Origin of the sequence: Bradyrhizobium sp. CSS354 (genome assembly GCF_029051725.1) — a bacterium.
Classification (GTDB): domain Bacteria; phylum Pseudomonadota; class Alphaproteobacteria; order Rhizobiales; family Xanthobacteraceae; genus Bradyrhizobium.
In genome coordinates, this window is sequence record NZ_JAACFU010000007.1 from 57,672 (window position 1) to 113,414 (window position 55,743).

General features: G+C 64.1%; 54 protein-coding genes and 1 tRNA gene (2 of these 55 running past the window's edge). 28 read left to right on the forward strand and 27 right to left on the reverse strand.

The genetic code is table 11. The annotated features are described in order from the left end of the window. The 12 genes from GWG67_RS18540 to GWG67_RS18595 all read left to right on the forward strand — a co-directional run. On the forward strand, positions 1-112 hold the 3' portion of the coding sequence (locus tag GWG67_RS18540; protein ID WP_247362906.1) for an ABC transporter permease. Its footprint begins 842 nt before the window's first position; only the last 112 of its 954 coding nucleotides appear in the window; its start codon lies off the left edge, out of view; it ends in the stop codon at positions 110-112. A 2-nt stretch (positions 113-114) separates the two neighbouring features. After that, a complete protein-coding gene (locus tag GWG67_RS18545) occupies positions 115-1,017 on the forward strand; it encodes an ABC transporter permease (protein WP_275170787.1) in 903 nt (300 codons plus the stop codon). 2 nt (positions 1,018-1,019) lie between these two features. Continuing rightward, positions 1,020-2,081 carry an ABC transporter ATP-binding protein gene (locus GWG67_RS18550; RefSeq protein ID WP_275170789.1) on the forward strand — a complete coding sequence of 354 codons (1,062 nt, stop codon included), beginning with the start codon at positions 1,020-1,022 and terminating at the stop codon, positions 2,079-2,081. Continuing rightward, the gene (locus GWG67_RS18555) at positions 2,078-2,275 is read left to right on the forward strand and encodes a hypothetical protein (protein ID WP_275170791.1); all 198 of its coding nucleotides are present in this window, start codon (positions 2,078-2,080) and stop codon (positions 2,273-2,275) included. The genes GWG67_RS18550 and GWG67_RS18555 overlap by 4 nt, the downstream gene beginning before the upstream one ends. Then, the gene (locus GWG67_RS18560; protein ID WP_275170793.1) at positions 2,272-3,687 is read left to right on the forward strand and encodes an amidase; all 1,416 of its coding nucleotides are present in this window, start codon (positions 2,272-2,274) and stop codon (positions 3,685-3,687) included. The genes GWG67_RS18555 and GWG67_RS18560 overlap by 4 nt, the downstream gene beginning before the upstream one ends. Continuing rightward, positions 3,684-4,661, forward strand: a complete 978-nt coding sequence (locus GWG67_RS18565) for an ABC transporter ATP-binding protein (RefSeq protein ID WP_275170795.1) — start codon at positions 3,684-3,686, stop codon at positions 4,659-4,661. Before GWG67_RS18560 ends, GWG67_RS18565 begins: the two co-directional genes overlap by 4 nt. Before the next feature lie 96 nt (positions 4,662-4,757). Continuing rightward, a complete protein-coding gene (locus GWG67_RS18570) occupies positions 4,758-5,027 on the forward strand; it encodes a GlsB/YeaQ/YmgE family stress response membrane protein (RefSeq protein WP_275170797.1) in 270 nt (89 codons plus the stop codon). 261 nt (positions 5,028-5,288) lie between these two features. After that, the gene (locus GWG67_RS18575; protein ID WP_275170799.1) at positions 5,289-7,034 is read left to right on the forward strand and encodes a type I secretion system permease/ATPase; all 1,746 of its coding nucleotides are present in this window, start codon (positions 5,289-5,291) and stop codon (positions 7,032-7,034) included. Continuing rightward, positions 7,031-8,365 (forward strand): HlyD family type I secretion periplasmic adaptor subunit, encoded by a 1,335-nt coding sequence (locus GWG67_RS18580; protein ID WP_275170801.1) that lies wholly within the window; start codon positions 7,031-7,033, stop codon positions 8,363-8,365. Before GWG67_RS18575 ends, GWG67_RS18580 begins: the two co-directional genes overlap by 4 nt. A 175-nt stretch (positions 8,366-8,540) precedes the next feature. After that, positions 8,541-10,019: an AMP nucleosidase gene (locus GWG67_RS18585; protein ID WP_275170803.1), complete on the forward strand. Its 1,479-nt coding sequence runs from the start codon at positions 8,541-8,543 to the stop codon at positions 10,017-10,019. Positions 10,020-10,096: 77 nt separating this feature from the next. Then, positions 10,097-10,372: a DUF1488 family protein gene (locus GWG67_RS18590; protein ID WP_026233404.1), complete on the forward strand. Its 276-nt coding sequence runs from the start codon at positions 10,097-10,099 to the stop codon at positions 10,370-10,372. A gap of 239 nt (positions 10,373-10,611) precedes the next feature. Beyond that, positions 10,612-11,988, forward strand: coding sequence for a hypothetical protein (locus tag GWG67_RS18595; protein WP_275170805.1), 1,377 nt, complete (start codon positions 10,612-10,614; stop codon positions 11,986-11,988). Positions 11,989-12,009: 21 nt separating this feature from the next. On the opposite strand, the gene GWG67_RS18600 is transcribed toward GWG67_RS18595, so the two are convergent. Together GWG67_RS18600 and GWG67_RS18605 are read right to left on the reverse strand one after the other, a co-directional pair. Further along, positions 12,010-13,098: a Zn-dependent alcohol dehydrogenase gene (locus GWG67_RS18600; protein WP_275170806.1), complete on the reverse strand. Its 1,089-nt coding sequence runs from the start codon at positions 13,096-13,098 to the stop codon at positions 12,010-12,012. Positions 13,099-13,143: 45 nt separating this feature from the next. Then, the gene (locus tag GWG67_RS18605) at positions 13,144-14,928 is read right to left on the reverse strand and encodes an acyl-CoA dehydrogenase family protein (RefSeq protein WP_275170808.1); all 1,785 of its coding nucleotides are present in this window, start codon (positions 14,926-14,928) and stop codon (positions 13,144-13,146) included. 231 nt (positions 14,929-15,159) lie between these two features. Here GWG67_RS18605 and GWG67_RS18610 point away from each other — a divergent pair, with 231 nt between their 5' ends. Beyond that, a complete protein-coding gene (locus GWG67_RS18610) occupies positions 15,160-15,861 on the forward strand; it encodes an SDR family NAD(P)-dependent oxidoreductase (protein WP_275170810.1) in 702 nt (233 codons plus the stop codon). A 112-nt stretch (positions 15,862-15,973) separates the two neighbouring features. After that, a complete protein-coding gene (locus GWG67_RS18615) occupies positions 15,974-16,804 on the forward strand; it encodes an enoyl-CoA hydratase (RefSeq protein ID WP_275170812.1) in 831 nt (276 codons plus the stop codon). Between the two features lie 52 nt (positions 16,805-16,856). On the opposite strand, the gene GWG67_RS18620 is transcribed toward GWG67_RS18615, so the two are convergent. Both GWG67_RS18620 and GWG67_RS18625 read right to left on the reverse strand, forming a co-directional pair. After that, the gene (locus GWG67_RS18620; RefSeq protein ID WP_275170814.1) at positions 16,857-17,480 is read right to left on the reverse strand and encodes a GNAT family N-acetyltransferase; all 624 of its coding nucleotides are present in this window, start codon (positions 17,478-17,480) and stop codon (positions 16,857-16,859) included. A 78-nt stretch (positions 17,481-17,558) separates the two neighbouring features. Next, positions 17,559-17,762 (reverse strand): DUF1127 domain-containing protein, encoded by a 204-nt coding sequence (locus GWG67_RS18625; protein WP_007599575.1) that lies wholly within the window; start codon positions 17,760-17,762, stop codon positions 17,559-17,561. Positions 17,763-17,872: 110 nt separating this feature from the next. Here GWG67_RS18625 and GWG67_RS18630 point away from each other — a divergent pair, with 110 nt between their 5' ends. Further along, a complete protein-coding gene (locus GWG67_RS18630) occupies positions 17,873-18,772 on the forward strand; it encodes a transcriptional regulator GcvA (protein WP_275170815.1) in 900 nt (299 codons plus the stop codon). Positions 18,773-18,809: 37 nt separating this feature from the next. Here the strand turns inward: GWG67_RS18630 and GWG67_RS18635 are convergent, their stop codons facing one another. From GWG67_RS18635 to GWG67_RS18645, 3 genes are read right to left on the reverse strand one after another with little or no spacing between them, the layout of a single operon-like run. Continuing rightward, complete coding sequence (locus tag GWG67_RS18635; protein ID WP_275170816.1) at positions 18,810-19,223, reverse strand: Rieske (2Fe-2S) protein; 414 nt, start codon at positions 19,221-19,223, stop codon at positions 18,810-18,812. Beyond that, positions 19,223-20,332 (reverse strand): amidohydrolase family protein, encoded by a 1,110-nt coding sequence (locus GWG67_RS18640; protein WP_275170817.1) that lies wholly within the window; start codon positions 20,330-20,332, stop codon positions 19,223-19,225. Before GWG67_RS18640 ends, GWG67_RS18635 begins: the two co-directional genes overlap by 1 nt. A 23-nt stretch (positions 20,333-20,355) precedes the next feature. Further along, positions 20,356-21,414 (reverse strand): amidohydrolase family protein, encoded by a 1,059-nt coding sequence (locus tag GWG67_RS18645; protein ID WP_275170818.1) that lies wholly within the window; start codon positions 21,412-21,414, stop codon positions 20,356-20,358. Between the two features lie 163 nt (positions 21,415-21,577). Here GWG67_RS18645 and GWG67_RS18650 point away from each other — a divergent pair, with 163 nt between their 5' ends. Then, positions 21,578-22,060, forward strand: coding sequence for a CinA family protein (locus GWG67_RS18650; protein ID WP_275170819.1), 483 nt, complete (start codon positions 21,578-21,580; stop codon positions 22,058-22,060). Positions 22,061-22,117: 57 nt separating this feature from the next. Here GWG67_RS18650 and GWG67_RS18655 read toward each other — a convergent pair whose 3' ends face one another. From GWG67_RS18655 to GWG67_RS18690, 8 genes are all read right to left on the reverse strand, one after another. Next, positions 22,118-22,471, reverse strand: a complete 354-nt coding sequence (locus GWG67_RS18655) for a nuclear transport factor 2 family protein (RefSeq protein WP_275170820.1) — start codon at positions 22,469-22,471, stop codon at positions 22,118-22,120. 10 nt (positions 22,472-22,481) lie between these two features. Continuing rightward, entirely contained in the window at positions 22,482-23,954 is a 1,473-nt protein-coding gene (locus GWG67_RS18660; RefSeq protein ID WP_275170821.1) for an amidase, read from the reverse strand. Positions 23,955-24,185: 231 nt separating this feature from the next. Continuing rightward, positions 24,186-25,157, reverse strand: coding sequence for an iron exporter MbfA (gene mbfA / locus GWG67_RS18665; RefSeq protein ID WP_275170822.1), 972 nt, complete (start codon positions 25,155-25,157; stop codon positions 24,186-24,188). 62 nt (positions 25,158-25,219) lie between these two features. Then, on the reverse strand, positions 25,220-26,371 hold the full coding sequence (locus tag GWG67_RS18670; RefSeq protein WP_275170823.1) for an alpha/beta hydrolase: 1,152 nt from the start codon (positions 26,369-26,371) through the stop codon (positions 25,220-25,222). 132 nt (positions 26,372-26,503) lie between these two features. Beyond that, positions 26,504-27,370 carry an MBL fold metallo-hydrolase gene (locus GWG67_RS18675; protein WP_275170824.1) on the reverse strand — a complete coding sequence of 289 codons (867 nt, stop codon included), beginning with the start codon at positions 27,368-27,370 and terminating at the stop codon, positions 26,504-26,506. Between the two features lie 15 nt (positions 27,371-27,385). Continuing rightward, positions 27,386-27,997 (reverse strand): glutathione S-transferase family protein, encoded by a 612-nt coding sequence (locus GWG67_RS18680; protein WP_275170825.1) that lies wholly within the window; start codon positions 27,995-27,997, stop codon positions 27,386-27,388. Between the two features lie 157 nt (positions 27,998-28,154). Further along, positions 28,155-28,997 carry a fumarylacetoacetate hydrolase family protein gene (locus tag GWG67_RS18685; protein ID WP_275170826.1) on the reverse strand — a complete coding sequence of 281 codons (843 nt, stop codon included), beginning with the start codon at positions 28,995-28,997 and terminating at the stop codon, positions 28,155-28,157. Positions 28,998-29,126: 129 nt separating this feature from the next. Next, positions 29,127-29,975, reverse strand: coding sequence for an MBL fold metallo-hydrolase (locus tag GWG67_RS18690; RefSeq protein WP_275170827.1), 849 nt, complete (start codon positions 29,973-29,975; stop codon positions 29,127-29,129). A 123-nt stretch (positions 29,976-30,098) separates the two neighbouring features. On the opposite strand from GWG67_RS18690, the gene GWG67_RS18695 reads away from it, so the two are divergent. Further along, the gene (locus GWG67_RS18695) at positions 30,099-30,575 is read left to right on the forward strand and encodes a DUF3775 domain-containing protein (RefSeq protein ID WP_275170828.1); all 477 of its coding nucleotides are present in this window, start codon (positions 30,099-30,101) and stop codon (positions 30,573-30,575) included. A gap of 12 nt (positions 30,576-30,587) precedes the next feature. On the opposite strand, the gene GWG67_RS18700 is transcribed toward GWG67_RS18695, so the two are convergent. The 3 genes from GWG67_RS18700 to GWG67_RS18710 form a co-directional block, all read right to left on the reverse strand. Next, entirely contained in the window at positions 30,588-31,577 is a 990-nt protein-coding gene (locus GWG67_RS18700) for an NADPH:quinone reductase (RefSeq protein ID WP_275170829.1), read from the reverse strand. Next, complete coding sequence (locus tag GWG67_RS18705; protein WP_027570121.1) at positions 31,574-32,356, reverse strand: SDR family oxidoreductase; 783 nt, start codon at positions 32,354-32,356, stop codon at positions 31,574-31,576. Before GWG67_RS18705 ends, GWG67_RS18700 begins: the two co-directional genes overlap by 4 nt. Positions 32,357-32,502: 146 nt before the next feature. Further along, complete coding sequence (locus GWG67_RS18710) at positions 32,503-33,015, reverse strand: CvpA family protein (RefSeq protein ID WP_275170830.1); 513 nt, start codon at positions 33,013-33,015, stop codon at positions 32,503-32,505. 104 nt (positions 33,016-33,119) lie between these two features. On the opposite strand from GWG67_RS18710, the gene GWG67_RS18715 reads away from it, so the two are divergent. Further along, on the forward strand, positions 33,120-33,881 hold the full coding sequence (locus GWG67_RS18715; RefSeq protein WP_275170831.1) for an SDR family oxidoreductase: 762 nt from the start codon (positions 33,120-33,122) through the stop codon (positions 33,879-33,881). 140 nt (positions 33,882-34,021) lie between these two features. Here GWG67_RS18715 and GWG67_RS18720 read toward each other — a convergent pair whose 3' ends face one another. Both GWG67_RS18720 and GWG67_RS18725 read right to left on the reverse strand, forming a co-directional pair. After that, on the reverse strand, positions 34,022-35,614 hold the full coding sequence (locus tag GWG67_RS18720) for a GMC family oxidoreductase (RefSeq protein WP_275170832.1): 1,593 nt from the start codon (positions 35,612-35,614) through the stop codon (positions 34,022-34,024). A 123-nt stretch (positions 35,615-35,737) separates the two neighbouring features. After that, positions 35,738-37,219: a coniferyl aldehyde dehydrogenase gene (locus GWG67_RS18725; protein ID WP_275170833.1), complete on the reverse strand. Its 1,482-nt coding sequence runs from the start codon at positions 37,217-37,219 to the stop codon at positions 35,738-35,740. 311 nt (positions 37,220-37,530) lie between these two features. On the opposite strand from GWG67_RS18725, the gene GWG67_RS18730 reads away from it, so the two are divergent. Further along, positions 37,531-37,607, forward strand: a tRNA-Met gene (locus GWG67_RS18730). Between the two features lie 70 nt (positions 37,608-37,677). Here the strand turns inward: GWG67_RS18730 and GWG67_RS18735 are convergent. After that, positions 37,678-38,715 (reverse strand): thermonuclease family protein, encoded by a 1,038-nt coding sequence (locus GWG67_RS18735; protein ID WP_275170834.1) that lies wholly within the window; start codon positions 38,713-38,715, stop codon positions 37,678-37,680. Positions 38,716-38,874: 159 nt separating this feature from the next. Then, positions 38,875-39,366 carry a hypothetical protein gene (locus GWG67_RS18740; protein WP_275170835.1) on the reverse strand — a complete coding sequence of 164 codons (492 nt, stop codon included), beginning with the start codon at positions 39,364-39,366 and terminating at the stop codon, positions 38,875-38,877. Between the two features lie 263 nt (positions 39,367-39,629). Between GWG67_RS18740 and GWG67_RS18745 the strand changes: the two genes are divergently transcribed. The 4 genes from GWG67_RS18745 (at position 39,630) to GWG67_RS18760 (ending at position 46,518) form a co-directional block, all read left to right on the forward strand. After that, the gene (locus GWG67_RS18745) at positions 39,630-42,686 is read left to right on the forward strand and encodes an adenylate/guanylate cyclase domain-containing protein (protein WP_275170836.1); all 3,057 of its coding nucleotides are present in this window, start codon (positions 39,630-39,632) and stop codon (positions 42,684-42,686) included. A gap of 310 nt (positions 42,687-42,996) precedes the next feature. Then, the gene (locus tag GWG67_RS18750) at positions 42,997-44,214 is read left to right on the forward strand and encodes an OpgC domain-containing protein (protein ID WP_275170837.1); all 1,218 of its coding nucleotides are present in this window, start codon (positions 42,997-42,999) and stop codon (positions 44,212-44,214) included. 44 nt (positions 44,215-44,258) lie between these two features. Further along, complete coding sequence (locus GWG67_RS18755; protein ID WP_275170838.1) at positions 44,259-44,747, forward strand: DUF2059 domain-containing protein; 489 nt, start codon at positions 44,259-44,261, stop codon at positions 44,745-44,747. 157 nt (positions 44,748-44,904) lie between these two features. Then, positions 44,905-46,518: an acyl-CoA synthetase gene (locus GWG67_RS18760; RefSeq protein WP_275170839.1), complete on the forward strand. Its 1,614-nt coding sequence runs from the start codon at positions 44,905-44,907 to the stop codon at positions 46,516-46,518. A gap of 52 nt (positions 46,519-46,570) precedes the next feature. On the opposite strand, the gene GWG67_RS18765 is transcribed toward GWG67_RS18760, so the two are convergent. Then, positions 46,571-47,773 carry an MFS transporter gene (locus GWG67_RS18765; RefSeq protein ID WP_275170840.1) on the reverse strand — a complete coding sequence of 401 codons (1,203 nt, stop codon included), beginning with the start codon at positions 47,771-47,773 and terminating at the stop codon, positions 46,571-46,573. A 226-nt stretch (positions 47,774-47,999) separates the two neighbouring features. Between GWG67_RS18765 and GWG67_RS18770 the strand changes: the two genes are divergently transcribed. From GWG67_RS18770 to GWG67_RS18785, 4 genes are all read left to right on the forward strand, one after another. Beyond that, positions 48,000-48,260: a hypothetical protein gene (locus tag GWG67_RS18770; protein WP_275170841.1), complete on the forward strand. Its 261-nt coding sequence runs from the start codon at positions 48,000-48,002 to the stop codon at positions 48,258-48,260. A 155-nt stretch (positions 48,261-48,415) separates the two neighbouring features. Next, positions 48,416-49,090, forward strand: a complete 675-nt coding sequence (locus tag GWG67_RS18775; RefSeq protein WP_275170842.1) for an FABP family protein — start codon at positions 48,416-48,418, stop codon at positions 49,088-49,090. 19 nt (positions 49,091-49,109) lie between these two features. Then, positions 49,110-49,817 (forward strand): dihydrofolate reductase family protein, encoded by a 708-nt coding sequence (locus GWG67_RS18780; protein WP_275170843.1) that lies wholly within the window; start codon positions 49,110-49,112, stop codon positions 49,815-49,817. Between the two features lie 10 nt (positions 49,818-49,827). After that, on the forward strand, positions 49,828-51,099 hold the full coding sequence (locus GWG67_RS18785; protein WP_275170844.1) for an NAD(P)/FAD-dependent oxidoreductase: 1,272 nt from the start codon (positions 49,828-49,830) through the stop codon (positions 51,097-51,099). Positions 51,100-51,155: 56 nt separating this feature from the next. On the opposite strand, the gene GWG67_RS18790 is transcribed toward GWG67_RS18785, so the two are convergent. Beyond that, positions 51,156-51,476 carry a hypothetical protein gene (locus tag GWG67_RS18790; RefSeq protein ID WP_275170845.1) on the reverse strand — a complete coding sequence of 107 codons (321 nt, stop codon included), beginning with the start codon at positions 51,474-51,476 and terminating at the stop codon, positions 51,156-51,158. A gap of 165 nt (positions 51,477-51,641) precedes the next feature. Next, positions 51,642-52,211 carry a cysteine hydrolase family protein gene (locus tag GWG67_RS18795; protein WP_275170846.1) on the reverse strand — a complete coding sequence of 190 codons (570 nt, stop codon included), beginning with the start codon at positions 52,209-52,211 and terminating at the stop codon, positions 51,642-51,644. 400 nt (positions 52,212-52,611) lie between these two features. Here GWG67_RS18795 and GWG67_RS18800 point away from each other — a divergent pair, with 400 nt between their 5' ends. After that, entirely contained in the window at positions 52,612-54,171 is a 1,560-nt protein-coding gene (locus tag GWG67_RS18800; protein WP_275170847.1) for an oleate hydratase, read from the forward strand. 77 nt (positions 54,172-54,248) lie between these two features. On the opposite strand, the gene GWG67_RS18805 is transcribed toward GWG67_RS18800, so the two are convergent. Together GWG67_RS18805 and GWG67_RS18810 are read right to left on the reverse strand one after the other, a co-directional pair. Then, entirely contained in the window at positions 54,249-55,601 is a 1,353-nt protein-coding gene (locus GWG67_RS18805) for a HAMP domain-containing sensor histidine kinase (RefSeq protein ID WP_275170848.1), read from the reverse strand. Then, positions 55,598-55,743, reverse strand: the 3' portion of a protein-coding gene (locus GWG67_RS18810; protein WP_275170849.1) for a hypothetical protein. It continues 361 nt past the right edge of the window; only the last 146 of its 507 coding nucleotides appear in the window; its start codon lies off the right edge, out of view — the gene reads right to left on this strand; its stop codon occupies positions 55,598-55,600. Before GWG67_RS18810 ends, GWG67_RS18805 begins: the two co-directional genes overlap by 4 nt.

Consider the following 55,743-nt stretch of genomic DNA (forward strand, 5'->3'; position numbering starts at 1 on the left):
CCTGCCGCTGCTCCAGGGCACGATCCTGATCCTGGCCCTGTTCTTCGTCTTCCTCAATCTGCTGGTCGACATCGCGCAAGCCGCGATCGATCCGCGCATCAAGCGGGGCTAGCGATGAGCGAGCTTCCGTTGTCTGTCACCAGCGATGCCGCGCTTCAGTCCGCGCCCGCGAGCAAGGCGCGCGGCTATTGGGCGACCGTCGGCCGCCGTATCCGGCGCGACAAGGTCAGCATGGTCTGCGCGCTGGTGCTGCTGCTGATCTTCCTGTCCGCGATCGTTGCGCCGTGGCTCGGTCTGGAAGATCCCTACAAGGGCTCGATGATCCGCCGCCTTCGGCACATCGGCACAACCGGCTACCCGCTCGGCACCGACGAGCTTGGCCGCGACATGCTGGCGCGGCTGATCTATGGCGGGCGGCTGTCGCTTCTCATCGGCATTTTGCCGGTGATCCTCGCCTTCTGCATCGGCACGTCGCTCGGCCTCGTTGCCGGCTATGTCGGCGGCAAGCTCAACACCGCGATCATGCGCACGATCGACGTGTTCTATGCCTTTCCATCGGTGCTGCTGGCGATTGCGATCTCGGGGGCGCTGGGCGCGGGCATCCTCAATTCCATCGTGTCGTTGACTGTCGTGTTCGTGCCGCAGATCACCCGCGTCGCCGAAAGCGTCACGACAGGCGTGCGCAACATGGACTTCGTCGACGCCGCGCGTGCCTCCGGTGCCGGTCCATTCACCATCATGCGCGTGCATATCCTCGGCAATGTGCTCGGTTCGATCTTCGTCTATGCCACCAGCCTGATCTCGGTCTCGATGATCCTTGCGGCGGGCCTGTCCTTCCTCGGCCTCGGTACCAAGCCGCCTGAGCCGGAATGGGGTTTGATGCTGAACACCTTGCGCACCGCGATCTACGTCAACCCCTGGGTCGCCGCGCTCCCCGGCGCGATGATCTTCGCGGTCTCGATCTGCTTCAACCTGCTCTCGGACGGCCTGCGCAGCGCCATGGACATCAGGAACTAGCCATGAGCGAAACCAACGCCTCCGTCGCGATGCTGGAACCGGTCGAGGACCGCGGCGGCGTCGCGCAGCCGCTGCTTCAGGTCAACGGCCTGACCAAGCATTTCCCGGTGCGTGGCGGCCTGTTCGCCGCAAAGCGCACCGTGCGTGCGGTTGATAATGTCTCGTTCACCGTCGCCAAGGGCGAGACCGTCGGCATCGTCGGCGAGTCCGGTTGCGGCAAGTCGACCACCGCACGGCTGCTGATGCATCTGATGCCGCGCGACACCGGCGACATCATCTATGACGGCATGAGCGTCGGCCAGTCGCTCTCCTTGCGCGAGCTGCGCCGCGGCATGCAGATGGTGTTCCAGGATTCCTACGCCTCGCTCAATCCGCGCCTGACCATCGAGGAATCGATCGCCTTCGGCCCGAAGGTGCACGGCATGGCGGACGGCGCCGCGCGCGCGCTGGCGCGCGAGCTGCTGGGCAAGGTGGGCCTGGTTCCCGCAAACTTCGCCAACCGCTACCCCCATGAGATCTCCGGCGGCCAGCGCCAGCGCGTCAACATCGCGCGTGCGCTGGCGCTGTCGCCGCGGCTGGTGATCCTCGATGAAGCGGTCTCCGCGCTCGACAAATCGGTCGAGGCGCAGGTGCTCAATTTGCTTGCCGATCTCAAGAGCGAGTTCGGGCTGACCTATCTCTTCATCAGCCATGATCTCAACGTCGTGCGTTACATCAGTGATCGCGTGCTGGTGATGTATCTCGGCGAGGTCGTCGAGCTCGGCCCGGTCGACCGGGTCTGGGACCAGCCGGCGCATCCCTATACGCGCGCACTTCTTGCTGCGATGCCGTCCTCGGATCCGGACCGCCGCACCGAGACGCCGCCGATCACGGGCGATCCGCCCAATCCGATCGATCCGCCCTCGGGCTGCCGCTTCCACACCCGTTGCCCGTTTGCGGAGCCGCTCTGCGCAAATGCGACACCAAAACTCACCGCGCTCGATAGAATGGGCCACGAGGCCGCGTGCTACATGGCGATCCCGGGTTCAGGCCATAGCCGCGCGCCGAAGGAGGAAACCGCATGACGAGACCGACGACAAAAGAGATCAAGGCGACGGCACAGGTCGCCGGCGTTCCCGTTGACGACGAGATTGCGGCGCGCATCTCCAACTCCATCGGACCGGCCTTCGAGGGCTTTGCCGCCATTGCCGGCACGTTGCCGTTCGATCTCGAGCCCGCGCTCTATCCGAACGCGCAGACTGCGAAGCTGTCGAAATGAGCACCGAGCCCGCATTGATGACGCTCACCGAGGTCGCGCGCGCGATTGCGATGAAGCAGGTGTCCTCGCATGAGGTGACGCGCGCGCTGCTGCATCGTATCGCGCAGTGGCAGCCGCATCTCAACGCCTTCATGTCGATCGAATCCGAGGCGGCGCTGAAGGCCGCCGATGCCACCGACGCAGAACTCGCCAAGGGCGAAGTCCGCGGTCCGCTGCACGGCGTGCCGCTCGCGCACAAAGACATGTACTACGACGCCGGCCACGTCGCGACCTGCGGCTCGCTGATCCGCCGCGATTTCGTTCCGACCGTCACCTCCACCGCCTTGCAGCGGCTGAAGGACGCTGGCCAGGTTCGGCTCGGCACGTTGCATCTCGCCGAATTCGCCTATGGCCCGACCGGCCATAACGCCCATTACGGCCCGGTTCGCAATCCCTGGAACGTGGCGCACATCACCGGCGGCTCGTCGTCGGGCTCGGGCTCGGCGGTCGCGGCGCGACTGACCTATGCCGCGCTCGGCTCCGACACCGGCGGCTCGATCCGCATGCCCGCGCATTTCTGCGGCGTGACGGGATTGAAGACCACCGTTGGCCGGGTCAGCCGCGCCGGCGCGATGCCGCTGTCGCAGTCGCTCGACACGGTCGGGCCGCTCGCCCGCACCGCCGAGGATTGCGCGCTGCTGCTGGCGCTGATGGCCGGCCCTGATCCCGAGGATTCGACCACGAGCCGTGAGCCGCTGTCCGACTATGTCGGCGCGACCAAGGGCTCGCTGAAGGGCCTCAAGATCGGCGTCCCCTCGTCCTTCTATGTCGACGATCTCGACGGCGAGGTCGCGCGCGTGCTGGACGAGACCATCGCGGTGCTCAAGCGTGAGGGCGCCGACATCGTCACGGTCGAGCTGCCCGACCAGCGGCAATTGTCCTCGGCAAGCCAGCTCGTGCTTGCAGCCGAAGCCGCCGCCTTCCACAAGCGCTGGATGATCGAGCGGCCGCAGGATTACGGCCCACAGGTGTTGATGCGGCTTCAGAACGGGCTCGCGGTCCCCGCCATCACCTACCTCGAGGCGATGCGCTGGCGCGGACCTGCGCTCGCCGCGCACAACGCTGCGACATCAGGTGTCGACGCGATTATCGCGCCGGCGTCCCCGGTGCCGGCGCCGACGATCGAGGAGAGCGACGTCGGCGGCGGGCCGAACGCGCCGGCGCTGTTGCAGCGGCTGACGCTGTTCACCCGCCCGGTGAATTATCTCGGCCTGCCGTCGCTCACGGTGCCCTCGGGCTTCACCAAGAGCGGACTTCCGATCGGCATGCAGTTGATCGGCCGCTCGTTCGATGAGGCGACCTTGCTCACCATCGGTGCCGCATTCCAGCGGGCCACCGACTACCACGACAGGCTGCCGAAGCTTCCGTCATGACAAAGCTCGTCGAGATCTCAGGCCTCAACATCCGCTTCACCGGCGAGCGCACGGTCTATGCCGTGAACGATCTCAGCCTCTCGCTCGGCGACGGCGAGGTGCTGGGCCTGCTCGGCGAGTCCGGCTCGGGCAAGAGCGTGACCTTGCGTGCGCTGATGCGGCTGTTGCCGAAGAAGCGCACGCAGATCACGGGCAAGGTCAACGTCATGGGCCGCGACGTGCTGGCCATGAACGATGAGCAGCTGTCGTCGTTCCGCGGCCAGACGGTGTCGATGATCTTTCAGGAGCCTGCGCTTGCGCTCGATCCGGTCTACACCATCGGGACGCAGATCGCCGAAAGCGTCGTGCGTCACGAAGGCAAGTCTTACGCGGAGGGCAGAGCGCGCGCACTCGAAATGCTCGAGGTCGTGCGCATTCCTTCCGCAAAACGGCGGCTCGATGCCTATCCGCATGAGATGTCCGGCGGCATGCGTCAGCGCGCGATGATCGCGCTGGCGCTCGCGTGCCGGCCCAAGATATTGCTCGCGGACGAGCCGACCACGGCGCTCGATGCCACCGTGCAGATCCAGATCCTGCTGCTGTTGCGCGAGCTGCAGCGCGAGTTCGGCATGTCCGTCATCTTCGTCACCCACGACATCGGCGTCGCCATCGAGATCTGCGACCGGGTCGCGGTGATGTATGCCGGTCAGATCGTGGAGCAGGGCACGCTTCGCGACATCGTCCGCTCGCCGGTGCATCCCTATGCCAAGGGCCTGCTCGCCTCGACCGTCCACGGGGCCAAGCGGGGACAGCGGCTCGAGACCATCCCCGGCGCCCCGCCGTCGCTTGGCGAGAGGCCGCACAACTGCTCCTTTGCGCCCCGCTGCGCCGTAGCCCAGCCGCGCTGTCTGGAGCAACTGCCAGGGAATGTGGAGGTCGGGCCGGGCCGGGCGGCACGCTGCGTGCTGGCGGAGCCGGTCACCGCGCTGTCGTGATATTTGGACCGCAGCGGGGAACGGGGGAACAGCATTCAGACCTCGTTCATCCAAGTTCCGCTTCCATGGAACCGTTCACGCAGAGGGACCTCACTTATGTACATTTCCAATGAAGGTTTGCTTGTCATCCTGTTCGTCGGCCTCGTCGCTGGTTGGCTGGCCGGCAAGGTGGTGCGCGGAACCGGGTTCGGCATCATCGGCGACATCGTGGTCGGCATCGCCGGCGCGCTGGTGGCGAGCTTCCTGTTTCCGAAGCTCGGCATTCGCATCGGCACCGGGCTGATATCCGAGATCGTCTATTCCGCGATCGGCGCGGTCATTCTGCTGCTGGTGGTACGGCTGGTCCGCGGCGGCGGCCGGTTTTAATGGCGCCCGAGTTCGATTGATCGAACTTTTGACCTCTCCCCGCCCGGGGAGAGGTGACATGTCTGCAAGAAAAAGCCGCAAGATCGTGAGATTCCGGACTTGCGTGCTAGGCCGGTCGGGGGTGATGTGGGCCATAGGGGGTCCCGGGTATTCGACTGCGTTGGGCGATGAGCGCAAACGCGATGTTAATCCGGGTCAATTACTCCTGAATTTGCCTTTGAAATCAGGGGCTTTGGCCCCTACCCGAAAGAGATCAGACTGATGGCAGCCGTTCCCGGCGTCCGCCGCTCAGAGCTCGGTGATGCGCTGCGCGCCTGTCGCGCGGCCTTTATCGGCGTCGGCTTGATGAGCTGCATGATCAACCTGCTCTATCTGACCGGGTCGATCTTCATGCTGGAGGTCTACGACCGGGTGCTGCCGAGCCGCAGCATTCCGACCCTGGTCGGCCTGATCGTCCTCGCCAGTTTCCTCTACATGGCGCAGGGCGTGCTGGACATGATCCGCAACCGGATATTGGGCCGGGTCGGCACCGCGCTGGACGAAGCCTTGAACAAGCGGGTGTTCGACACCATCGTGCGCCTGCCGCTGCTGGTCGGCAGCCGCAACGAGGGGCTTCAGCCGCTGCGCGATCTCGACAATGTCCGCTCCTTCCTCGGCGGCATGGGCCCGAGCGCGTTTTTCGACCTGCCCTGGCTGCCGCTGTATCTCGCCATCTGTTTCGCCTTCCACGTCATGATCGGCGTCACGGCGCTCGTCGGCGCGGTCATCCTGGTCGGGTTGACGCTAGTCACCGAGTTCATGTCCCGCCAGCCGGCGCGCGAGGCGATGGGGCTTGCCGCCCAGCGCAACGATCTCGCCCAAGCCAGCCGCCGCAACGCGGAAGTCATGGTGTCGATGGGCATGGCCGGCCGGATGAACGCGCGCTGGAGCGAGGCCAACGAAAAATATCTCGACGGCAACCAGCGTGCGAGCGACGTCGCCGGCGGTCTCGGCGCAGTCGCAAAAGTGCTGCGCATGATGCTGCAATCGGCGGTGCTCGCGGTTGGTGCCTATCTCGTCATCCACCAGGAGGCGACCGCCGGCATCATCATCGCCGGCTCGATCCTCTCGGCCCGTGCGCTCGCGCCGGTCGACCTCGCGATCGCGCACTGGAAATCCTTTGTCGCGGCACGCCAGAGCTGGCACCGCCTGACCCGCCTTCTGGAGCAGATGCCGGCACAGACGATGCCGACCCAGTTGCAGGCGCCCACCAGCCGCCTCTCGGTCGAAGGCATCGCCATGGTGCCCCCGGGCGACCAGCGCCTCATCGTGCAGGACGTCACCTTTGCGCTCGAAGCCGGCAACGGCCTTGGCGTGATCGGACCGAGCGGCTCCGGCAAGTCGTCGCTGATTCGTGCGCTGGTCGGCGTCTGGCAACCGGTCCGCGGCAAGGTGCGGCTCGACGGCGCGGCGCTCGACCAATGGTCGTCGGACATGCTCGGGCGCCATATCGGCTATCTGCCGCAGGACGTCGAATTGTTCGGCGGCACCATCGCGCAGAACATCAGCCGTTTCGACCCGGAGGCCACCTCTGACGGCATCATCGCGGCCGCCAAGGAAGCCGGCGTGCACGAGATGATCATCAAGATGCGCGAGGGCTACAACACGCAGGTCGGCGAGCAGGGCACGGCGCTCTCCGCGGGCCAGGCGCAGCGGGTGGCGCTGGCGCGCGCGCTCTATGGCAACCCGTTCCTGATCGTGCTCGACGAGCCCAATTCCAATCTCGATACCGAAGGCGACGAAGCGCTGACCCGCGCCATCCGCGCGTCGCGCGAGCGCGGCGCGATCGTCATCGTGGTGGCGCACCGCCCGATCGGCGTCGAAGCGGTCGACCAGATCCTGGTGCTGCGCGACGGTCGCATGCAGGCCTTCGGGCCGAAGGAACAGGTGCTCGCCCAAGTGCTTCAGCCGCGGGTGACGCCGCCGGCCCCGATCAAGATCGTCAGCGAAGGCGGAGCCAAGGCATGAGCACGATGGCGCTCGGCGGCGCGAAGCCTGCCGCGAAGCGGACGGTACGGCAGTCGATCCGGTTTCACCTGATGCTCGGGCTTGGGATCGTGCTGGTCCTCCTGATCGGCCTCGGCGGCTGGGGATCGACCGTGCAGATCTCGGGCGCGCTGATCGCGCCGGGTCAGATCGTGGTCGAGTCCAACGTCAAGAAGGTGCAGCATCCGACCGGCGGCGTCGTCGGCGAGTTGCGTGCGCGCGATGGCGACGTGGTCAAGGCCGGCGACATCGTGGTGCGGCTCGACGACACCGTCACCAAGGCCAACCTCGCCATCGTCACCAAGAATCTCGACGCCGCGCAGGCGCGCACGGCGCGGCTTCAGGCCGAGCAGCGTGGTCTCGACAAGGTCGAATTCCCACAATCGCTTCTCGATCGCGGCAACGAAAACGACATCAAGACTTTGCTCGATGCCGAAACCAAGCTGTTTGACGTGCGCGTCAACGGCCGCGCTGGCCAGAAGGCGCAGCTTCGCGAGCGCATCCAGCAACTCAACGAGGAGATCCAGGGCCTTTCCGCGCAGGAGAGAGCCAAAGACAGGGAAATCTCGCTGGTGCAGCAGGAACTCGTCGGTGTCCGGGATCTCTATGACAAGCACCTGGTGCAGATCTCCCGCCTGACCACGCTCGAACGCGATACCGCCCGCCTCAACGGCGAGCGCGCGCAATACATCGCCTCGCGCGCGCAGGCCAAGGGCAAGATCACCGAGACCGAGCTCCAGATCATCCAGGTCGACAAGGACATGGTCAGCGAGGTCTCCAAGGATCTGCGCGAGACCAACGACAAGATCGGCGAAATGATCGAGCGCAAGGTCGCCGCCGAGGACCAGCTTCGCCGCGTCGACATCCGCGCGCCGCAGGACGGCATGGTGCTGCAATCGACCGTGCATACCGTTGGTGGCGTCATCACCGCCGGCGACGCCCTCATGCTGATCGTGCCGCAGGCCGACGATCTCCAGGTCGAGGCCAAGGTCAATCCGGTCGATATCGACAAGCTCCAGATCGGCCAGAAGACGCTGCTGCGCCTGTCGGCCTTCAACCAGCGCACCACGCCGGAGCTCAACGGCGTCGTCAGCCGCGTCTCGCCCGACGTCACCACCGATCAGCGCACCGGCCAGAGCTACTACACCATCCGCGTCTCGCTGTCCGCAGAAGAGGTCGCCAAGCTCGGTGACTCCAGGCTGATCCCCGGCATGCCGGCGGAAGCCTTCGTCCAGACCGGCGACCGCACCATGCTGTCCTATCTGATGAAGCCGCTGCACGACCAGTTCATGCGCGCGTTCCGGGAGAAGTGACGCGCGAAAGCGCATCCTCGCCTCTTTCGTCATTGCGAGCGTAGCGAAGCAATCTAGGTTGCCTCCGCGGCGACATTTCTGGATTGCTTCCCTACGCTCGCAATGACGGGGCTTCTTTCTTGCTTTAGTTTTCTTGTTATAGTTCGATTCAGCCCCAGAAACCCGGCGTCGAACAATGCAATCCATCCAATCCCCACCCTCTGTCGCCACCGAATCCTTCTCCGATGCTGGCCTCGCCGCCGCCCGTCTCGAAGAGATCTACGAGCGCAACACGAAGTTCCTGCGTGACCGGTTCGAAGCTTACGTCAACGGCGAGGCAATCACGACGCGGGTGCGAGCCTTCTATCCCTTCGTCCGTGTCACCACCGCGACGCATGCTCGGCTGGATTCGCGTCTCGCCTACGGCTTCGTCGCGCGGCCCGGTGTGCACGAGACCAGCGTCACGCGTCCGGATCTGTTCCGGACTTATCTGACCGAGCAGATCGGGCTGTTGATCCAGAACCACGGCGTCCCGGTCGAAATTGGCCAGTCCAGCGAACCGATCCCGGTTCATTTCGCCTATCGCCGCGATATCAACATCGAAGCCGCCATCACCACCAGCGAGAATTCCCCCGTGACGCGATCGCTGCGCGATGCGTTCGACGTGCCTGATCTGGCCACCATGGACGATGCCATCGCCGACGGCACCTTCGAGCTTCAGCCCGGTGCGCCCGAGCCGCTGTCCCTGTTTCGGGCGGCCCGCGTCGACTACTCGCTGCGTCGGCTCTACCACTACACGGGCACGGATCCAGAGTATTTCCAGAACTTCGTGATCTTCACCAACTACCAGTTTTACGTCGACGCCTTCGCGCAGCTCTGCCAGCAGCGGCTTCAGGCTGGCGAGGCCGGCCTCGACGCCTTCGTTGCTCCAGGCAACGTGATCACGCGCAGCGGCGGCGCGACGACAGGCGTTGCGCCCGCGCGCGCGCCGCAGATGCCAGCCTTCCATCTGGTCGCGCCCGGCTATCGCGGCATCACCCTGATCAACATTGGCACCGGTCCGTCCAACGCGCGCAACGTCACCGACCATGTTGCCGTGCTGCGGCCCCATGCCTGGCTGATGCTCGGCCATTGCGCGGGCCTGCGCAACACGCAGCGGCTCGGCGACTACGTGCTCGCCCATGGCTACGTGCGCGAGGATCATGTGCTCGATCGTGAGTTGCCGCTGTGGGTGCCGATCCCGGCGCTCGCGGAGATGCAGGTCGCGCTCGAGGAGGCGGTCGAGGACGTCACCGGGCTCGAAGGTTTCGAGCTCAAGCGCCTGATGCGTACCGGCACCGTCGCGAGCGTCGACAACCGTAATTGGGAGATCAGCGGGCCCGATGTCATTCGTCGCTTGTCGCATTCGCGCGCGGTTGCGCTCGACATGGAATCGGCCGCGATTGCCGCCAACGGCTACCGCTTTCGCGTCCCCTACGGCACGCTGCTGTGCGTCTCGGACAAGCCTCTGCACGGAGAGATCAAGCTCGCAGGCATGGCCAGCGAATTCTACCGCCGCCGTGTCGGCCAGCATCTCGAGATCGGCTTGAAGGCGCTGGAACGGCTCAAGCAGCAGGAATCCGAGCGGCTGCATTCGCGAAAGCTCCGCAGTTTTGCCGAAGTTGCGTTTCAGTAGGCGAAGGGTTGCCTTTGCTGCTGACAAGCAGCGGGATTTTCGGCATTTTCGGCGCGGGGGTCGACCGGGACGACTTGATGCCACTCATGCGCGACAGGATCATTGGCCATGATCTCGAACGGCTCGCCTTTCGCTTCACCATGCTGAACGACGGCGAGGTCGTGCAGTGCCAGATCAGCGACGCCGCGATGGACGAGCTTGCGGGCATGCAGGGCACCGAAAGCAGCGCGCGGCAGGCCCAGTTCTTGTCGCTGCGCGAGACCATCGAGCGGCTTGCGTCAGACCTCTACGACGAGGCGCCGCGGGTCAGGGGACATGTGGTGCGGATCTTTACGCGACATTTGCAGCGGTAATTTCGCTCCAGGCTCCGTCGTCATGTCCGGAGCAGTTCGTCACTTGGTCAAGATCCAGTCTTGCCGGGCTTACCTTCCCGCTGGCGGCCTTTCGATGATCGTCAATTCCTCTAAAGCATTCGCTAACCAAGCAACCGTTTCGCGGCAATCTTAAGATCTGCGAAACCAGACGTTATACGACTATGAATTGATGACCCGTAGAGGTTAGGTCACGAAAATGGGGCCTCACGAGTGCTCGCGTGACAAAAGAGATTGTTGGAAACGACGCGATCCGCGGACCCGGTCATGACGTCAACCCGGACAAGACGCTGCCAAAGAGTTGGCGGCTCGCAATTGCCGTAGCGATCGGATGCGGACTCCTGGGCCTTGCGCTCCGCTACTTCGCCCGGAAGCATGCGACCGACGACGCCATTCAGCATCTGATCCCCTGGTATGTCTTCGCGCGCGATCACGGTGTCGCCGGGCTGGCCGAAGCCTTTACCAACTACACGCCGTTCTACAGCTACCTCCTGTTGATTGCCGCCCGATTTGATTGGCTAGGCGAGCCACTTTCCCTCGTGAAAGCGATCTCGGTAGTCTTCGAGTTGGGCTGCGCGATCGCCGTGGCCCAGATCGTCTGGCGAGCGACAAGGCTGCCATTGCGCGCCTCCCTGGCCTTCTGCGCTGTTTGGCTTGCACCGACGGTGATCTTCAACGGCGCAATGTGGGCGGAGAGTGATTCGATCTGGACCTTCTTCACGCTGGTTTCCGTCGCGCTGTTCATGCGGGATCGAAACGGCGTTGCGTCATTTGCGATGGCCTTTTCGGTGAAGGCTCAGGGCGTGTTCCTGGGACCCTTCGTGCTCGGCATGGTTCTGCGCCGCAGGATCCACCTGGCATGGCTCGCCACCGTTCCCGGGATCTATGTGGTTCTCGCCATTCCGGCTCTCGTCGCCGGCAGATCCTTGGCCTCCGTGCTCGCGGTCTATTTGGACCAGGCTCACACCTTCAATCGCCTCACCATGAACGCGGCCAACATCTGGGTGTTGGCCGGGGGAATGCCGTACACGATCGGGGTCGCCGTCGGTATGGTGCTCGCGGCGGCGAGCGGGCTCGCCTTGTCGATCTTCATCGCGCGCTCTCAACGGACGGGGCCGGAGTTTATTCTCCTCGCAGCGTGTGTATCGCTGATGCTCATGCCGTACCTGCTCCCGAAGATGCACGAGCGGTATTTCTACGCCTTCGAACTTGCGTCGATCGCGCTGGCCTGCCTCAATCCGCGCTATGTGGCCCTCGCGGTGATTGCTCAGGTCGACGGCGTTTTATCCTATCTTGCGTTCGAAAGCGGAATCGTCCTGGGCGTGCTGCCGGCGGCACTCTGCAACAGCCTTCTCGTATACTACCTCGTGCTTGATCTTTGGCACGGCGAACGCGGATTTCGCTTTCCGAGGCTTGCCTGGTTCGGCTTCATCGCGTCGACCGCGGGACTGTTCTCTTACCTGGTCATCCAAGGGCCTGGTTTGAACATATCGCCCGTGTACCTGCTCACGACGGGTCTCGTCACAGCTGCGGCGCTGCTGCTCCTGAAAGAGTCACGTTGCGACTTGGCCGGCCCGGACCAGTTGCCTCAATCCTGAGCGTCCCGCCTCATCCGGCCATCAGCTGTCAAACATGATCACGCTGCGCAGCGTCTTGCCGGCCTTCATGTTGGCAAAACCTTCGTTGATCTCGGAAAGCTTCAGTTTGGCCGAGATCCAGTCCTCCAGATGCAGCCGGCCGCGCAGGTAGAAATCCACCAGCCGCGGCATGTCGACGCGAAAATGGTTCGAGCCCATCGATGAGCCCTGGATCCTGCGCTCGCGCAGGAAGTCGAAGCCATGCAGCTCAATCTTCTGACCAAACGGGATCATGCCGACGATGGTGGCGGTGCCGCCCGAGGCGAGCATGCCGAAGGCCTGCTCGGCGGTCTCCTTGCGGCCGAGCACCTCGAAGGAATGATGCACGCCGCCATTGGTGAGATCGCGCACCTGCTTCACGACGTCGCCGTCGGTGGGGTTGATGATGTCGGTCGCGCCCAGCTTGGTCGCGAGCTGGAGTTTTGCCGGATTGGTGTCGATGGCGATGATGCGGCCGGCGCCCGCGATCTGCGCGCCGTTGATCGCGGCCATGCCGACACCGCCGCACCCGATCACGGCCACTGTCTCGCCGGCCGTCACCTTTGCCGTGTTCACGACCGCGCCGTAGCCGGTGATGACGCCGCAGCCGATCAGCGCAGCGAGATCGAGCGGCATCTCCTTGCGGATTTTGACGATCGCGTTCTCGTGCACCAGCATCTGCTCGGCGAAGGACGAGAGATTGAGAAACTGATGCAGCTTCTCGGAGCGGGCCCATTGCATCCGATTGGAAGCCCCCGGTAGCAGTTTTACCGTGGTGTCGGTGCAGAGCACCGTGCGGCCCGTGGTGCAATTGTCGCAGGTGCCGCAGAACACCGACAGGCAAGTGACGACATGGTCGCCCGGTTTCACATAGGTGACGTCGGAGCCGACCTGCTCGACGACACCGGCCGATTCGTGCCCGAGGACCGCAGGCAGCGGATGCGGATACAGTCCTTCCATGAAGTGCAGATCGGAGTGGCAGAGACCTGCGACCGAGGTCCGGATCAGGACCTCGCGCGGGCCGGGCTTCGGCAGGCTGACATCCTCGATGACCAGGGGCTTGTTGACTTCATGGAGGACGGCGGCCTTCATCGAGCACTCCCTATCGCTTTTTTCTTGCTTGAACGCAGGTGCAGCCTACGCTGCCAGGACCAGTTCGCCAACCTCGCTCATGCCGGCATCACGGTCGCCGAGCAGCAGCGCCGCGATCTTCTGCTGCACGGCATTTTCCGTCAGCCGGAACGGATCGCTCGGCGATACCCGGTGGTCGATGACCAGCCGCGACAACAACAGCCTTCGCGCATCGCCACGCATGTCGTGAATACGATGTGCCTCCCAGGCGAGCGCGACGGCACTGGCGACATGATAGAGCAGGCTGGTGGCGCGGCGCGCATCGGCCTCATTGTCGGCCTTCCCTGCGACCTCGCGTGCGAAGCCGACCGCGCGATCGGTGAGGGTGTGCAGCCGGTCGCGCCAGGCCTGCGGCACCGAGGGGCTGTCATCGAGGCGGGCGTGCAGATCGGCGGCGAGCGCGGATTCGGCGCCGTGGCGGCCGACCGCGCGCCTCAGCGCATCGATCGCGACGATGTTGCCGGTGCCTTCCCAGACCGAGCCGAGATGCGCGTCGCGCAGCAGGCGAGCGGTCGCGAATTCCTCGATATAGCCGATGCCGCCGCGCATCTCGAGCGCATCACCGCACACTTTTCTCGCATCGCGCGTGGCGCGGAATTTCAGCGTGGGGGTCAGGATGCGCAGCAGCGCGGCCGCATCCTGGCTGCCGGCCTCGGCGCGGTCGAGCGCGTCCGCGGTGAGAAAGCTCATCGACAACGCCTGCTCGACCGGCAGCATGATCTTCAGCATCTGGCGCCGGCCCAGCGGCAGGTCGATGATGCGGTTGCCGAACACCACGCGGTTTTTCGCCACCGTCATCGCGTCATGGTAGGCCCGCCGCATCAGCGCGGTGGATTTGACGCCATTTGAAAGCCGCGACGAATTCACCATCTCGGCCATCTGCACGAAGCCGCGGTCGAGCTTGCCAACCGCATAGGCGATCGCGCCTTCAAGCTTGATCTCACCCGAAGCCATCGAGCGCGTGCCGAGCTTGTCCTTCAGACGCACGATCCGGTAGTGGTTCTGCGAACCGTCGTCGAGGAAGCGCGGCATCAGGAACAGACCGACACCGCGCGTGCCGGGGCCGGCGCCTTCAGGGCGCGCCAGCAGCATCACAATTTTGGCGTCGGCGTTCGAGCAGAACCATTTTTCGCCGGTGAGGCGCCAATGGTCGCCTTCCTGCACGGCCGTCGTGGTCAGCGTGCCGACGTCGGAGCCGCCTTCCTTCTCAGTCATGAACTGGCCGCCCTGGGTCAGCTTGCTCATGTCGGTCTGGGTCAGGCCATCCAGATATTTTGCCTTCAGTTCGTCACTTCCGAAATTCGCGAGCAGCTTGGCGCAGCCATCGGTGACGTTGATCGGGCAGCCCATGCCGAATTCGGTCTGGTTGAACAGGAAGGTGAACGCGTGCTTGGCGACGACGGGATATTTGTCCGGCCAGCCCATGATGCCCTTGCGGATCGAGAGCGCGTGGATGCCGAACTCGCCAAAGGCTGCCTTCTCCAGCTCGCGATAGGCCGGGTGGTATTCGATCCACTGCACGTCGCGGCCGAACTTGTCGCGCTGGTGCAGCACCGGCGTGTGCCGGTCGGCAAGCCGCGCGCAGTCGTCGAGCGTGCCACCGGCGAGTTCACCGAGGCGATCGAGATGCGGCTCGATGTGGCGGAATAGCGTCTCCGGCAGATGAATGCGCAGAAGATCGGTGAGGGCCTGATCGCCGCGGTAGAAATTCATGCCGGTGGTATCGGGAGCCAGCAGTCCGGATGGTGCGGCCGCGACCTGTTTTGCCTGCGCGGGGGCCGGCTTGTGCATGATCGTCCTCTTTGTTTCCGCCTTGCGGTCATTTTGCGCTGATTTGGCGCTTGCCGCTTGAGATGATGTCGATCATGCTCCAGTCGCGAAAGCGGATAAAGCCGCAAATTGTCAGGGAGGCATGATCGCCGCGTGGGAGCAATTCGCTCTGCGGAATTGTGATCGTCCCGGGTGGTTGTCCGCGCGGACCGTGCATAGATCAGCGGCTTCCCGTCTTCGAGAGATCACGTCATGGAACACCCGAGATACAAGATCGCCCTCATCGTCGGCGCCGGCGAAGGCCTGAGCGCCTCGCTGGCGCGGCTATTGTCCGCCCAGGGCATCCGCGTCGCACTGGCCGCGCGAAAAATCGAGAAGCTCGGTGCGCTCTGCAGCGAGACCGGCGCCAAGGCCTATGCCTGCAACGCCACCGACCCTGATGAGGTCGAACGCCTGTTCGGCCTGGTCGAGCGCGAGATCGGCACGCCCGACGTGGTGGTCTATAACGCCAGCGGCCGCGCGCGCGGGCCGTTCGTCGATCTCGTTCCGGCCGACGTGGCGCAGGCGATCGCGGTGAGCGCCTATGGCGGCTTCCTGGTGGCGCAGCAAGCGGCTAGGCGCATGCTGCCGAACCAGCACGGCGCGATCCTGTTCACCGGCGCTTCGGCAAGCGTCAAGGGCTATGCACAGTCCGCACCGTTCGCGATGGGCAAGTTCGCACTGCGCGGGCTGGCGCAGAGCATGGCGCGCGAATTGTCGCCGCAAGGCATCCATGTCGCGCATTTCGTGATCGATGGCGGCATCAGGAGCGCAGCGCGCACGGAAGCGCCGGAGAGGCCGGATTCGATGCTCGATCCCGACGCCATCGCGGAGAGCTACTGGAACGTGCTGCAGCAGCCGCGCAGCGCCTGGAGCTGGGAGCTGGAGCTGCGGCCCTGGGTGGAGAAGTTTTGAAGGCAAGCTGCCGTAGGGTGGGCAAAGGCGCATAGCGCCGTGCCCACCATCAACGACGAAACAGCAATTGGTGGGCACGCTTCGCTTTGCCCACCCTACAAGGGCGGGAATCATGACCACGGACACCATCATCGATACCGGCACCAGTGAACTTCTCTGCGTGATCCGCGATCGCGTCGCATTGATCACGCTGAACCGGCCGGAGGCGCGCAACTCGCTGTCAGACGCCCTGACCCCGGCGCTACGCACGATGATTCGCACCTGCGGCGAGAACCCCGATGTCGGCGCGCTGCTGATCACCGGCGCGGGCGAAGCGTTCTGCGCCGGTGGCAACGTCAAGGGCATGGGCGCACATCGCGACCCCAAGAAGCTGGAGATGTCGCTGGAAGATCGCATCGCCGATCTCCAGGAGCGGCAGCGCCTGCTCACTGGCGCGCTGGTGTCGGTGCGCAAGCCGACCATCGCGGCGCTGCCGGGGCCGGCGGTCGGCGCGGGGCTCGCCATCGCCATGGCGTGCGACATCCGCATCGCCGCGCAATCGGCCTTCGTCGCGACCGGCTATGCGCGCATTGCGCTCAGCGGCGATTATGGCATCGCGTGGCTGTTGACGCGCCTCGTCGGCACCGCGCGGGCGCGCGAACTGCTGTTCACCGGCGATCGGGTCGATGCTGCAAGGTGCGAGGCCATCGGCCTCGTCAACCGCGTGGTGCCCGATGACGAATTGCAGGCGGAGGCCTTCGCCCTGGCAAAATCCCTGGCTGGAGGTCCGCGCCTCGCGCTGCGCTACATGAAGGACAATCTCGACGAGGCCTTGCTGTTCGATTTTGAGACCGCGCGCGACCACGAAGCCGAACGTCTGGTCCGCCTGACTACCACCGCCGATCACAAGGAAGCGGTGCAGGCGTTCATCGAGAAGCGCAAGGCGGTGTTCACGGGGAAGTAGCGGCGAAAAAAATGCCCGGCTCTGGTTTTGGCCAGGCCGGGCTCGAGTGGTGTCAGGCCGAGGCTGAGGGGCTATCGGCCTGACGGGAAAGGGCGACGAGACGCCAGCTCGCGCAGGGAATATCCTTCGGTGCGACGGAGATCTCCTTGTCGAAGCGCACCAGCTTCCAATCGTCGGGATGTTTGACGAAGGCGAAGCTCGCTTTGCGCGCGAGCGAGATCATGGCGGCGTTGGAGCGTAGCGTGTCGCCGAACATGTGGTCGGCGCCGAGCGCGGCCGCGCGGCATTCGAGATTCTTCATCAGCACGGTGGCGATGCCGTGGCCCTGCCAGCGGTCGGCAACCGACAGACCGAATTCAAGCGTCGCGGTTTCGGCATGCAGTGCGTAGCGCGCTTCGGCGACGATGGTCTCGAAGCCGTCGACCATCATGGTCGCCACCACGGTAAAACGTTCGCGCTCGCCGATCTGGAGGAATTCGTGCAGCAGGCCCTGCGGCAGTTCGCTGATCGCACCGAAGAAGCGGTTGTAGCGGGAGCGCGTCGAGAGCGAGCGAAAATAGTGCTGGAGCTCCTCGGTGTCGCGCGGCTCGACGAAGCGCACGCGCATCGCCTCGCCGTGTCGCGTGCGCAGCGTGTCCGAATACTGCTTCAAATCTTCCAGGCGAAGGCTGCTCATGACACCGCGCTGCCAAGGGGACCAAAGGGAAAAGGGACCCGGCGCCCCTCAGTCAGGCGGCGCCGGCCTGGCGGCCAATCAGGCCCGCCAGAAGGGTTTGTCGGCCTCGTAGGCCACATCGCTCCAGGACAGCCCGACGTCCTGAAGGTCACGCGCGGACCAGTTGGTGAGCTCACGCCGGGTCCGGTAGCGCTCGTGCCAGACGTGAAGGGTCTCGCCGATCTGATGGATCAAGCCGGGCGCATGATGATTTGTCATCGAATTCTGGGTCAAAGTAGACATTGTCAGCTCCTGGAGCTAAGTTGACCGCTAACATCTGCTTCCTGGTGCACTGCGACAAACGACAATTTGTACTCTTTCGCATGAAATAACGTCATGTATCCTGCTGCCAGATGACTGCCAGATTGCCTTCCCTGAACGGATTGCGGGCCTTTGAGGCCGCCGCGCGCCATCTCAGCTTCACGCTGGCTGCGTCCGAGCTGAACGTGACCCAGACCGCAATCAGCCATCAGATCCGCAGGCTGGAAGAGGAGCTCGGCATCCGCCTGTTCGTCCGGCAGAACCGTGCGCTGACGCTGACGCCGGAGGCGCGCGACTATTTGCCGGGCGTCCGCGCCGCCTTCAATGACCTCCGGCTTGCCACCGATCGGCTGCTGCGCAAGGACGACGACAAGGTGCTGACGGTCTCGACGCTGGCCTCGCTCGCCGCAAAATGGCTGCTGCCGCGGCTGACCGATTTCCAGGAACACCATCCCGGCATCGACGTTCGCATCACCACCTCGACCGGCCTCGTCGACTTCCAGCGCGACAATGTCGATGCCGCGATCCGCTACGGGCGCGGCCAGTGGCCGGGCTTGCGCGCCGACTGGCTGATGGCGGACGAGCTGTTTCCGGTCTGCAGCCCGTCTCTCCTCCGTGGCGACAAGCCGTTGCGCTGTCCGGAGGACCTCAAGAGTCACATGCTGCTGCACACCTCCAATGCCAACAGCGACGACTGGCGGCTGTGGTTGACCGCGGCAGGTCAGCCGGCCGACATCGCCAGGCAGCCCGGCATCACCTTCGACATGATCTTCATGACCATCCAGGCCGCGATCGACGGCATCGGCGTGGCGATGGGGCGGACCTCCTACGTCCAGGACGACATCGCCAAGGGCCGGCTCGTGGTTCCCTTCAAGATCGCGCTGCCGGCCGATGCCGGCTTCTACCTGGTCGCGCCGGAGGGCCGCCGCGAGGCGCCGAAGCTCGCCGCATTCCGCGATTGGATGATCACTGCAACGCAGAATAAAGCCTGAGATCGTGCCGGCGCATGTCCGCGCCACCTGCTTCTCGCTACAGCTCCACCACGACGTAATCGCTCTCGACCTTCACCGCGACAGTCTCGGCGACATACGGCCCCTTCACAACACTCGCACCCGGCTCGACATGGGTCGGATATGCCTTCACGCGGAAGCGGCGGGGGTCGCAATAGGACTGGCCGGTGCGGATGTCGAACTCCCAGCCATGCCAGGGGCAGCGAATGATCTCGCCGAGCTTGGTGTATTCGATCTCGCCGGGATCCGTCGACTGCGCGAGCCCAATCAAGGGTCCCTCGCACAGCGCCGCGCCCTGATGCGGGCAGCGGTTCATCAGGCCGAAATATTCACCCTTGATGTTGAAGATTGCGATCGGCCGTCCGTCGATCTCCAGAAATTTTCGCGTGCCGGGCGGAAGCTCATCAACCGCGGCAATCACATGCCGCGCCATCAAGCGATCCCGTACAGCTTCTTCGCATTGCCGAGATAGAACGCCTCGCGGTTGTCGTCGCTGACGCCCGCGGGCAGCACGCGCGACGGCTCGTCGTAATCCCAGTGCGGATAGTCGGTCGCGAACAGCAGCCGGTCCCAGCCGATCCACTTGATGACGTCGAACAGATCCTCGCGCCGCTCCGGATCCTCCATCGGCTGCGTCGTCCACCACACCTGCTCGCGGATATATTCGGACGGCGGCCGTTTGACATGCGGCACCTCGCTTCGCAGCCGCTGCCAGACCTTGTCGAGCCGCCACGCCAGTGACGGCGCCCAGCCGAAGCCGGCCTCGATCATCACCATCTTCAGTTTCGGGAAGCGCTCGAACACGCCCTCCAGCACGAGGCTCGCGAGCGCCGATTGCTGGCACTGCGAATGGCCGACCATCTCCTCGATGTAATAGGAAGGCCAGCCCGATGGCGTGATCGGGTTGCCGCCGAAACCGAAGGCGTGGACGCCGACGGGCAGGCCGGCCTCTTCCGCGGCCTGATAGATCGGCCAGTAGCGGCGCTGCCCGAGCGGCTCGACATTGCGGCTGAGCAGCAGCACCTGCACGAAATTCTTGTCGCCGGCGCGTTCGCGGATTTCGGCGGCGGCCGACAGGCCGTCCTCATTGCCGACGACGATGGACGCCTTCAGCCGCTTGTCCTTGCTGGTCCATTTGTCGATCTGCCAGTCGTTGATCGCCGAGCACAAAGCGGCCGAGAGCTCGTGATTGCGGATGCCCTGTCCGGTGTTGAGGGGATTGAGCACGCCGAGCTGCACGTTGTGGGGATCGAGCAGCTGCTTCTGCATGAAGGATAGCGATGAGCCCTGCGGCCCGCCTTCCGGCGGATAGGCGTCGCGGCGCGAGGCGTTGGGCTGGGCCTTCGGATAGGGCGGACCTTCCATCATGCCCTGATAGGCATGGACGCCATAGACTTCGAGATGATGCTGCCAGCGTTTGGCGAGGTAAGGATAGAGCTCGGCGCGGGTCGCGCGTGCCGGATGGATGTCGCAGTCCGCGATCGCGGTTTTGACGGCGAGTGGGGAAGCGGCTTCGGAGCTTTCGCGGAACTGAATATTCATCGCCTTGCCTCCTTTGGCAGCGGCTAAGTCAGGCGGGGATAGGTCGCATGCGGATTATCGATCATGATCTTGCGCACGAGATCGGGGGTGAGACCTGCGGGCAGCGCCTCCTGGCCGTCGAACTGCCAGTGCGGATAGTCGGTGGAGAATAGGACTAATTCGTCCGACTGCATATGATCAAACAGGCGAATTAATGTCGCCTCATCCGGCGGCGCGTCGAATGGCTGCAACGAGAAGCGGATGTTGCTGCGCACAATCTCCAGCGGCGCGCGATCAACCCAAGGCGTCTCCATCCGCACGCCCCGCCAGAACTTGTGAAGGCGCCAGAGAAAGGGCGAGATCCAGGACACGCCTGATTCCAGCATCACCATCTTCAGCCGCGGATATTTGGCGAATACGCCCTCGACGATCAGGCTGGTGAGCTGGGTCTGGAACGCCTGGGCCTGACCGGCATAATCCTCGATGTGGTAGGAACCCCAGCCCACGGCGGTCGGCGGATTGTGATAGGCGGAACCGGCGTGAATGCCGATCGGCAGGTCCAGCCGTTCTGCCGCCTCGTAGATCGGCCATAGCGCGCGCTTGCCGAGCGGCGTATCGGCCATCACCAGCATCAGCACCTGCACGAAGCGTCGATCCGCCGCACAGCGCTCGATCTCGGCGACGGCCTTCTCGACGCTTTGGGTGGGGATCACGATGGAGCCGCGCAGCCGCTGATCGCGATCGAGCCATTCTTTCGTGAGCCACTCGTTCAGTGCGCGGCAGAAGGCGGCCTGCAGATCCTCGGAAAACACCATCTGCACGCCGTAGAGCGGATTGCAGATGGCATGCGAGAGCTGAAAGGGATCGAGCACATGGCGCTGCATGTCCGCAAGGCTCTCGCCCGGCTTGCCGCTTCCGGGGCGCCAGTCGGGCCGCGCCGTGATCGGCGAGTTTTGCGGGTAGGATTGCGAGATGAGATCGACCATGCCGCGCGTCGTCACCTGATCGCGCCAATAGTCGTTCAGGTACGGCAGCAGGCTGGTCAGATGCGGCACGGCCGGATGCACATCGCAATCCACCCCGCCGGCGATCAGGGACGCCATGACGTGTCCTTCGCGTTTCCTCGTCGCGCCTTCTCGGGCAGCGCTTGGCCGCTCCGCCTTGCCGCCATTCAAGCAGGCCTGCCCGTTGGCTGCAACTCGGCCAAGGGCGCTGTCATATGCTAGAAAGGCCGAGCTCGGTTGCGAAGGAATAAGGGGTCAACGAATGCAAGAGCTCGTCGGCATTGCGGAACAGGTCGCAGCGAAGCTGATCGCGCGCAAACAGACCATTGCCGTGGCGGAATCCTCGACCGGCGGCCTGATATCGGCCAGCCTTCTCGCGGTACCCGGAGCGTCCGCCTATTTCCTCGGCGGCGCCGTGGTCTACACCCGCGACGCCAGGCGCGTGCTGATGGATATTTCGGACGAAGGAATGAAGGGCTTTCGTTCCTCGTCGGAGCCCTACGCGCAACTGCTGGCCGAGCGGATGCGGGGCCGTTTCAACTGCGATTGGGGCCTGTCCGAGACCGGCGCGTCCGGTCCGACCGGCAATCGCTACGGCGATGCGGCGGGCCACAGCTGCATGGCGGTCGCCGGGCCCGCAGTCGAGGTGATGACGCTGGAAACGGGCAGCAACGATCGCTTCGCCAATATGCAGACCTTTGCGGCAACAGCGCTGAAATTGCTGCTGAAGAATCTGGAGCGGTGAGCTCGCGGCTTCCCGAATATCTGGCTGTTCCGGAGAATGTGTGGTGTGACGCGCGCTTTACCGCGACACGTGCGCCGACACAGCCAGCCACGTCTCGCCTCTCTTCGCCCAGCAATCGGTATAGCGCCCGGTGGCCTGCTGGCCATCCGCATTGGTGTAGCTCGTCGCCGCGTGGATGATGGCGAAATCGCCGATGATGCGGATGATGACGTCGTGCTCCCTGAGATTCCGGATCGCAATCGGCCGCGCCGTCTGCTTCAGGAAGGCCTCGCGATCGACCAGCGTCTTGTCGGGATTGGAGCAGTAGAACTCCCGCGCCAAAATCTCGTCGAAGCGCTTGACGTCGCAATTCTGCACGGAGGCGACATAGTCGCGGTTGAGCGCGGTGAGCTGTTCGAGGTCGTTGCTCATGAGATTTCCCTCAGTCATTGAACAAGGGCGGCGGCACGAACCCGCCGAACTCACGTTCGATCAGCTCGGCGAGCTTCAGCGGCGTGTGGTCCTCAAGGAAAGGTCCGATGATTTGCACGCCAACCGGTAGGCCGGCCTTCGACAGACCGAGCGGAACAGCCGTTGCCGGCAGGCCCGTCAGCGTGGCGATGCCGGGCCAGGCGAGCTGGTCCGGGTAGGCAAAGTCCCTGCCATCGATATTGATCCGGCGCTCTTCCTGCTCCGGCGAATGATCATGCGGATAGGCCGGGGTCGGCATGATTGGGCAGATCACCGCATCGAATGTCCTGAACAGGTGTCGCCATTGCGCGCGCAGGCCGGCCCGAGCGCCTTCGTCGAACACCCAGGCCTGATGTGTGCTGGTCATGCCGCGCAGCCGCTCGGCAGCAAGGCTCTTGTCCTCAGGCGAGAGCTGCGCTGCTCCGGCACGCGCGCCGGCGAGAATGTCCGGCGGAAGGAAGGCGCCGAGAAAACCCATCAGCATGCGCATGTAGAGGCGAGAGGCATCCGTGAAGTCGGGAAACAGCGGGCTTTCGCGCGTGATGCTCGCACCTGCGCGCGACAATTGGTCCGCCAGCTTCTCGATGGCGCCGCGAATGTCGGCATTCGCAGGCAGCAACGGATGGCTGTCGATCACCAGCACGCGAAAATCCTTCAGCGCGCGGTGTCGCGCCTCCGGCAGCGCGAGCTTGTATCCTACGCCCAGGTCCAGAGGATCGGGGCCTGCAATCACGTCCAGGAGCAGGGGCAGATCGACTGCGCTCCGCGCCATCGGACCGATCACCGCCATATCGCGCTCCATCGGGATGGCTCGAAAGGGCGGCGGGGTGTGGCCACGCGTTGGACAGAGATTGTAGGTCGGCTTGTGCGCATAGACCCCGCAGTGGAAGGCGGGCACGCGCAGCGAGCCGCCGATGTCGGACCCGAGCGAGAGTGGTCCATAGCCTACCGCGAGCGCCGCAGACGAGCCGCCCGACGAGCCACCCGGCGTGCGGCCGAGATCGAATGGATTGTTCGTCGTGCCGTAGATCTCGTTGTAGCTCTGCCAATCCGCCAATCCCACGGGCACGTTGGTCTTGCCGAGGATGACGCCACCGGCACTCTTCACCCGGGTGATCGACAGCGCGTCCTCCGCCGGCTTGAAGTCTTTCTGCGGCGTCCAGCCCCAGGTCGTGGGCAGGCCGGCGACGTTGTAGGATTCCTTCACCGTGATCGGGAGGCCGAGCAGCGGGTTGCGCTCGCCGCGCGCCAATGCCGCGTCCGCCTCGCGTGCGGCGTCGAGCGCGCGGTCGAAATCCCGCACGCAGATCGCGTTGACCTTGCCGTCGTGCCGTTCGATGCGGTCGATCGCATCCTGCGTGAGCTCGACCGCTGAGACCTTCTTCGCGGTCAACGCGGCCGACAGCGCGACTGCGCTCTTGAAGCTCCATTCGGATTTCGCCATGGCGCATCTCCTGTTCTTATTGTCGAACGATGATGCGCAGTTTGGCCGAATCCTGCAACCGCCGTTTGATCGCGATTGACATGTGAGCAAGACGGAACGCGATGAGCCAAGCAACCACTCGCAGTCATCGCCCGGCTTGACCGGGCGATCCAGTATTCCACCGGCGCCGATCGGATACGGAGAGGCCGCGGCGTACTGGATGCCCCGGTCAAGCCGGGGCATGACAACGTCCTACGCCGCTCCGATCAATATCCCCACAGCGAGCACGATCGCGCCACCAAGCACGATCTGGAATACGGCCTGGAGGAACGGCGTGTCCATGTAGCGCGCGCGGATAAAGGCAATCGCCCACAATTCGAAGAACACGACGATTCCGGCGATTCCGGTTGCGATCCAGAATGCGTTGGCCCAGCTATCGGGCACGAGATACGGCAAGGTGTGTCCAAGCCCGCCGAGCGTCGTCATCAAGCCGCAGGTGAGACCGCGCAGCCAGGGCGAACCGCGACCGGTCAGCGAGCCGTCGTCGGACAGCGCCTCCGCAAAACCCATGCTGATGCCGGCACCGATCGAGGCGGCGAGGCCGACCAGAAAGGTTTGCCAATTCTGATGCGTCGCGAAGGCAGCCGCAAACAGCGGCGCCAGCGTCGAGACGGAGCCGTCCATCAGGCCGGCGAGACCCGGCTGCACATATTGCAGCACGAACATGCGCCGGTTGGTGCGGTCTTCCTCGGCGCGCACGTCGGAGCTCAGGATCTGGTCCGTCAGCTTTGCGGCCACCTCTTCGTGGCCTTTCTCGGCTTCGGCCAGATCGCCGAGCAGGCGGCGCACGCCGACATCCTGCGCCTGTTCGGCGGCCTTCACGTAAAAGCGCTCAGCCTGCAATTCCATTGTCTCGACTTCCCTGCGGACGGTGTCGAGCGGCAGGTTTTTCGTGAGCCAGACCGGACGGCGGCGCAGAAAGCCTTTGACGTCCTCGCGGCGGATCGGGGGCAAATGCGGACCGAAGCGCTGCTCGTACATTTCCAGCAGCATGTGACGATGGCCGCGCTCTTCCTCGGCCATCTGCTCGAAGATCTTGGCGGAGTCCGGATAGCGCTCCTTCAAGTCTTCGGCGAAGCTCATATAGATGCGGCTGTCCTCCTCCTCGGAGGAGATCGCGACCGCAAGCACCTCGCGCTCGGTCAGATCGGCAAAATTCTTCACGGCGGCCCTGTCTCATTAGTTTAGAATAATTCTAAACTATATAAGGCGGCGGGGTTCCAGGGTCAAATCACGCCGCGGCTCTTCGCCAGGAAATCGAGCAGCAGGCGGCTTACCTCGGCCGGCTGCTCCTGTTGCACCCAGTGACCGGCGCCGTCGACGAGGTGGCAGCCGAGCAACTTCGTGCAGGCCCGCGCCTGCATGGCCTCTAACACGCCCGGACGCTGATAAGTGCCCCAATCCTGCTTGCCCGAGATGAAGCAGGAGGGGACATCGATGGTGCGGCCGGCCAACAATTGGAGCTGGCTGTTGAATGCGCCCGATGTGCCGCAGCGGTACCATTGCAGGCCGCCCTGGAATCCGGTGCGGTCATATTCGGCGCTGTAGTAGGCGAGCTCGCGGTCGGGCAGCCATTGATTGGCGGCGATCGCGGCCGGCGAGGGCATCTCTTTCGCGACCGTCTCGGCCATGGTCTCGTTCAGGTCCATCACATAATAGGTCGGCAGCTTCGCCAGCTCGTTTGCCGACCAGGATTTCAGCGGATATGGCTTGTTGTCGGTCCAGTCCGCACTCTTGTGATGATAGTAGGCGCGCAGGAAATCATGCACGCCTTGCGGCGCGCGGTGAATGTCCGCGTTGGCCGGGCGTGTGGCATAGTACCACTGATAATGCTTGCGCGGACGCGGCAAGGCGGCGAGCTCGCGATGCACGGGGTCTTCAGCCGGTGGCTTTGCGGGCGCGTCGATCGTGTTGAACGGCAGCGGCGGCGCTCCGCCGAACGGTGCGCTCATCATCGCCACCGAACGAAACACGTCGGGCCGCATCAGCGCGCACCAGGCCGCGACCGGGCTGCCGAAATCATGTCCGACCACATCGACCTGCCTGTAGCCGAACGCCGACACCAGCCCGAGCGCATCCCGCACCAGGTTGAAGAGCGAAAAGGGCGCGAGGTCGCCGTCGTAATCCGCGCTCCATCCCGTCGTCCGGCCATAACCGCGCTGGTCCGGCGCGATCACGTGATAGCCGGCCGAGCTGAGCGCCGGCATCACCTTGCGCCAGGAGAAGGCGAGCTCCGGAAAGCCGTGCAGCAGCAGGATGCAGGGCCGCCCTTTGGTCTCGAAGCCGGCCTCCAGCACATGGATGCGCAGGCCGTTGATGTCGTCGACATAGCGTGAGCGGATGCCGGCAGGGAGCGGGATGTCGGGGAGGTCGGTCATGTTTGTTTCCTCGTCATGGTCCGGCGAAGCGCGTCTCTCCAAAATCCCGGCCATCCACGTTCTTCGTTGCGGTTGATTGTAAGAACGTGGATGCCCGGGACAAGCCCGGGCATGACGGAACGGAAGGCCGCGTTAGACCGCCGCGCAGACGAAGCCACTGCCCTTGCGCCGGATCTTCCCCACCGACGGCGAGGGGAAATGCGCGGTGCAGCACAGCGTGTCGGTGTCGCAATAGCGTTCCAGGAAGCTGCGGCGCGTCGTTGCTGCCTTGGCCTGATCGACGTCGAATTTCACCGACAGCTCCGGATAGAGCGTCTGGATCGGTGAGTGCATGAGGTCGCCGGAGAACACGGCGTCGTCCTTGCCGTGGCCCATCGTGATGGCGATATGGCCCGGCGTGTGGCCCGGCGTCGGCAGAATACGAACGTGATCGCCGATCTGGTGATCGTTGCCGACGAGTTCGTGGCGTTTGGCCTCGACCACCGGCAGCACGCTGTCGGCGAAGGGCGGCACCTCCGCCTTCGCGTTCTGCTCGGTCCAGTGATCGAATTCCTGCTTGGCGAAGACGTAGCGCGCTTTCGGGAAGGTCGGCACCCAGCGGCCGTTCTCCAGCCGCGTGTTCCAGCCGACGTGATCGACATGCAGATGCGTGCACATCACGAAGTCGATGTCGTCGACCGAGAAACCTGCGGCGGCGAGACCGCGCATATAGGCATCATCAGTCTTCATGTTCCATTTCGGCCGCGGCCGCGGCTTGTCGTTGCCGATGCAGCTGTCGACCAAAATGGTGTGATGCGGCGTCTTGATGACATAGGACTGGAAACACAGGATCAGCGTATCCTGGTCGTCGATCGCCTTGGTTTCTCGCATCCACGCGCGGTTCTCGGCCAGCACCTCCGGCGTCAGACCAGGGATGAGCTCCAGTGCCGGGAGGAACGTCGTCTCCTGCTCGATGATCCGATGAATGGTGAGATCGCCGACCGAGTATTTCAGGCTCATAAGAACTCCTGCGCTTTACGCGGCCGGCGGCACCGAGATCTTCACGGAGGGTCGCTCGAGCATCTTCTGGTGGAAGGCGTCGAGCTTCGGATAGGCCTTGCGCCAGCCGCAATCGGCGAAGCGGAAGTCGGCATAGCCGAGCACGCAAACGAGGCCGATCTGCGAGATATCGAACGGGCCGTTGAGCACTTCAGGCATGTTCTCGAAGCGCGCCATGCCGGTCCAGGCCCGATTCCAATGGTCGTCCGACCAAGCCTGCCATTGCAGGCCCTGCGGCCGCACCATCTTCTCGTAGCGGCACAGCAGCATGGAATCGAGCATGCCGTTGATCAGGGAATGATTGGTCTTGGCTTTCCAGCGCCGCGGACCGTAGTCGGGGATCAGGCTGCCGCCGACCATCTCGTTGAGATATTCGACGATGACATAGGAGTCCAAAATAACATCGCCGTCATTGGTGATCAGCACCGGCAGCTTCTTCAGCGGCGTGATGCGCGAATAGTCCTCGTTGGCCGTGCCGGGCGCGACGGCTGCCGGCGTGAACTCGATCTTGTCGATCAGCCCGAGCTCGATCGCGGCGATGCGCACCTTGCGGGCGAAGGGCGAGGCGGGGGAGAAGGTGAGCTTCATGGGACAATTCCCTGCGATCGGTCTTGAGCAAACGGTGTCTCCTCCGTCATGGCCGGGCTTGACCCGGCCATCCACGCGCTTCCGCGTGGTTAGACTGTGAGACGTGGATGCCCGGGACAAGCCCGGGCATGACGACGAGTGTTGCGCTGGCCGCGGCTTACGCCGCGACGATCTCCTGGCGCTGCTCGCCGAGGCCCTCGATGCCGAGCGTGATGACGTCGCCGACATTGAGGAAGGTCGGCGGCTTCATGCCGAGACCGACGCCGGGCGGGGTGCCTGTCGTGATGATGTCGCCCGGCAGCAGCGTCATGAACTGCGAGACATAGGAGATGCACTTGGCCATCGAGAAGATCATGGTCTTGGTCGAGCCGGTCTGGCGACGCTGACCGTTGACGTCGAGCCACATCGGCAGGTTCTGCACGTCCTTGATCTCGTCCTTGGTGGCGAGCCAGGGGCCGAGCGGGCCGAACGTGTCGTGCGACTTGCCCTTGGTCCACTGACCCAGGCGCTCGATCTGAAAGGCGCGCTCGGAGACGTCGTTGCAGACGCAGTAGCCGGCGACGTGGTTGAGAGCGTCGGCTTCCGAGACGTATTTTGCCCGTGTGCCGATGATCGCGGCGATCTCGACCTCCCAGTCGAGCTTGGTCGAGCCGCGCGGCTTCTCGACGGCGTCGTTCGGGCCGGACAGCGAGGTGTTGGCCTTCATGAAAATGATCGGCTCGCTCGGGATCTCCGCGCCGGTCTCCTTGGCGTGGTCGCTATAGTTGAGGCCGATCGCCACGAATTTCGACATGCCGGTGACGGGGGCGCCGAACCGCGGCTTGCCGGAGACGGCGGGTAGCGAGGCGGGATCGAGCGCCGCCAGCTTCTTCAGGCTCTCGGGCGAATAGGCCTCGCCGGTCAGGTCCTTCACATGCGCCGACAGGTCCCGCAACTGGCCGGATTTGTCGATCATGCCGGGCTTTTCCGCACCCTTCTCGCCATAACGAACAAGCTTCATTCTCGTTTCTCCCTGGAATGGACCGATCGGTTGAACAGCTTCATGGAACAGGGCGGCGGGAAATTCAACCGCTCAAAGAGGGGCGCATTGCAGCCCTCTCAATTCGGGTGATCGTAGGGGGCACGAGACCTAGGCCAGCGCCTCGAACCTGAACGCGTCCCCGTCCCGCCTGATGTGCCCGGCCGAAAAATGCCCGCCGATCACCAGCGTCGGGGTGTCGGCAAACCGGCCGAACAATTCGCGCCGCGTCGCGGCAGATTGGCTCTGATCGGAATCCGCGGTTGAGGACCAGCCGGGATGCGCCATCTGGCAAGGATGATGGGCGACGTCGCCCGTCAGCAATCCTTGCTCGCCGTCCGACCGGATCAGAATGCTCATATGCCCGGGGCTGTGACCGGGGGTCGGGATCATGCTGATCTCGTCGCTGAGCCGGTGGTCGCTCGCGACCAACTCGGCCCGGTCGGCATCGACGATCGGCTTCACGGAATCGCCAAATACGGCTTGCTTGTCCGGCTCGGTGGAATGGTCGCGCCAATGCTCATACTCGGTCTTGCCGAAGACATAGCGCGCGTTGGGGAAGGTCGGCACCCATTTGCCGTCGACCAGCTTCGTGTTCCAGCCGACATGATCGACGTGAAGGTGCGTGCACAGCACAGTATCGATACTCTCCGGCGGAAAGCCCGCCGCAATCATCGTCTCCAGGAACGGCGTGGTGCGATCGTTCCACGTCGGGACGTTGCGGCCCTGCTTGTCGTTGCCAAGCCCGGTATCGACCACGATGCGGCGCGTCGGCGTCTCCACCACCAGCGAATGGATCGACATTTTCAGCCGGCCCTCTTCGGTGGCGAAATGCGGGATCAGCCAGGGCAGCTTCTGGATTTCTGCATTGCTCGCCAAGGGCAGAATGAAGCGGGTCGAGCCGACCGTCTCCAATTCCACGACCTTGGTGATTTTGACCCTGCCGACCTTCCACTGCATCCGGCACATCCTCATGTTCTTGCTTTGGCGGGGAACATGCGCAGTTCGCCGTCAGGCGCAATGGATCATCTGACGCGGTGCGGCGTTATCGCGGGAACCCAAGGGAAAGCAAAAGGCCCAGCCATGCCAGAGCTCGCAATCTCCGCGGAGAAGGTCGCCTTCATCATCGAAAAGGCGCGTGAATTCGACGTCAAGCAGGCGGATTCCGATCCGGATTCCGGCTCGAATGCGACGGATGACGATTCGGTCGACGTTCTCGAGGATGACGGCTCCGATCCGGTGGTCAACGAACTCGGAAGTTTCATCGTGGCCATGAACGAGGACGAGCAGATCGATCTCGTCACGCTGACCTGGCTCGGTCGCGGCGACGGCACAATCGACGATTGGGACGATTTGCGTGCACGCGCTGTGGAGGCGCGCGCCGAGTATCGCAGTCCCCGCCGCGAGACGGCGCATTATCTGCTCGGTGAGCCGATGCTGGGCGATCTGCTCGCCGACGGGCTGGATGAATTCGGCGTCGACTGGACCGATGGAAACCCAGTCGCCGATTCATCCAGTCCGAGCCAGCGGGACGAAGACGAGATCACCAAGCAGCGGTGATCCCGGCCGATATCAGCGCGCGCAGTCAACGACCACGGTGCCGAGCTTGTTGCCCTTCTCGACGGCGACATGGGCTTGCGCCGTCTCCGACAACGCAAACTGCGCCGCGACATTGTGGATTCGCGGGCCCGCTGCCAGCCATTTCGAGATGTCGGCTTGCGCCGCCGCAAGCAGCGCCGACGGCAGCGCGAACAAGACCAGCGAGCGGAGCGTGATACACTTCTCCATCAGCTCGCGCATCGGCACGGTCGGCGTGCGGTTGCCGTTCGTGGCGTAGACCGCGATTGTCGAATTCATGGCCATCAACTTCAGAGTCGTCGCGATGTTGCCGCCGAAATCGACATCGACCAATTGGTCGACCCCGCGTCCGCCGGTGAAGGCCATCGCCTTGGCAACGACATCTTCGTCCCTATAATTGACGACGAGATCGGCACCAGCCTGTCGCGCCTGCTCGCCTTTCATCGCCGAGCTGACGGTCGCGATCACCTGCGCGCCGCCCCATTTCGCGAGTTGCGCCGCGTAATGCCCGACCGCACCCGCGCCGCCGGTGACCAGCACCGACTTGCCGACGATCGGTCCCTCCGCAAACAGGGAGCACCACGCCGTCATGGCGGGAATGCCCAGCGTCGCGCCTTCCGCAAAAGAGAGATTATCCGGCAGCGGCGTCACCAGATGCTCGGCAAGCGCGATATGTTCGGCTGCGGTGCCAAAGGCGCGGCCGTTGCGCTGGCCGTTGAACAGCCAGACCCTGTCGCCGATCTTGAACCGCATCGCGCCATCGCCGATCTGGTCGATAAAGCCCGCGCCATCGCTGTTCGGAATGACGCGCGAAAATTCCTTCGCGCGATAGCTGCCCCCGCGCCGGCCGACATCGGCCGGATTGATGCCGGAGGCTTCCAGGCGAATACGAACTTCGCCTGGGCCTGCGACCGGCGTCGCCATCTCACCATAGGTGAGGACGTCCGCCGCCGGTCCTGTCTCCTCGTACCAGACCGCCCTCACAGCGTTCCCGGGAAGGCACCGCCATCGAGCAGAAGGTTCTGCCCGGTGATGAAGCCCGCCCTGCTGCCGCACAGGAAGGCGCAGGCGTAGCCGAACTCGTCGGGATCGCCGAAGCGGCCTGCGGGATTGAGCTTGGCGCGCTCGGCCAGAACCTGGTCCGGCGTGATGCCGCGCTTCTCGGATTCCCCCTTCGCGGTGCTGCGCAGTCGGTCGGTCTCGAACGGACCCGGCAACAGGCCGTTGATGGTGACGTTGTTGATTACGGTCTTGCGCGACAGGCCGGCGATGAAGCCGGTGAGGCCGGCGCGCGCGCCGTTGGAGAGACCGAGAATGTCGATCGGCGCCTTCACCGCGGCCGAGGTGATGTTGACGATGCGGCCGAACTTGCGCGCCATCATGCCGTCCACCGTTGACTTGATCAGCTCGATCGGGGTCAGCATGTTGGCGTCGATCGCCTTGATCCAGTCGTCGCGGGTCCAGTTGCGGAAATCGCCGGGCGGCGGTCCACCGGCATTGTTGATCAGGATGTCAGGCTCCGGGCAGGCCTTGAGCACGGCCTCGCGGCCCGCCGGCGTCGTGATGTCGCCGACGATCTCGGTAACCGTCACATCAGGATAGGCCTTGCGGATGTCGTCGGCCGTCTTCTTCAGGGCCTCGGCGCCGCGCGCGGTCAGCGTGACGTGTACGCCGGCTTCGGCCAGCGAGATGGCGCAGGCGCGTCCGAGGCCTTTGCTGGATGCGCAAACGATGGCGCGGCGGCCTTTGATCCCAAGATCCACTGTTTCACTCCCGTAATGTCATGCAGGTTTTTAGAGCCGCTATTCTAGCCAACCTTGGCGCCGCTGATAAGGGACGGGCTCGCATCAAAATGCATGCGCACTTGCGCGGCGATGCAAATGTGCGGGCATGATCCCCAGACAATGAACTAGATACGCCGCTCCTGCTTGAGGCGGTCGATCGCGGAGGCCGCCTCCGGCGGCAGCGACTTGAAGCCCATCTGCCCGACTGTCGAGAACAGCGGCCGCAGGTGCGAACCGGCGAGGAACGGCGGCTGACGATTGGCCGGCACGATCTGGTCGAACACCAGCACCAAGGTGGTGGCGACGAGGCCGACCCTGATCGCGCCGAGGGCGGCGCCGCCGAGCCGGTCGCCGATGCCGGCCTGCCGTATCGTGTCGCTCAGGGCCAGCCGGCCGAGATGTCCAAACAGCATGCCGACCACCACGAAGATGCCGAAGAACCAGATCCAGTTCTGCAGCAGCGGCGCATTCGGATTGCCCGCGACCTGCGGGACGATCAGCGGCATCAGCGCAACCGCGATGGGGGCGGCGAGGAGATAGGCGAGGATCGTCATGGCGCTGCCGAGCAGGCCGCTCCTGAAACCGAAGCCGATCGCGATTGCGAACGCCGCATAGACGGCGAGATCGAAACTGTTCATACGCGGGAGCCTGCCATGGAACGAGTGAACGCAGAACCGATCATTCCGGTTTCAGATCGTTAAAATCGTCTGTATTGATGGCTGCAAAGCCCAAGGAAAGCGTCATGTCAGACCTATTCGATGTCAGTCAGGAAACCATCCTCGTCACAGGTGCGAGCCAGGGGCTGGGGCGGCAATTTGCCCGGGTGTTGGCGGCGCACGGCGCGGCCGTCGCGCTCGCGGCTCGGCAGACCGACAAGCTGAAGAGCCTGGAAGAGGAGATCCGCGGCAAGGGCGGCCGTGCCGCCGCCGTCGCGCTCGACGTCACCGACACCGCATCGATCGCCAGGGCCGTCGATGCCGCGGAAGCCGCACTCGGCCCGGTCACGGTGCTGATCAACAATGCCGGCATCGCCATCGAAAAGCTCGCGACCGAGCAGACCGAAGCCGATTGGGACGCGGTGATCGGCGCCAATCTCAAGGGCGCCTATTTTCTCGCCACCGAGATCGCGCGCCGCATGGTCGCGCGCAAGCAGGACGGCAACATCGTCAACATCGCGTCCGTGCTCGGCACCGGCGTGCTGAAGGCGGTGTCGCCTTACGCGATCTCCAAGGCCGGCATCATCCAGGCAACCAAAGCGATGGCGCTGGAGCTTGCGGGGCAGAACATCCGCATCAACGCGCTCGCGCCCGGCTACATCGACACCGAGATGAACCATGCGTTCTGGTCGACGCCGTCAGGCGAGCGCCTGACCAAGCGCATCCCGCAGCGCCGTATCGGCGCCGAGTCCGATCTCGACGGCGCGATCCTGCTGCTGGCTTCCAAGGCCTCGCGGTACATGACGGGCAGCGTGGTGACGGTGGACGGCGGGTTTTTGCTGAATTGAGCACACCGCTGTCGTCCCGGCGAAGGCCGGGACCCATACGCCGAGTGTGAGTTATTAGCGCGAGCTGGTCACCACCTATCTTCGCCAAACCAAACTCGGTGGTTATGGGTCCCGGCCTTCGCCGGGACGACGAGGTAGAGTCACCGCATCTCCGCCCGGATCATATCGGCCGCCTTCTCCCCGATCATGATGGTCGGCGCATTGGTATTGCCGCCGATCAGTGTCGGCATGATCGAGGCGTCCACGACGCGCAAGCCTTCCATGCCATGTACCTTCAATGCCGGATCGACCACGGCCATCGCGTCGGTGCCCATCTTGCAGGTGCCGACGGGGTGATAGACGGTGTCGACACGCGCGCGCAGGATGGCGCGGATGTCGTCGTCCGTTCTCACATCGGACGTGAACATGTCCTTCTTCTGCAACGCGCGCATCGCGGGCGTCTCCATCAGCCGTCGCGTGGTCTTGAAGCCCGCGACCATCGTCTCGAGATCCTCCGCCTCGCCCAGAAAGTTCGGATCGATCATCGGCGCTGCCAGCGGATCGGCGCTTTTCAGCCAGACGCTGCCACGGCTCTTCGGCCGCAACAGGCAGACATGGCATGAGAAGCCCGCCTCCTTGTGCTTCTTGCGGCCATGGTCGTCGAGCATCGCGACGATGAAGTGCAGCTGAATGTCGGGCACATCGAGGTCGGATCGGGTCTTCAGGAAGCCGCCACACTCGGCGAAATTGGTGGTCATCAGGCCGCGCCGCTCCCGGCGGTATCGCTGGATGGCGCGGAGCAGGGACGGCAGCCGGCCGAGTGATGAATGGACGAAGTGCGGATAGTCGGAGGCGTAGACGAACACGAAATCCGGATGATCCTGCAGATTGCGTCCGACGCCCGGCAAATGATGCACGACGCCGATCCCGTGCGCGGCAAGCGCCTCGCCGTCGCCGACGCCCGACAGCATCAATAGCTGCGGTGACTGGAAGGCGCCGGAGGCGAGGATCACCTCGCGGCGGGCGCGCAGCTGCTTTGTCTGCTTGCCCTGGACATATTCGATGCCGACCGCGCGCCCACCTTCGAACAGGATGCGCGTGGCATGCGCCTGGGTCTCGACACGCAGATTCGCGCGCTTGTCCATGTGGGGATGCAGATAGGCGCGCGCCGCGCTCCAGCGCTCGCCATTGTGCTGCGTCACCTGGTAGCTGCCGAGCCCTTCGTGGTCCTCCGCATTGAAGTCCTCGCGGATGCGAAACTGCGCCTCGCGGGCGGCCTGATGGAAGATTTCGTGGATCGGATTGTCCGCGCGCAGCCTGTTGACATGCAGCGGGCCGCCCTTGCCATGATACGCGCCGTCAAAATCAGCGTTGTTCTCCGACCGCTTGAAGTAGGGCAGCACGTCCGCGTACGACCAGCCGGCATTGCCGAGCGAGGCCCAGTGGTCGTAGTCCCATTTGTTGCCGCGGATATAGACCATGGCATTGATCGCCGAGGACCCGCCGAGCCCCTTGCCGCGCGGTTGATAGCCGATACGGCCGTTCAATCCCTTCTGCGGCACGGTATCGAAGCCCCAGTTCGCTGCCTTGTATGGCAAAGCGAGCCCGAACGGCGTGGTGATCCGCCAATTGTCGTTCCGTCCGCCGGCATCGAGCAGCGCCACGGATGTCCCCGCATCCTCCGAAAGCCGCCCCGCAACCGCGCAGCCGCCGGAGCCCGCGCCCACGACGACGAAATCGAATGTGTCCGTCACTGATGTTTCCCCCTCTTGCATTTTTCTTCTCGTCATTGCGAGCAAAGCGAAGCAATCCAGACTGTCACCGCGGAGGGATTCTGGATTGCTTCGCTGCGCTCGCAATGACGGAATGCTGAGACCCTACGACATGAACCGCATCAACTTCTCCAGCCGCGCGATCTTGCCGCCGTAGGGCGGATAGAGGTCGGCGAGGCGGTTGAATTTCGAGCGATAGAACACCGGCTTCAACTTGCTGAATGTGCGAAAGCCCCATTCGCCGTGATAGGCGCCGGTGCCGGATGCGCCGACGCCGCCCATCGGCTGGTTGATTTGCGCGAAGTGGAACAGGCAGTCGTTGATGGTGACGCCGCCGGAGACGGTGCGCGCCAGCACCTCGTCGCGCGCATTGCTGTCCTTGCCGAACCAGTACAGCGCCAGCGGCCGGTCGCGTGCGTTGACGAAGGCGATGGCGTCGGCCGGTTCGCGATAACCAAGCACCGGCAGCACAGGACCGAAAATCTCCTCCTGCATGACCGCCATGTCTGCGGTTGCGCCCACGATCAGCGTCGGCGGGAATTTGCGGTGCGCCTTCCAGTTGGGATCGTCCGCCTTCGCCGGCTGCAGGATCTTGGCGCCGCGGCTTGCCGCATCTGAGACGAGAGTCTCCAGCCGCGCATAATGCCGGTCGGAGATCACGGAGGTGTAGTCCTTGTTGGCGGAATCGGTGCCGAACATGCGCCGCATCTGCGCGCGCACTTTTTCGGCGAAGGCCTGCAGCGCGCGCTCGGGCACCAGCACATAGTCGGGCGCGATGCAGGTCTGCCCGGCATTGAGCAGCTTGCCATAGGCGATGCGCTCGGCGGCCTCTTCGAGGTCGGCGGAGGCGTCGATGATGACAGGCGACTTGCCGCCGAGCTCGAGCGTGACGGGCGTCAGATTGCGCCCCGCGGCTTCAGCGACCAGTCGTCCCACCCGGGTCGAGCCGGTGAACACCAGATGATCGAACGGCAGCGATGCGAAGGCCTTTGCGATCTCGTCCTCGACGCCGGTGACCAGCAACTCCGCAGCGTCGAATTTTTGCGCGACCGTCTCCTTCAGCAGCGCCGAGAAATGCGGCACAAGCTCGCTCGGCTTGATGATGACGCGGTTGCCGGCGGCGAGCGCGCCGATGGCGGGCGCGAGCGTCAGCTGGAGCGGATAATTCCAGGGCGCGATGATGCCGACGACGCCGAGTGGCTGCGGCATCAGCCGGTTGCGGGCGGGCAGGAATTGCAGCGCCGTCGAAACGCGCTGCGGCGCCATCCAGCTCTTGAGGTGCTTGGTGGCATGACGGATCTCGGAGAACACCATCATGGTCTCGGCGATGGTAGTCTCGACTGCCGAGCGGTGGCCGAAATCGGCCGAGATCGCCTGCCGGAAGCGCTCCTCGTTGTCGGCGACGACAGTGCGCAGCCGCGTCAGCCGGTCGAGCCGCTCGGCAAGGCCAGGCGCCGGCTCCGCCCGCGACCGCGCGACCATGGCATGGAAGGCGTCTTCGAGGGCCCGAAGCGGGGCGCTCGTCGGGGGGCGGTCCAAGGGGCGATACGAGGGGCGGTCCGAGGGACGGTCCAAAGCGTGGTCCATGGCGTTCTCCCTCTTTAAGTGGCGTTTCCGCCTAGTTTTGTTGCCGCAAGCTGGCCCCTGTGGAACTTCTGGCAAGGGCGGGCCAAAGAGGCCGCAAATTCGTCCACCGCGCTGTCATAAAGTCGAAAAAAACGTCCGCGCAGCCCTTTCCAAAGCCACCCCGGGTTGGTACATACCGCCCGCACCCAACGGGCTTTGCCCGGGGTTGCCTTCCAAGGAAGCCTTCGGGACGAACGAAGCAAGCCACGCGAACAGCGCCGGCCCTTCATTCACCGTCCCCGGCACTTTCACGAAGGCAAAGCAACGGTTAACGCGGGGTGGAGCAGCCCGGTAGCTCGTCAGGCTCATAACCTGAAGGTCATAGGTTCAAATCCTATCCCCGCAACCAAGTTCGGACCTTACCGGTCCCGATCCGAAAATGGCCCGCGTTGAGCGGGCCATTTTTGTTTCTGGTGTCCTCAAAACTCTTTAATCGCCTTCCCGTCCGCCCCGACCAGCATCGACGGCGCTTCCCCGAACACCAGGCCCTCGGGCTGAAACTTGATCGTCTTGCCGCCCTCGACGAACTCGGCAAAATTTCGTGGCGTCGCCGAGTGCACGCCGTTGGTGAGGAAATCGCCGATCTCGTAGCAGGTGTCGGGCTTGCCGCCGGAGCCTTCGCCCAAGAATTTCTGGAAATTCTGGCTCGTCACCTTGGCCTTCTTGCGGGCCGACCAGTTGGCGTAGCGGCGGTAGAGCTTTGGCAGCATCACCGGGCCCTTGTCGGTCGCGAGCACGCCGGTCTCGTTTGTCTTGGGCTCGCGCAGGTCGAAGTCGAAGGCGCCAATCGTCCTGGCGAGGTGCTTCCAGACTGGCAGCTTTTTCGCGCGCGCGGTCTTGGCGAGCGCGAGGAAGGCGCGGATCTCGTCATCATTCATCGAGGAGTAGAACGTCGGATAGGCAAAGCCCTGCTCGACCAGCCAATGGTTGACGTCGACCTTGTGGCCGCGGACCGTCACCTCGATGTCGCCGACCAGCCGTCCATACGTGTCGAACACCTCGTTCGGGGCATCGACATGCGTGAACACCCGGCAGGTGAGCGTCGGCTCGGCGCTACTGCCGAGAAAATCATGCAGCGCCTTGCTCGTCGTCGCGCCGAGAAACTGCCGGTAGGGATGCGTGAGCTCGTGATAGGCCTGTCGCCTGGCGTCGGTCAGCCCCGTCTTCTCCGCGGGCGAGAGCGGTGAGGGCTGGTAATGCAGCTCCGGCGCGTCAATGCCCTGGAGGCGAATGGTAAGCTTGCCATTCTTGATCGCCGCCGTGTTGGTGCGGCCCTTGACCTTGGCGTTGTCGAACACATGGGTCGGCTGGAACGGCGCGGTATCGTTCTTGCGAAAGCGGATCGCGTCCGGCGCGACATTCACCACGACCTTTGTGGTGTCGGCGTCCGACCGCCCCTCCGGCCAGAACTGGCCGACATCAATGGTGCCTTCGACCTCCAGCAGTCCAACGGGCATCGGCCGCTCCTCTCATGGTTCAGAAGGCAGCGAATCATCTTCGCACGACAAGCCCATGACGGACGATGCGACAGGCACGACACGCCGGAGGTTCTAACCCGCACGCTTGTAGCGCCCGGCGGAGATGATCTTCTGAATGAAGCAGAATGTGTCCGAAGCTCAGGATCTGTGCGGGCAGACCATCGTCAGATTGAGCAGCGTCGGCTTGTCCGAATCCTTCTTGTAGTCCCACTCCAGCCGGATCTCGTGCCGGTGCGCGAAAGCGTCGCTGGCCTCGTGGGTGATGATCTTCGTCTTCATCGGAATCGGCGGCTCGGAATTGAAGCATTTCCGGACGCAGGCATCGAGCAGATCGCATCGTGTCAGCGGAATGACGCCCGGCTCATCTCTGGACAGGGGGACTGTGTTCGGCTGGGTGCTGAGGTCGACGCGGGCCCGGCCCTTTTCCTTGTGCCAGTACTTGGCGCTGCCCTGCGGCCAGTTTGATGCCGGGTTCAAAATCAGGTGGTACTGGCCGTATTCCAAGGTCGGCAGGTCGATGTCCTCGGACTCCTTGAGCTTCGCGACGCTCTTCTTCATGTTCGCCAAAGGATAGTAATTGCCATTCATCAAGTCTCGAAATGCCTTGCCGCTATATACCAGTCCGGCCATCGCCTCTTTCCTTCATATGTCTGTTTGTCAAAATCTCTGGTGCGGTGGCCGAAAATACGCGTCACGCTACGGCCGATCACGCTGTTTGTTGTGCGCACTCAACGCTACCACTCAGGAATGTATTTCGTCCAGAGAGCCTCCATCCCGTAACGTCGCCTATGTCGCAAGCCCAATTGCCATGCACTTTCCTATAGGTATTGTTGGGTCGAACGCCTCGCGGGGGTTGGGGTGAGGCTGCCGAGGCAGTGGTTGAAGGCGCTGGAATGCATTGCTTCGCGTGTCAGTCGGCGATTGGTCCGGGCGACCGCTGGTGCTCCAAATGCGGAGCGGCGGTGCGCCAGCCGGTCGACCCCGACAGCGAACGACGCTTTGTGACGATTCTGCGCGCCGACGTCGTCGACTCCACGGGTCTTGTTGCCGAGCTGGAGCCGGAGGCGGCGGTATCGCGCCTCGAACCGGCTCTTGCGGCGATGAGAGGCGCGGTGCGCCAGTTCGGCGGCATCGTTAGCAAGGAGTTGGGTGACGGGTTGGCCGCCGTCTTCGGCGCCCCGATCGCCGACGACAACCACGCCCCCTTAGCCTGCCACGCGGCCATCGAGCTGGTCCGGCGTGTTGGCAGTCTGGGCGATCCAGGACTTCAAGTCCGGGTCGGCCTGCACTCGGGTCATGTGGTGGCCTACATGGTCGCGAGCGAATTTTCCAAGGTCTACGAGATCGGCGGCGCAGCCCAGCACCTCGCGGCTCGGCTGGAGACGGCAGCCGAGGCGAACCAGATCTACGTCTCCGAAGCCTGCCAGGAGCTTGCGGACGGACACGTGCGCTTTGAATTCCTTGGCCGCAAGGCGCTCCGTGGTTTCGGCGAGCCCCTGCCTGTCTACCGGGTCATGGGTGCGAGTGATCTGTCGAGCTGGCGGGTCCGACGTGCGCGGAGCGTTTCCAGATTCGTCGACCGCACGACGGAGCGGGCCTTGTTATGGCGCGCTGCGGATAGGGTTGCTGCCGGCCGGCAGACGGTTCTGCTGATGGGTGACGCCGGCATTGGCAAGTCTCGGCTTGCGCATGAATTCGCGCAGGATCTCCGGGCTGGCGGCTGGCGGCTGATCGATGTCGAGTGCAGTCCGAATCTCCAGGGTGCGCCGTACAGCGCGCTCAAGCGCCTGTTGCTCTCGATCCTTGATACAGCTGCGAGAGATCAGACCAGGACGGATGATCCGAGAGACGCGTTGCCGGTGGTGCAACAGCGGGCCGTCGACGCGATCCTGGATTTGCCGGTTTCCAATCCGCAATGGGATGAATTGGAGCCTCACGCGCGTGGTCGTGCGATTTCAGACGCAAGCTGTGCGATCGTCGAGAGCGTCGCCCGTCGTCAGCGTACGATCCTTTTGATTGAGGACCTGCACTGGATGGATCGGGCCAGCGATGCGGTCGTCGCGACCCTTTCGGGGCTACAATGCCCTGATCTGCTTGTGCTGCTGACGACGCGGCCCAATGGGATGCCGGTTTGGATCGCGAGCTGCCGCGCGGAAATCGTGGCGATGCGGCCTCTCGATGACGATTCAGGCTTGGCCATGCTCGCGGACATGCTTGGTCCCGCCACGACCAACGAAGACCTGAAGAACCGGATCATCTCTCATACGGCCAACGTTCCGCTGTTCATCGAGGAGGTCTGCCGCAGTCTGAAGGACAGCGGCATGCTTCTTGGCCAGTGGGGCGACCTTTCCCTTGCGCGTCCTGTGGACGAACTCGGCATCCCCAGCAGCATTCAGGGTGTGATCGCGGCGCGGCTGGATCGTGTGTCACGACAGGAACGGTCGCTTCTCCAGATCGCCGCGGCGCTTGGACCCCGGGCCGACCAGGCCACACTGCGAAGAGTAGCGGCCGTGCCGGAAGACGTCCTGCAGGATTGCCTCACCGCGCTCGACCGGGCCGAGCTGCTCGTCAGGATCGACAGTGAGTTGGAGGATTCGCTCGAATTCCGGCACGAGATGGTCAGGCAGGTGACCTACGATTCGATGGTCGAGAAGGTGCGGGAAAGCATCCATGCCAGCATTCTGGCGGCTCTCGAGACCGACGAGGCGTGGACCGACGGTCCGGATACGCTCTGCTATCACGCGGCCCGAGCGAAGGATTGGGGGAAGGCTTTTCAGCATGGCAGGAGCGCGGCTCGAAAATGTCTGGTGCGCTCGGCCTTTGCCGAAGCGGTCGATTATTTCGAGATCGCGATGGGTTCTCTCGACAAGACCCCAGTGACGCACGCGCGCGAAACGGACGCCATTGACCTGCGGATGGAGGCGCGGTTGGCGTTTGCCGGGTCGGGGCGTGTCGCCGAAGCCCTGGATTTGGGGAGCGAGGCCGAACGGCGAGCCGATGTGATTGGCGACATTGAACGCAAGGTCGCGGCCATGACCATGAGAGCGGGTGCCCAGAATTTCTATGGAACGCCGGTCGAAGCTGTCGCGATCGGAGAAGATGTGGTGCATCTGGCGGAAAATTCGGGCAATCCCGCCTGGCGCAATCTCGCGCAATACAGTCTAGGGCAGGCCTATTTTCTTTCCGGCCGCTACGATCGCGCCGAGAAGATGCTGGTTACCACCCGTGCCCATCTCTCGGGGCCGGCAGCAAGTGCCCCGATCGGCACGACCCCACGATCTTTGCTCCTGCTCTGCTGCATGATGAACAGCATCACCCACACCGTGATGGGCGAGCTCGATGCCGCCGAGCAGCTCCAGCAGCAAGCCGTCGCAATCGCGGAGGAAACGGGTCGCCCCTATGACCGTGTCGCCGCTGCCTATAGCGGCGGCTGGCTGATGCTCGGCCGCGGCGAGCCGGCGGCGGCCGCGGCCATTCTCGAGGAGGGTTTCGTCCTGGCGCAGAAGCACGGCATCCGGTTGTTCGTGCCGGTGCTCGCCTGCCACCTCGGGATGGCCTATCTGGAGCAGGGGCTGTTCGACCGGGCGCGCGGCATGCTGACGGAGGCGCGTGAGGAGGCGAAGGCGGTCGGCTATACCTCGGCGGTGCTGCGCAGCTCGATCTACCTGGCGCTCGCCACCCACCGTCTCGGCGACGTCCAGGCCGCGCAGAACATGCTGCGCGAGGCGCGCAACACGGCGCGGCAACAGGGGTTCTCCGGCCTGGAGGCGGAGGCCCTGTTCGGCGAGGCCGTGGTGACGCCGCCGTCGGATGCGGAGGCCAAGGCAGCCATCCTTGGGGCCTTGCGCGCGACCATCGCGATCGCCGCCGAGAGTGGCGCGCTGCCGCTGCAGCACAAGGCCGCGGCGATGCTCAACGAGATGCAGGCGACGGGCGACGAGCTAAGCTGACGGCAGCGGCGGCCGGGCCGCTATCGCGGCCGAAATCTGCCCAACGCGTCGAATAAATCCAGTAGGCTTTGCAAAGACTTAGCTACTGTGCATGGGGTTGTTTTTGGCGTTTTTTGAAGAGGCCCCCATGGTGCAGCGCGAATGACGGCACCCTTGTGCGGCCCGCTCCGATGACTATGCCCTTGCACGCGCAGCAAGGTCGGCTACCGTCGGCCCTGGCCGCACGGCCAGGTGACTTTTGATTTCAATTTTTTAGCATCCGATTTTTCGGCGCCGCGACGGCGCGACGCCCACCGAACGAGGCGGGGCCATGATCACACGGGACCAGTCAGCGCTGCTCGCGCCGGTCGACCGCGACCTGCGGCTCGATCTCTTCCGCGGCATCGGTCTGTGGATGATCTTCCTCGACCACATCCCGCACGACGTCGTGGCCTGGCTGACCTTGCGCAATTACGGCTTCAGCGACGCCGCCGAATTCTTCGTCTTCATCTCCGGTTATCTGGTCGGCTGGATCTACGGGCCGATCATCGCGGGTGGCTGGTTTCTCGCCGCGCTGAAGCGGCTGTGGCGGCGCGCGATCGAGATGTATGTCGCCCACATCATGCTGTTCCTGCTGTTCACGGCGCAGATCGCCCGCACCGCGCGCCGCTTCGACAATCCGATGTATGAGCACGAGTTCAACGTGTTCAATTTCCTGTCGCATCCGGACGAGCTGATCGGGCAGGCGATCCTCCTGAAGTACAAGCCGGTCAATCTCGACGTGCTGCCGCTCTACATCACGCTGGTGTTCGCCTCGCCTTTCATCGTGTGGTGCCTGGTGCGCCGGCCGAACCTGACGCTCGCCGGCTCCGTGGTGCTCTACGTGCTGTCGCGCTGGTTCAACTGGAACATCGCCTCCTATCCGCCCGGCACGACCTGGTACTTCAATCCGTTCTGCTGGCAGCTGATGTTCGTGTTCGCGGCCTGGTGCGGCATCGGCCAGATCGACAAGATCGCGAGATGGGTGTGGTCAAAGGCGGCGATGGCGCTGGCCGCGGCCTGGCTCGCCTTCGCGCTCCTGATCGTGATGACCTGGCACGTCCCTGCGCTCGAAGCCCTGATCCCGAAGTGGATGATCAAGGCGATCTACCCGATCGACAAGACCGACCTCGACATGCTGCGCTTCACGCATTTCCTGGCGCTGGCGATCTGGGTGACTCATCTCATCTCGCGCAAATGGCGGACCCTGCACAGGGCGTGGCTGCGTCCTGTGATCCTCTGCGGTCAGCATTCGCTGCCGATCTTCTGCCTCGGCGTCTTCCTCTCGTTCTCGGCGCACTGGATCCTGACGCAATACACCAGGGGCGTCTGGGAGCAGCTCGCGGTCTCCGTCGTCGGCATCGCCATCATGATCGCAGCCGCGTGGCTGCTCGACCGGGCCGAACGGGTGCCGAACCTGTTCGTGAAGGTAACGGAGGTCGAGGAGGCCGACACCGTCCTGGAAAGCGCGCCTGCGGACAGGTCTGCCGTGGCGCCCGCGGGTCACTGACCATCGCCGGCCTGCATTCGCGGAGAGATCCAACGGAGAGGTTCATGCCCAGACTTGTGTTGACGATCGCCGGCGCCCTCCTGCTCCTGATCTCTGGTGCATCGGCGCAAGCACCCTCCCCGGAGGCGATGAGCGCGGCGCGCAAGCTCGTGGTCACCTTGAAGATCGCGGATCAGTATCGCGCGCTGTTGCCGCAGCTCCTGCTCAAGCTGAGGCCCGTGGTCGCGCAGGACAGGCCGGAAATCGAGCGCGACTATGACGCGGTGACGGCACCCGGCTCCGAGATTTACACTCCAGCCCTCACTTCGATGATCGACCAGGTCGCCGCTCTCTATGCCCAGAGCTTCAGCATCGATGAGCTGCGCCAGATCGAGACTTTCTATGCCCAGCCGGCCGGGAAGAAGCTTCTGGAGAAGTCGGATGCGCTGGCGCAGGCAAGCGCGCGGATCAGCCAAGACGTCAGCCAGAAGACGGCCGACGAGTTGAAGCAGCGCCTCATCGAGGCGCTGCGCCAGAAAGGGCACAAGCTCTGAGCTCAACTCTTGCGTAATGGCGCCGCGCTCGCTGGCTGATTTGACGTGGCCGGTCGCCCCGACTACGCTTTTGCGAAGACAAGAAGCGCGTGAATGCCATGGCCTGACTGGGTTCAGGCTGGCAATTCACGCAAAGAGAAAATTCAGGGGAACGGAAATGACCCGCGACATCGCAGCCACCATCTCGAAGGCCCGCGAGCATTCCATCGGCGACATCCTGCGGCGCGCGGCGGGCCGCGATCCGGGCAAGCTCGCGGTGAGCTGCGGCAATATAAGCTGGACATTTGCCGAAATGGACGCGATCTGCAATCGGCTGGGCCGCGGCCTGCTTGGCCTCGGCGTGAAAAAGGGTGACCGCCTCGCCGTGCTCTCGCGCAATTCGCACGCCTTTGCGGCGCTCCGGTTCGCATTGGCCCGGATCGGCGCGGTGCTGGTGCCGATCAACTTCATGCTCAATCCGGACGAGATCAATTTCATCCTGAAAAGCTCCGGCGCAAAGCTGCTCGCGGCCGGCCCTGATTTCGTCGAGCCCGCGCGCGCGGCCAGCGCCAGGGATTGCGCGGTCGAGAAGATGATCTGGCTGCCGGGTGAGGATCCCGCCACGGCGCCGGCGGGCCTCACCACCTTCGACGATCTTCTCAGCGCCGATGGCTCGTACCTGGAGTCGTCGGTCGACAGCCGCGATCTCGCGCAGATCGTCTACACCAGCGGCACGGAGTCGCTGCCCAAGGGCGCGATGCTGACCCATGAAGCGGTGATGTGGCAGTATGTCAGCTGCATCATCGATGGCGGCATGAGCGTGGACGACAAATTCCTGCACGCGCTTCCGCTCTATCATTGCGCGCAGCTCGACGTGTTCCTAGGACCGCAAATCTATCTCGGCGCCTCCGGCGTGATCACGGGCAAGCCTGCGGCCGACAACATTCTGTCATTGATCCAGACGCACAAGATCACGTCGTTCTTCGCGCCGCCGACGATCTGGATCGCGATGCTCCGCTCGCCCAATTTCGACAAGACGGATTTGTCGACCTTGCAGAAGGGTTATTACGGCGCCTCGATCATGCCGGTGGAGGTGCTGCTCGAGCTCCAGCGCCGCCTGCCCAGCGTGAAGTTCTGGAATTTCTACGGCCAGACCGAGATCGCGCCGCTCGCGACTGTGCTCGGACCCGCGGACCAGCTGCGCAAGGCCGGCTCGGCGGGCAAGCCGGTGCTCAATGTCGAGACCCGCGTGGTCAACACTTCGATGGAGGATGTGAAGGTCGGAGAGGTGGGCGAGATCGTGCACCGCTCGCCGCATCTGCTCTCCGGCTATTATAACGATCCTGTCAAGACGGCGGCTGCGTTCTCCGGCGGCTGGTTTCACTCCGGCGATCTCGCCACCGTCGATGAAGAGGGTCACATCACTGTGGTCGATCGCGTCAAGGACATGATCAAGACCGGTGGCGAGAACGTCGCGAGCCGCGAGGTCGAGGAGATGGTCTACCGCATCCCTGCAGTGTCGGAAGTTGCTGTGGTAGGCCTGCCCGATCCGCGCTGGATCGAGGCGGTGACTGCGATCGTCGTGGTCAAGAGCGGCGAGAAGCTCGACGAGGACACGGTCATCAAGCATTGCGCCGGCCAGATGGCGCATTTCAAGGTGCCCAAGCGCGTCATCTTCGTCGATGCCCTGCCCAAGAACCCGAGCGGCAAGCTGCTCAAGCGCGAGCTGCGCCAACGCTTCGTCGGTGGCGAAACGCTCGACAAGGCGATCCAGAAGAATTTTGGGACCTGATGCATTCCTCTTCTCGCTGTCCCGCAAGAACGGGGAGAGCGAGAAGGAAGCCTCAATACTTCTTCACGTGGGCGCCGAACGCGAACCACAGCGCCATGGACGCGAGGCCAAAACCGCCGAGTAGCAGGAAGGTCGGGCCGTAGCCGATCCATTGCGCGATCCAGCCGCCAAGCGCGGGACTGAGGCTCGCGCCGATGCCCTGCACGGTGATCACGGCACCCTGGCCGAGATTGATGCGGCCGGTGCCGTTGAGCGAGCGCGCGACCATGCCGGGGACGGCAACCGTCTGGAGTCCCGTACCGAGGCCGTCGAGCACCTGCATCGGTACGACGCCCCACCATCCCGTGACGAAGAATGCGAGCACGCCGCGGATGGGCAGGAACATGAAGGAGACGAGGATGATAGGCCAGTAGTTGCGCTTGCTCGCCGCCTTCATTGCGATCAGCGACGTGATGACCATGACGCCTTGTGCGATCACTACGGTGGTCGCGACGAAGCTCGGTCCGTTGGCCTGGCCTTCGGCGACCGCCGCCAGGCCATAGAGCGGCACGATGGCGGCATTGCCGAGATGGAATAGCGCGAGCGCCAGTGCCAGCACGAGTAGCGCGCGGTGCTTGAGCAGCATCGTGAACGCGTCCGGCGCGCTATCGGGATCGTCTTCCTTGCTGCCGCGCGCGGCGCGGTCGTCGATCGTCTTGGCCGGGATCATCATCACGCAGGCGATGGCGATGGCGCCGAATATTGCCGCGAGCACGAACACCGAGACATAGCCGAACTTGTAACCGAGATAGCCCGACAGCGCGGCGCCGACCATGTTGCCGGCATGGTTGAACGCCTGGTTGCGGCCGTTGAGCGCGTTGAAGCCCTTCTGCTTGGCAATGCCGAGCGTGATGCCGGTTACCGCCGGCACGATCGCGGCGCTCGCCAGCGATTGTGCGACCTGCGAGAACGTCACCGCCCAGAAATTCTGCGAGATCAGGATGATCGCGGACGCGAGCACTACGCAGATGCCGGGAATGACGACCCACATGCGCTTGTTGCGGGTGGCGTCGATGAAGCCGCCGATCGGCGTCGTGACCAGCATGCCCGCGACATTGCCGATCGTCATGGCGGTGCCGATCAGCCCGGTCGCCCAGCCGCGCTCCTGGAGGAAGACGCCGACGAAAGGGCCGATGCCCGATTGCATGTCGGCCATGAAGAAGTTGAGAGCGAACAGGGGCCAGATACGAGACGAGGAGGGGGACCGCGATGTCATCGATACCAAAACGGGGTCTCAGCCGGAATACGGCGGGTGGGACATGATCCTTTCAGCCAATCGTTCTGGCGCGGACGAGAGTTTAACGAACGCTGATCGGGTTGGTTCCAGGCCTTGCCGGGGCGGCGGGCCCCATCATCCGTCATGAACGCCGGCCGCAGGCGGGCTTCCAGCCATATCGTTCTTCATATGCAATCGCCCTGCTCACATCTGGGAGGACATGGTCATGACGTTGTCGTCACGCTTCGTTGCGCGTCCTGCTGTCGCGGTCCTCTCGATTGGATTGCTGCTGTGCGGCTTCAGCGGCACGGCGAAAGCGCAACCGACCTACCACTCGCGGCTGCGGCGGCCGTCAGCCGGACGCAGCCGCATCATGATGGATCGTGACATGCGCAACGACATCCTCGTGGCTCTCGCAGCGACCGCATTGGCGAACGTCGTGACAACCCTGAACGCGACGTCCATCGTCCGCGACCACCGCCACTAGACGTCTTTGCGACCGGGCCGAACCAAGTCGGTTCGGCTCCGCTTCGCGGATCGTCTGCGCGTGGCGCCTATGTCCATTCCCGATTGTGAGGCTTGAGAACGAGCCACGCCCGCGCTCTCATGCTATTGCTGCCTCGCAACGACGCGAGGACACCCATGCTCCCCCTTCCCGCCGATATCTTCACCGAACCTGAGGACGTCTCGCCCGACGGCCTTGCCAATCTCGGCCCGCTCCGCCGTCTGGCCGGCGTCTGGCAGGCCGACAAGGGGATCGACATCAATCCGAAGGCGGAGGGGCCGGAGCGGCGCACCTTCATCGAGCGCATCCGGATGGACCCGATCGATCCCCAGGCCAACGGGCCGCAGCTGCTCTATGGGCTGCGCTATCACATCCACATCAACACGCCCGAGGAAGACATCACCTTCCACGACCAGGTCGGCTACTGGTTGTGGGAGCCCAAGACCGGGCTGATCATGCAGACGCTGGCGATCCCGCGCGGGCAGGTGCTGCTGGCGTCGGGCAAGGCCGGGCCGGACGACAAAGAGATCTCCGTCACCGCCAAGCGCGGCGACACCGCTTACGGGATCTGCTCGACTGATTTTCTGGAACAAGCGTTCCGCACCGATGCTTACCGCTGCGACATCACCTTCAACGACGAGGGCAGTTGGACCTATCTGATCCAGACCGAGTTGTTCGTGCGCGGCGCGCCGTTCAACCATCGCGACACCAACACGCTCAAACTCGTCGCGCCGCCAAAGCTCAATCCCCTCGCGGTGATCGTGAATGATCGCGCCAAGGGAGATGAGAAGGGCAGTGAGCCGGCCGCCTGAGCGCGGCCTGGAGATGCGCATGAAGCCTTACGTCATCTGTCTGATGCATTCGAGTCTGGACGGCCGCACCCATCCGAGCCGCTGGCGCCCGCAGGGGGCAGGGACGGACTGGTTCGAGAAGATCCATGACGAGCTCGGCGGCGATGCCTGGGTGATCGGCCGCGTCACCGGCTCGGAGTTCGCCAAGGGCAAGCCTTATCCCACGGTAGACGCGAAATTTCCGCGCGAAAACTGGTTCGCGCGACGCGACGCGAAAACCTATGGCGTCGTGCTCGATGCGCAGGGCAAGATCGGCTGGGGCCGCTCCGATATCGGCGGCGATCAGATCGTCGTCGTGCTGGCCGAGAGCGTCTCCGATTCGCATCTCACCGGGCTCCGCCGCGAGGGCGTATCCTATATCTTTGCCGGCAAGTCTGAGATCGACCTCGCGCTGACGGTGGACATTCTCAACCGCGAGCTCGGCGTGAAGCGCCTGCTGGTGGAGGGCGGTGGCGTCGCCAACGGCGCGTTCCTGCGCGCCGGTCTGATCGACGAGTTCAACCTGATCCTCAGTCCCGCGATCGACGGCGCCAAGGGCGCGCCCTTCGTGTTCGATTCCACGGACGCTGACGGGGATCGGCGTGCACCGCTGACCGCGATGATGCTGGAGAGCACGCGGGATCTCGGCGGCGGCGTCCTGCTGCTGCGCTATCTGATCCGGAACGATCCGCAGGCCGTGGGCAAGTAACAGCACCGAGATGTCCGCAACATCAGAGCATATCGTCATCGTCGGTGCCGGCGCGGCCGGCCTGATGGCGGCGCGCGAGCTGGCGCGCGCCGGGAGGACAGTGACGATCCTGGAGGCGCGCGAGCGCTGCGGCGGCCGCATCCACCCGCTGCCTGCTTCGGAGTTCGGCTACCCCGCCGATGGCGGCGCCGAATTCGTCCACGGCGAGGCGCCGGTCACGCGCGCGTTGCTGCGTGAGGCCGGGATGGTTCTTCAAGAGATCGAAGGCGAGCGGTGGAGCTTTGATGGCGCTGACATCATGCGCGAGGATCGTCACGATGCGCATGAGGCTGAGCTGCACGCCGTGGTTCGGGAATTGAACGACGACCTCACAGTCGCCGAATTCCTGCGCCGGCATTTTGCCGGGGATCAGCATGCGCGGCTGCGCCATTCGATCGAGCGAATGGTCGAGGGCTACGATGCGGCCGACCCCGAGCGCGCCTCCACGCTGGCGCTGCGCGAGGAATGGATGGCTGGCGGGCACTCACCCCAGGCGCGGGTCCAGGGCGGCTATGGAGCCATGATCGACTTCCTGACGGCCCAGTGCCGCAAGCTTGGCGTGATTTTTCGCTTCGGCTGCGTGGTGTCGGCGATCGAGGAGGAGGGCGGCGCGATCGCCGTTCGCTGTGTCGGCGGCGACGTGCATGGCTGTGATCGCGTGATCCTCACTGTTCCGTTGCCGTTGCTGCGCGAGATCGGGCTGCCGGGCCGCGCGCGCGCCAAGGCGGCGGCGGCCGACGACATCGGCTTCGGTAACGTGATCAAGATCCTGCTGTGCTTCAGGCGGCCATGGTGGCGCGAACGCAAGGAAGAGCTCGCGGACATGAGCTTCCTTTTGTCCGACCAGCTCATCCCGGTGTGGTGGACGCAATACCCGGACCGGCATCTCGTGCTTACCGGATGGTTCGGCGGCCCGCGCACGGCAGCGCTGGCGCACCTCGACCCGCAAGCGCTGATCGATGCGGGGCTCGATTCGCTTGCTGCTGTCTTCGCCCTGTCGCGCGAGGACCTCGCGCGCGAGCTCACTGCGGCCGCTGCGACAAACTGGGCGCACGATCCCTACGCGCGCGGCGCCTATTCCTGGGCGACGCCGCGAACACGCGAGGCGCAAACGATCCTAGCTCGCGGCGATGGACCGGTGCTGTTCTCCGGCGAGGCGCTTTATCGCGGAGCCGACATGGGCACGGTCGAGGCCGCGCTGGCGAGCGGTCAGCAGGCGGCGGAGATGATCTTGCGGGGATAGGCTGACGAGCAAAAAGGCCCGCATTTCGCGGGCCTTTCGTGTTGCTGCCTTTCGTCTTACCAGCGGCTGCCGCCGAAGCCGAACGTCACGCTGGGACCGCCGCCGCCGTAATATCCGTACGGTCCGCCGCCGTAATATCCGTGGTGCCGAGGATAATAGCCGTAGCTCCGGTAGTGCGGACGATGAAATCCGTGATGGTGGTGAGGACGCCAGTGATGGCGATGGCCGTGATGGTGGTGCCTGTGCTGCGCGCTGATATCGGTTGACTGGGCGGCTGGCGCGTTCTGTTTCGCGCTTGAATGATTGGCCGCGTTCGCCGCCGATCCTCCGGCAAGCGCCGCAGCACCGACGGCTATCGCGACAATGAGATACTTCATGTCATCACTCCAGTTGAATGTCGTGTGACAACACATGGTCGTCAGGTGCGTTCCGGCCAGTGCGGGCGTCGAAACGACGCAGTTTCATGGGCCTCCGATTCGCGCGGCTGCGTGCATCTCGTGGGATTTATTGTCGCATCACGGGCGTCGATCGCAGCTCTGCCATCACTCTGCCGCGAATGACGCAATCACGTCATCGGTGGTGACGATGCGCGCGAATTCGCCGTTCAGGTTCGACAGCGTCATCGCATGGATCTCCTCGGCAGAATGCCTGTCGCCATCCGGCCCGACCCGTTCGAACGTCCAGGTCGCGTCGCGCACCAGCTGTGTGTCGAAGCCGAGATTGCCGGCCATCCGCGTCGTCGTCTCGACGCAATGATTGGTGGTGGCGCCGCAGATGACGAGCGTGCCGATGTTGCCGGCGCGCAGGCGCTTTTCCAGATCGGTGCCGATGAAGGCGCTGTTGACGCGCTTGACGATCACGATCTCGCCCGGCCGCTCGCGCGCCTCGTCCTTGACGGCATAGCCGGAGCTCTCAGGCAGAAATGAGGAGGACGGCTTGGTGCCCTCATGACGAATGTGGAAGATCGGCGCGCCGCTCGTTCGGAAGGCCGTCAGGAGATCGGCAATACGCGCCACCGCCTCCGGATTGTTGCGCTGCTTGCCCGCCGCCTCCCATTCGTCGAACGCATGCTGGACGTCGACGACGATGAGGGCGGGAAGGGCGAGGGACATGAGGGGCGGCTTTCAGACTTACCTGCAGATTTGCTTACTGCGCCGACTATGCGAGGCGATAGTGACAACACGCAATGCCAATCTTCCCTCGTTTCGCGACGCCTCGTGCCCCGGACGCAGCGCAGCGTCTCTTCGACGGTGCGCTGCAGAGCCGGGGCCCATGTCTCCAGCGGGATCTTGTGCGGCATGGGGTCCCTGCTCTGGGTCCCTGCTCTGCGCAGCACGCCGAGAGCATTGCAGCGCGTCCGGGACACGAGAGTCGCGCTGCCGGGGTTGATCAGTCGATCGCTCAACTCAACGTGATCCTCATGCGCGTTGCGCTTGATCCAGCGCAACTCAGGCCAGTGTCTCCCCATGCAATGTCGCCGCGAAAATTCGAAATTGCAGATCGAGGCAGGACATGAAGGCGTATTTCATCGGTGGCGGCATTGGATCGCTCGCGGGCGCGGCGTTCCTCGTTCGTGACGCGCAGCTGCCGGGGCGGGACATCGTGATCTACGAGGCGCAGCCGCTGGTCGGCGGCAGCCTCGACGGCGCGCTGCTCGCGAACGGCGCTTATTCGCTGCGCGGCGGGCGCATGCTCACCACCGATCACTACGAATGCACCTGGGACCTGCTATCGAGCATTCCCTCGCTCGAACATCCCGGCCTCAGCGTGCGCGAGGAAACCGTCGCGTTCAACACCGAGAACCCCGCGCATTCGCGGGCGCGCCTGGTCGATCGCAACCGCTTCAAGCTCGACGTCTCGCATATGGGATTTTCCGCGCGCGACCGGCTCGAGCTGCTGCGGCTCACGGAGGCCTCGGAGGAGACGCTGGGAAACAGCCGCATCACCGACTGGCTGTCGCCCAAATTCTTCGAGTCCAATTTCTGGTACATGTGGCAGACCACTTTCGCCTTCCAGCCCTGGCACAGCGCGGTCGAGCTGAAGCGCTATCTGCATCGCTTTATGAACGAATTCCCGCGCATCGAGACTCTCGCCGGCGTCAAGCGCACCGTCTACAACCAGTATGACGCGATCGTGCGGCCGCTTGCCGGCTGGCTCAAGGGGCAGGGCGTGCAATTCGTGCGCGGCACCGCCGTCACCGACATGGCGATCGAGAGCGAGGACGGACGCCTGCGGGTGCGCCAGCTCGTCCTCGACCGCGACGGCCGCACCGCCAATGTCCGGCTCGAGGACGGCGACCTCGTGTTCTTTCAGAACGGCTCGATGACGGACGCCTCGAGCCTGGGCTCGATGACCGAGCCGGCTCCGCGCCTGACCAGGTCCGACAGCCAGGGTCGGGCGCTGTGGGAGAAAATCGCGAACGGACGTCCCGAATTCGGCAAGCCATCCGCGTTCAACGCGTCGATCCCGGAATCCTATTGGCTGTCATTCACTGTCACCTGCCGCGATCCGCGCTTCTTCGACAAGATGGAGGCGTTCTCCGGCAACAAGGCCGGCACCGGCGGCCTCGTCACGTTCAAGGATTCCAACTGGCTGATGTCGGTGGTGCTGTATCACCAGCCGCATTTCGCCGGACAGCCGAAGAACGTGCAGGTGTTCTGGGGCTATGCGCTGCATCCCGACCGCGTCGGCAATTTCGTGGCCAAGCCGATGTCCGATTGCGGCGGCGCCGACCTCCTGAAGGAGCTTTGCGGTCACCTGAATTTCGACGTTGGCGTGTTCGAGGATGCGATCTGCGTTCCCTGCCGCATGCCCTACATCACCAGCATGTTCATGCCGCGCACCGTGACCGACCGGCCGCTGCCGGTGCCGAGGAAATCCGTCAATCTCGCCTTCGTCAGCCAGTTCGTCGAAATCCCCGATGACGTCGTGTTCACCGTCGAATATTCGGTGCGCGCGGCCCAAATGGCGGTCTATCAGCTGATGAAGATTGATCGCCCGGTGCCGCCGGTGACGCGGCACGACAAATCGCTCGCGGTGATTTTCGCGACGCTGGAAAAGGCGTTCACGTGACGGGTGGAGCTACTCGAACGGATCCTGGATCGACGGCGCCGACTGATGGCTGACGTCTTCCGGCAGAAGGCCCCGACTCACGATCGCGCCACAGCCAGTGGCAGGCTGATATGAAAGACGGCGCCTCCTGTCGGGACGTTCTCGGCCCAGATGCGCCCGCCATGTGCCTCGATGATGGTGCGCGTGATCGAGAGGCCGATGCCCATCCCCTGCGTCTTGGTTGTGAAAAACGGCTTGAAGATTTCGGTTATCTTTTCTGTGCGGATGCCGTCGCCGGCATCTGCGATCGAGATCATGGCCTGATTGTTCGCAAGGCTGGTTCGACCGACGATGCGTCGCCGATCCTCCGGCAGATCGGTCACCGCTTCGATGGCATTCATGACCAGATTCAGAATAGCCTGCTGGAGCTGCCCTTTGTCGGCAGTTACGCGGATATCCGAGGGCGATCGATCCGTCGCGAGCGCAACGTCGTAGGTCAGGGCCTGTACGGAAAGGAATCGAAACACCTCGCCGACCGTCGCGTTGAGCTCGAGTTCGCGCCGCTCTGTGCGGGCCTTCTTCAGAAATGAGCGCACCTGAACGACGATCTCGTTGGCGCGCATATCGTCTCGGCGAATGTCACCCAGTATGTCCTTGATCACGCCGAGGTCAGGTGCCGGTGTCTGCAGCACCTGCTCGGCGGTCTCAGCATTGATCAGAATGGCGGCGAGCGGCTGGCTCAGCTCATGCGCGATCGTGGCAGACATCTCGCCCGCGGTCGCAAGGCGATTCATGTGGGCTAGCTCCGACATGCGCTGGCGTGCCTCGATCTCCGCTAGGAATCGCAGTCTGCGCTCGCGCAGGAGGATGGCGATCATCGTCGTCTGTACCAGCAACGCGCCGACACTGATCATGACGCGCCAGTAATACTGCTCCCAGAAGCTCGGTTCTCGGAAACGCACCTCGCTGCCCGGAGGCAGATGGGCTTCGTCCACATCCCAGAGCTTAAGCTGCCGCCAGTCGAAGATCGGCTTCACGTTGTCCCCGGCAACGGGCGGGATGCTCGACGGCGATTCGCCGCCGAGAATCCGCATTGCCAATTGGCCGGCTTCCTGTCCGATGGTTTCGGGCAGCAGCAGGAAGCCGCCAACTCCCGTCCGCCCGAGAAATGTATCGGAGGTGATGATGATCGGGCGGTTCGCGCGCTCGGCGACACGCGCAAGCGCCGCGGCCGGCAAATAGTGGGTGCCTTCGCCGTCGGAATACATCGCCGAGGTCAGAATTGCAGAGCCGGGGGGCAAGGAGCCGACCCGTTCGCGCACCTCCCGCAGCACCATGCCGGACAGATCGATAATCTTGAGATCCGGCATCGTGGCCGCGAATTCCTGTTTCCAGTGGCCATATATCAGCGGATTTTTCCATGCATCGCCAACGAGAACGACGCCGGTCAAGTCGGGAACGCCGCGCGTGCCGCAGTCAGTATCTGCGCCGGAGACACCTTGGCAAAGATTGCGGTCGTGCCGGGCAGGAACAGTGCGCGCGTCTCGGGCAGATCGGGCACGAAGCCGTAAACCACGGGTGCGGCGGGCCAGA

What these genes read in the sequence shown, in the direction of transcription:
- GWG67_RS18545 (WP_275170787.1), top strand. Translation starts at nt 115, where the DNA reads ATGAGCGAGCTTCCGTTGTCTGTCACCAGCGATGCCGCGCTTCAGTCC.
- GWG67_RS18550 (WP_275170789.1), top strand. Translation starts at nt 1,020, where the DNA reads ATGAGCGAAACCAACGCCTCCGTCGCGATGCTGGAACCGGTCGAGGAC.
- GWG67_RS18555 (WP_275170791.1), top strand. Translation starts at nt 2,078, where the DNA reads ATGACGAGACCGACGACAAAAGAGATCAAGGCGACGGCACAGGTCGCC.
- GWG67_RS18560 (WP_275170793.1), top strand. Translation starts at nt 2,272, where the DNA reads ATGAGCACCGAGCCCGCATTGATGACGCTCACCGAGGTCGCGCGCGCG.
- GWG67_RS18565 (WP_275170795.1), top strand. Translation starts at nt 3,684, where the DNA reads ATGACAAAGCTCGTCGAGATCTCAGGCCTCAACATCCGCTTCACCGGC.
- GWG67_RS18570 (WP_275170797.1), top strand. Translation starts at nt 4,758, where the DNA reads ATGTACATTTCCAATGAAGGTTTGCTTGTCATCCTGTTCGTCGGCCTC.
- GWG67_RS18575 (WP_275170799.1), top strand. Translation starts at nt 5,289, where the DNA reads ATGGCAGCCGTTCCCGGCGTCCGCCGCTCAGAGCTCGGTGATGCGCTG.
- GWG67_RS18580 (WP_275170801.1), top strand. Translation starts at nt 7,031, where the DNA reads ATGAGCACGATGGCGCTCGGCGGCGCGAAGCCTGCCGCGAAGCGGACG.
- GWG67_RS18585 (WP_275170803.1), top strand. Translation starts at nt 8,541, where the DNA reads ATGCAATCCATCCAATCCCCACCCTCTGTCGCCACCGAATCCTTCTCC.
- GWG67_RS18590 (WP_026233404.1), top strand. Translation starts at nt 10,097, where the DNA reads ATGCCACTCATGCGCGACAGGATCATTGGCCATGATCTCGAACGGCTC.
- GWG67_RS18600 (WP_275170806.1), bottom strand. Translation starts at nt 13,098, where the DNA reads ATGAAGGCCGCCGTCCTCCATGAAGTCAACAAGCCCCTGGTCATCGAG.
- GWG67_RS18605 (WP_275170808.1), bottom strand. Translation starts at nt 14,928, where the DNA reads ATGCACAAGCCGGCCCCCGCGCAGGCAAAACAGGTCGCGGCCGCACCA.
- GWG67_RS18610 (WP_275170810.1), top strand. Translation starts at nt 15,160, where the DNA reads ATGGAACACCCGAGATACAAGATCGCCCTCATCGTCGGCGCCGGCGAA.
- GWG67_RS18615 (WP_275170812.1), top strand. Translation starts at nt 15,974, where the DNA reads ATGACCACGGACACCATCATCGATACCGGCACCAGTGAACTTCTCTGC.
- GWG67_RS18620 (WP_275170814.1), bottom strand. Translation starts at nt 17,480, where the DNA reads ATGAGCAGCCTTCGCCTGGAAGATTTGAAGCAGTATTCGGACACGCTG.
- GWG67_RS18625 (WP_007599575.1), bottom strand. Translation starts at nt 17,762, where the DNA reads ATGTCTACTTTGACCCAGAATTCGATGACAAATCATCATGCGCCCGGC.
- GWG67_RS18630 (WP_275170815.1), top strand. Translation starts at nt 17,873, where the DNA reads ATGACTGCCAGATTGCCTTCCCTGAACGGATTGCGGGCCTTTGAGGCC.
- GWG67_RS18635 (WP_275170816.1), bottom strand. Translation starts at nt 19,223, where the DNA reads ATGGCGCGGCATGTGATTGCCGCGGTTGATGAGCTTCCGCCCGGCACG.
- GWG67_RS18640 (WP_275170817.1), bottom strand. Translation starts at nt 20,332, where the DNA reads ATGAATATTCAGTTCCGCGAAAGCTCCGAAGCCGCTTCCCCACTCGCC.
- GWG67_RS18645 (WP_275170818.1), bottom strand. Translation starts at nt 21,414, where the DNA reads ATGGCGTCCCTGATCGCCGGCGGGGTGGATTGCGATGTGCATCCGGCC.
- GWG67_RS18650 (WP_275170819.1), top strand. Translation starts at nt 21,578, where the DNA reads ATGCAAGAGCTCGTCGGCATTGCGGAACAGGTCGCAGCGAAGCTGATC.
- GWG67_RS18655 (WP_275170820.1), bottom strand. Translation starts at nt 22,471, where the DNA reads ATGAGCAACGACCTCGAACAGCTCACCGCGCTCAACCGCGACTATGTC.
- GWG67_RS18660 (WP_275170821.1), bottom strand. Translation starts at nt 23,954, where the DNA reads ATGGCGAAATCCGAATGGAGCTTCAAGAGCGCAGTCGCGCTGTCGGCC.
- GWG67_RS18670 (WP_275170823.1), bottom strand. Translation starts at nt 26,371, where the DNA reads ATGACCGACCTCCCCGACATCCCGCTCCCTGCCGGCATCCGCTCACGC.
- GWG67_RS18675 (WP_275170824.1), bottom strand. Translation starts at nt 27,370, where the DNA reads ATGAGCCTGAAATACTCGGTCGGCGATCTCACCATTCATCGGATCATC.
- GWG67_RS18680 (WP_275170825.1), bottom strand. Translation starts at nt 27,997, where the DNA reads ATGAAGCTCACCTTCTCCCCCGCCTCGCCCTTCGCCCGCAAGGTGCGC.
- GWG67_RS18685 (WP_275170826.1), bottom strand. Translation starts at nt 28,997, where the DNA reads ATGAAGCTTGTTCGTTATGGCGAGAAGGGTGCGGAAAAGCCCGGCATG.
- GWG67_RS18690 (WP_275170827.1), bottom strand. Translation starts at nt 29,975, where the DNA reads ATGCAGTGGAAGGTCGGCAGGGTCAAAATCACCAAGGTCGTGGAATTG.
- GWG67_RS18695 (WP_275170828.1), top strand. Translation starts at nt 30,099, where the DNA reads ATGCCAGAGCTCGCAATCTCCGCGGAGAAGGTCGCCTTCATCATCGAA.
- GWG67_RS18710 (WP_275170830.1), bottom strand. Translation starts at nt 33,015, where the DNA reads ATGAACAGTTTCGATCTCGCCGTCTATGCGGCGTTCGCAATCGCGATC.
- GWG67_RS18715 (WP_275170831.1), top strand. Translation starts at nt 33,120, where the DNA reads ATGTCAGACCTATTCGATGTCAGTCAGGAAACCATCCTCGTCACAGGT.
- GWG67_RS18725 (WP_275170833.1), bottom strand. Translation starts at nt 37,219, where the DNA reads ATGGACCACGCTTTGGACCGTCCCTCGGACCGCCCCTCGTATCGCCCC.
- GWG67_RS18735 (WP_275170834.1), bottom strand. Translation starts at nt 38,715, where the DNA reads ATGCCCGTTGGACTGCTGGAGGTCGAAGGCACCATTGATGTCGGCCAG.
- GWG67_RS18740 (WP_275170835.1), bottom strand. Translation starts at nt 39,366, where the DNA reads ATGGCCGGACTGGTATATAGCGGCAAGGCATTTCGAGACTTGATGAAT.
- GWG67_RS18745 (WP_275170836.1), top strand. Translation starts at nt 39,630, where the DNA reads ATGCATTGCTTCGCGTGTCAGTCGGCGATTGGTCCGGGCGACCGCTGG.
- GWG67_RS18750 (WP_275170837.1), top strand. Translation starts at nt 42,997, where the DNA reads ATGATCACACGGGACCAGTCAGCGCTGCTCGCGCCGGTCGACCGCGAC.
- GWG67_RS18755 (WP_275170838.1), top strand. Translation starts at nt 44,259, where the DNA reads ATGCCCAGACTTGTGTTGACGATCGCCGGCGCCCTCCTGCTCCTGATC.
- GWG67_RS18760 (WP_275170839.1), top strand. Translation starts at nt 44,905, where the DNA reads ATGACCCGCGACATCGCAGCCACCATCTCGAAGGCCCGCGAGCATTCC.
- GWG67_RS18765 (WP_275170840.1), bottom strand. Translation starts at nt 47,773, where the DNA reads ATGACATCGCGGTCCCCCTCCTCGTCTCGTATCTGGCCCCTGTTCGCT.
- GWG67_RS18770 (WP_275170841.1), top strand. Translation starts at nt 48,000, where the DNA reads ATGACGTTGTCGTCACGCTTCGTTGCGCGTCCTGCTGTCGCGGTCCTC.
- GWG67_RS18775 (WP_275170842.1), top strand. Translation starts at nt 48,416, where the DNA reads ATGCTCCCCCTTCCCGCCGATATCTTCACCGAACCTGAGGACGTCTCG.
- GWG67_RS18780 (WP_275170843.1), top strand. Translation starts at nt 49,110, where the DNA reads ATGAAGCCTTACGTCATCTGTCTGATGCATTCGAGTCTGGACGGCCGC.
- GWG67_RS18785 (WP_275170844.1), top strand. Translation starts at nt 49,828, where the DNA reads ATGTCCGCAACATCAGAGCATATCGTCATCGTCGGTGCCGGCGCGGCC.
- GWG67_RS18790 (WP_275170845.1), bottom strand. Translation starts at nt 51,476, where the DNA reads ATGAAGTATCTCATTGTCGCGATAGCCGTCGGTGCTGCGGCGCTTGCC.
- GWG67_RS18795 (WP_275170846.1), bottom strand. Translation starts at nt 52,211, where the DNA reads ATGTCCCTCGCCCTTCCCGCCCTCATCGTCGTCGACGTCCAGCATGCG.
- GWG67_RS18800 (WP_275170847.1), top strand. Translation starts at nt 52,612, where the DNA reads ATGAAGGCGTATTTCATCGGTGGCGGCATTGGATCGCTCGCGGGCGCG.